This window comes from Xanthomonas sp. NCPPB 2933 (assembly GCF_056725225.1).
The window spans coordinates 802,996-860,666 of record NZ_CM161518.1; the positions used below are offsets into that span (position 1 = coordinate 802,996).

The following is a 57,671-nucleotide window of genomic DNA, read 5'->3' on the forward strand; positions in this document are numbered from 1 at the left end:
TGCCTGGGTCCTCGTGTGGTGCGTGCAACAGCAGGTACTCGCCCCAGTGCGCATCGATCAGGTGCCGCGTGCGCTGTGCTGCCGACAACGCCTGCAGCGATGCGCCGTCCACCAAGGGGGTGTTGTCGCGCCGCGAAAAGACATGGCCGATCAGTGCGCTGCCACCGGGCACGTCGAGTACAGGCGTGTCGTCTGATGCATACAGATCGATGCATTCAGCGCGTAGCCGTGGAAGTAACCCGATCTGTCGCAGCGCCTCATCGACACCGGCGCGGTCGCCATCGCGGTGTGTCTGCGGATGGTTGAGCAAGGCGATGTAGCGGTACATCACACCACCCGGATGGGCGTATGCGCGTGGACGTTTCCAACCGTGTCGTTCAAGACCAGATCGCCCGTCTGCACCCAGCAATGCGCCGAAAACGGATCGAGTGCGACGCCGAAGACAATCCGGGCATCGAGCTGGCGCCTACGCAGGAATCTGGCCAACGCGACCGAATCGAGCAGACAGCGCATTTCGACCGGCACCCACACGCGTGCGTGCCGGAAAACCGATGCCGCATCGGTGAGCCGTTGCTCGAGTCCGGCGACCGAGCTTTGCTGCGCCCGCTGGCGCTGTGCTCCAGCGGAGAGGCTGCCGAGTATCTTGCTGAGCGTAGTGCGCTTCAACGCCAGCCGCGTGGACAGCACGAGCGCCAGCACTTCAAACAGTTCAAACAGCTGTGGTCGTCGCGCTGGTATGGGCGTCTCCATCGCGCTACGCGCAACAGGCATGACGGAAGGCTGCGGGCCGGCGCTGGCTTGCGACCGCTGCACAATCAGGCCGCGTTCGACAAGGCCGTCGATCTCCGGCTCCGATACCGGCTCTTGCGCCAGGTAGGCGAGCAGGGAGTGTTCTTGTGCACTGGGCAGACGGAAGTAGCGGTCGTTGCCGACATCCAGGAACACCAGGCGCTCGCCAATGCGGCAGAACGATAGGTCGTCGCGCAATGTGTAGCGGTGCATGGCATTGTCCTGGAGAGAGAAGGGGCGCACCGTTCGAGTGCGCCCCGTGGCCTGTGAAGTTGCCTATCGGCATCTGCAGCCGAGTGGCGCCTGCCGCGCGTTGGCAGTGCCTAGTCCTGACTGATGCCCAGGGTGGTGATGCCACCCATTTCTTCGCCTGCCAATGGCCCGCCCTGTGTGTCCAGGCTTGCGACCCCGAGTACGATGAGATCCTGATCCAACGCCGTGGCGCGAGCGTCGTTGTTGCTGGTATCCATGGTCTCTACTCCTGGTGGGAGAGGCGTGCGCATAGGCACGCCTCGGGTTCACTCTTCGGAAATGCCGGGCACATTGAAGCCGCCGATCTCTTCGCCAGCGAGCGGGCCGCCTTTGGTGTCGGTGCTGGCAACGCCAAGCACCGTGATTTCGCTGGATGCATCGCTGTGGGTGGTGTCGTTGCTGTTCATCGCTGTCTCCTAGTTATGTCATGGGGCTCCATGACATGCACAAGGTAAGAAGCGAGGAATCTGATTTTCAAATGATTACTGCGTTGCACGCCGGTAATTAAATCCGGTCTGTGATCGATGCCCGGATTGACGGCACTTTTCTAGCGCTGCTACAGGCAGCCAATGCACTATCGCGTGTCGCGGCTACGCTCGTTCAACGCAGCGACGATGCGTGGCACAGCCTGTTTGCGTCGTGCGTGATAAGCCTGCAAGGCCGACTGCAACGCCACGAAGTCGCGTTGTTGCCAGTGATGCTCTAGCGCCACGAGCTCGTCGTCGACCGCGTCGAGCATGCCCTGTTTGGCACGGCGTATTGGCGCCAGCCGGTCGTTGGCCTGTTTGACAGCACGGTGTAGCGACCAGTGGGAGGTGCCGCGCGCGATCGCGTCGAACAGTTTCCAGGTCTGCTTCACCACATCGTCCTGCGTGGTGGTCGATTCCGGCGCTACGATGATGCGCGGCGCAGGTTCCATGCCGATATCGCAGGCCATCGACAACAGGCGCTCCATCCAGTCGTAGAGATCGCGCAACGCTACTTCGGTAAGCAACGGCACCTGCAGGCCATAGCGTGCGTGATCGGCAACCAGCCCTTCGCCGACCAGGCGATACAAGGCAAAACGCACTGGGGTAGCGCTGGTGTTGAATTCGCCAGCAAGCTTGCCTGGATCGATCCGTTGACCGGGCAGGTAGCGCCCGGATTGCAGCGCACGTCTGACCTGCTCATAGACGAACGCACTCTTGGAATGAATCGCACTCATCGCCGAACTCCTTGTCTGCGTACGATGGCTGGATCGTACATGGAATGCAGAGGTGCACGAGGACGGCCGTGTGCGTTTTTTCAATCCATCGCAGATATAGCATTACAGGCATGGTGCAATATCACTGCACCATGCCATGCAAACGCGCCTGCCCCATTGTTCAAATCTAGCTGCGATTAAATTGCGGCTTGTTCACCAATCCGTCGGCGCATAGTCCTTCAAAAACTGCCCCCACACATGCTCGCCGGTGTTGGCGCCGTGGATGATCGGGTCGACGATGCGCGCGGCGCCGTCGACGATGTCCAGTGGCGGGTGGAAGCGTTCCTGCTGCACCTTGAGCGCGGCGATGTCGGCCGGATCTTCATCGGTGACCCAACCGGTGTCGACGCTGTTCATGTGGATGCCGTCGTTTTGATAATCGGCCGCCGAGGTGCGCGTCATCATGTTCAACGCGGCCTTGGCCATGTTGGTATGCGGGTGACGGGTGGTCTTGAAGTTGCGGTAGAACTGGCCTTCCATCGCCGAGACATTGACGATGTGTTTGTCGCGCTCGGGTGTGCGCAGCATCAGCGGCTTCAGGCGCGCGTTGATGATGAAGGGCGCGATGGCGTTGACCAGTTGCGTTTCCAGCAGCTCGACCGACGGCACTTCGGCCATCAGCAGGCGCCAGGAATTGCGGCCGCGCAGATCGACCTGCTGCAGATCCTGATCGAGACGGCCTTCGGGAAACAGATGTTCCTGGCCCACCAGCTCGTCGTCCAGCAGCGCGACCTGCGACAGCTCGGCGGCGCGGGTGAGGCCATCGGCATCGGCGAGGCCCCTCCCGTGCACGGCCGGCAGCGCGGTGGCCGAGGCTTCGCGCAATAGCTCGGGCGTGCGCAGGCCTTCGTAATGGCCAACGAGCTTTTGTACGGTGTCGGGCAGCGCATCCAGCGCGGCGGTTTCGCCGGCCATCATGTGCGCGTAGAACTGCGGCGGCCGGCGCACGGTCTGGCAGGCGTTGTTGATGATGAAATCCAGGCGGTCGCGGGTGGCCAGCAGCTGGCTGCAGAACGCTTCCACGCTGGGCGTGTGGCGCAGATCCAGGCCGAAGATCTGCACACGATGGCCCCACTCTGCGAAGTCCGGTTCCTGCGCATACCGCGCAGCCGAATCGCGCGGGAAACGCGTGGTGACGATCAGCTCGGCACCGGCGCGCAACAACTTCAAACCGGCCTGATAGCCGATCTTGACCCGGCCGCCGGTCAGCAGCGCCACGCGCCCGCGCAGATCGGCGGTTTCGGTGCGCTTGAAGAAATTCAGCTCGGCGCAGGCCGGGCACATCTGGTCGTAGAAATGATGCAGCTGGGTGAACTTCTGCTTGCACACGTAGCAGTGCCGCAGCTCCGGCGAATGCGTGGGCTCCGGCGCGGCAGCGGCGTTCTCGCCGTTGTGCGCGTCGTGCAGGCCGGCGGCATGTGGCGGGAAGACGTTCGGTGTGCTGAACACCGGTTTGCGCCGCAGTGCGCGGATGCCACGCTGTTCGAGTAGCGCCTCGGCCTTGCGCACCTTCTCCTGATGCCGCTCGCGCTCGCGCTGCTTGAGCAGCTGCCGCCGCGCCTTCGGCTCGGGGTGATAGACCTTGGCCACCACCTGGTGCAGCCGCACGCGGTCGGCCTCGGGCAGCGCGTCGAGCACGCTGCGGTCGGCCTCGATGGCCTCCAGCAGGTCCAGCGCCACGCGCAGGCGGTCGGTGAGGGGCAGGTCGTCGGCGGGCAGGGGCGGGGCGTTGGTGTTCAAGATGGATCCGAAAAGAGCGGCAGAAAGCAAAGCGAACGCAGCGGGCAGCTGATGGCGGACCGCGATGGACAGCTGGACCAGCGACCGCGACGGCCCGGGACCCTGCTGCAGCAGGCCGGAACAGCCGGCTGGCGGCTATTTTCGCCGATCCTGGGGTGTCGACGCCAATGGGGTGGCAGGCCAGACTGCAGTTGTCGACGCAACCGGTGCTGTTGGTGCATCTGGCCGGGTTGGGGCAGCTCGCCACGCTGCTTGCGGGCGCCCTGGCGAGCATTGCATTCGTCCGCCAGGGCCGCCTTCGGCAGCGCGTGGGGATTGAGTGCAGCCTGGATGCGGTCGCGTCGAAGAATGGATAATCTTTCGTAACACACCGGAAGGGCATTGACGCCCGACCGTTCAAGGGGACATCGATGAAAAATGTTGTGCTGGCCGCTGCGCTAGCTGGCTTGTTGTGCGCCTGTACCGTCGTCTCGCCCGATCCGGGGCAGCAGGCTGTATTGGTGGACAAACCCATGTTCTTCGGCAAGGGCGGCATCCGCCTGGACGACGTGCGTGATCCTGGCCGGACCTATACCTGGTTGACCACCTCTGCTTCGTATATCGATGTGACGCCGCAAACTGTGCAGGTGGCATTCGATGATTTTTCTTCAAGCGACAACATCTTGTTGGACTTCTCTACCCAGATCCAGTATCGAATCACGGCACCAGCATTGCTGCTGTCCGGTTTCGGGCAGGATTGGTTCAAGAACAATGTCGCCAGCCAGTACGCCTCCATCGTGCGCGATCAGGTCAAGCGCTACGACATGACCAAGATGATGAGCGATCCGGACACCGCCAAAAAGATAGACGACGCGGTCACACAGAACGTGAGTGCGTTGGTCAAGCAACAAGGCCTGCCGATCCAGATCCAGAACATCACGCTTGGCCGTGCGCGTCCCAATCCGGATGTGTTGCAGCAGATGAATCTCACCGCTGCGCAGCAGCAGCGAGTCAAAACCTTGGTCGAGGCGACGACTGCAGAACGGCAGCGCGAGCAGGAACAGGTCGCCAAGGCGGATGCCGACAACGCCTACCGCAATCGCATGGGGCTGACGCCTGAGCAGTACCTCGCCAGCCAGATCGCCGAGCTCAATGCAGAGGCCTGCAAAAAGGCGCAGGCGTGTTACATGGTGCCGTCCGGCACATCTGTGATTGCTAAATAGCGTGCGGTACTGATAGACGGCAATCCAACGCGCTTGTTGCCTTGCTGTGTGTCTTCGATATTCAACAGCGCATGGCTTGGTGCGCTTGCCCAAGCCACCAAGGCTGCTCACGCACTCTCCAAATCGGGTGAGCTAGGGTTGCTTCTTACTGTTGTTGTGGGAGAAGACACCATGGGCCTGTTGGTCGACGGCAAGTGGCAAGACGGTTGGTATGAAACCGACAAGAGCGAGGGGCGTTTCGAACGCTCGCATTCGCGATTTCGTAACTGGGTGACACGCGATGGCAGTGCGGGCCCGCACGGCGAGGGCGGCTTTCAGGCCGCTCCTGGGCGTTATCACCTGTATGTGTCGCTGGCCTGCCCTTGGGCGCACCGCACGTTGATCTTTCGTCGCCTGAAAGGTCTGGAGGCGATGATCGACGTCTCCGTGGTGCATTGGCTGATGGGCAAGCACGGCTGGACCTTCGCGCAGGGCCCGGGTGTGGTGGGCGATGCGGTTCATCATGCGCAGCATCTGTACGAGGTCTATCTCAGCGCCGATCCTCACTACTCAGGGCGCGTGACCGTGCCGGTGTTGTGGGACCGCGAGCGCAATACGGTGGTCAGTAACGAGTCGGCCGACATCATCCGCATGTTCAACAGCGCGTTCGACGAGATTGGCGCTGCAGACGGCGACTTCTACCCAGAGCCGTTGCGTGAGCAAATCGATGCGGTCAATGCGCGCGTGTACGACACCGTCAACAATGGCGTGTACAAGGCGGGCTTTGCGACCACGCAAGCTGCGTACGAAGAGGCAGTGGTGCCGTTGTTCGAGACATTGGATTGGCTTGAAACGCGTTTGAGCCAGCAACGCTATCTGTGCGGCGAGCAACTTACCGAAGCAGACTGGCGCCTGTTCACCACGCTGGTGCGCTTCGATGCGGTGTATGTGGGGCATTTCAAATGCAATCTGCGGCGCATTGCCGACTATCCGCAGTTGTCCGGCTTTCTGCGCGAGCTCTATCAGATGCCGGGAATCGCCGGGACGGTCGACTTCCAGCACATCAAGAATCACTACTATCAGAGCCACGACATGATCAATCCCACCGGCATCGTTCCGATGGGGCCGGTGCTGGATCTGGATGCGCCGCATGGGCGCGGTAGCTGATGTATCTCCCGGCCGCGCGCCGCCGCACTCAGGCACGCTGCCGCGTTGACCGAAGCGCGATTGCGGCAACCGTATGTACTGCCAAATGCTCAGCGTTTGGCAGCGCTACGCATGATCAGCGTTGCCGCACCCACCGAGATGGCGTCTTCCACCACGCCGGTGCTGGTTTGGCCATAGCGTTCGATTGCGCGCATGCGTGCGTTGAAGGTGAGATAGGCCGCAGCGACGGCAGTGGTGGCACCGAGCAGTGCAGCGATGCCGCGTTGCTCGCGTGGCGCCAGTGCCGTGCCGACGATCACGCCGGTGGCGATGCGGGCAATCATGCCGGGGAGCACGATGCGGTCGGGTGCGGTCTTCATCTTGTCGCCGGCCAGCTCACCACCGGCGAGCGCGAGCATGCCGGCCGATGCGAGCGGATTGGCAAGCAGCTTCGGTGCGCCGTTGTTGGCGGGGAGGTTGCCGGTGCGGGCCGCATTAGCGACCGCCGCCAGCGGGGTCATCGAGCGCATGCCTGCAACTGCGGCCATCAGGATCGAATGAATCAGGGACATGTGGACCTCTGCAGTGATGCGCTTCAGTCGGTGCAGGTTGGGATCCTGCAGCCAGCGCTGACGTGAGTGGGAGCGCAAAGCCTAGGACGTCACATGTGTGCGAGATGGCAAGGTGGTGCGTGCAATGTGCAGGCACCTGGGCAGAGCATGCAGTAGTGACCATGGCGTCACGCGATGCGTGGGGGGGATCGCGGACGCTCAGACTGCGTGATGAGACCGATAGGGACACGCCCGGGTCTTGAGCCTGTTGGCGGTGACCGGAACTGACGGCGGCCGCACCGTCAGTCGGTGAGCAAGGCGGCGTGGTGGGTGCGTTCGATGCGCTTACGGTTGCTTTGCAAGCTTGCCCGCACGCCACGCCATCCACAGGACCGTGACGCCTACGGCCAGGCACACCAGCACGCCCGGCAGCGATGCCTCCGGGCCGAAGGGGCCGCCGGTGAGCCATTCAGCGATGCCAGGGCGAGCGGTGCTACGGGCAATCGCCGGACCCATGTCGGTCCCTGACACGGCTGCACCGAAGACATAGCCCTGGGTGAAATTCCAGGCGATATGCACGCCGATCGACATCCAGACCCGGCCGGTCAAGGCATAGAACGCGCCCAGCAGGATGCCGGCTTCCAGCGCGATGCAGATCGCAGCAAAGACCGTGGCGTGCGGATTGGCGATATGGCCGAAGCCGAACAGCGCGGCAGACGCGGCGAAGGCGATCCAGGGACCGAACGCGCGCCAGATCAGGCGCAGGAAAATCGCGCGGAACAGCAACTCTTCGATCACGCCCGCCTGCAAGGCCTTGCGGACTGCCGTCCATGCCGGCGCCATGCCCAGTGCCTGGATGTCGTACAGCCCGAACACCGCCATGATGCCCATGACCGTGGCGAACATGGCCGCACCGATCAGCAGGCCGACGATCACCTGGGGCAGCATCGGTCGCACGGCGAGCTCGCTGGCGCGCCGCCCTTCGGCCAGGCGCACTGCAAGCACATAGACACCCAGCCCGACCGCGATACCGACAAGGCTGGCGAGCAGTTGCAGGGGGCCGGAGTCCTTGGGGAACAGACCGCCGACAAACCTGCCGGCCATGGGCGCCAATGTGGCAACCACGACAAGCAATACCACTGCCCAGCCGATCGCCCGGAGCCAACGTAGGCGCCCGGGGTGCAGAAACTTGCGATCACCCAGTTCGATCTGGTGCGTCGTGGGTCCGTTCCCGATGAAGGAACGTCCGGCAACCGGTTGCAGTGGTGCGTGCATGTACGACTCCATGTGGTGTGGTTGCTAGAGAGTGGGTGGGTGAGGCAGGGCGGCGGCTGCCGCGGCGCCCGGTTTCAGGTGGGTGAGACGCTGTCACGCAACAGATGCTTCAGCCCATGCGTGATGCCGCGCGGCGCAACGCTCAGGTGATCTTCGTCATTGAGCACCTCCAGTTCGATCTGCAAGGATGCATAGCCGCGTGCGCGCAAGCGCCGCACCATGGCCTGGGCATCGGTGACCATGTCGTAGTTCTGGTGGTAACGCCGTTGTTCGTACTCGCCCACATACAGGTAGACCTGCGCGGGGAGATCCTTGCGCTTGGCTGCGGATGCGGCTTCCAGCGCCGTCATCGCATGCTTGCCGTACCAATAGGACGGGCTGCCGAGGAGGTAGCCGGAAAACATCTCGGGCGATTGGAGCAGGATCTGCGTGCCCAGCAAGCCGCCGTAGGAGTGGCCGTAATACAGGCGCTTGTGCTCGTCGGTGCGATAGCGTTTGGCAACGAACGGCAGTACGTGATCACGCAGGTAAGCGATGTATGCGGTGCTTTTGCCGTGTGTCGCAGCGGGTGGAGCGCCTTCACCATCCTCAGGTGTGGGCGTGTAATCGCGCCGGCGGCTGGGCATCGGCTCATCGCCTACCGCGTACGACAGCCCGACCAGAATGAAATCTTCGATCGCCGGGCCTTCGCCATTCAAGCGGCGTGCGATCTGTCGCACCACCGGAAACGCGTAGTCGCCGTCGGTCGCGTAAAGCACTGGATAGCGACGGCCCGGGTTGTCCGCGTAGCCGCGTGGCAGCGCCACGAACACTTGGTAATTGCGTCCGGAGGCCGGATCCGGGACATCCCAGACCTGACTGTCGACCATTTCATATGGCTTGCCTTCACCACGTTGCCCGCCTGGAATCGTGGCTGTTGCAGCTGCTGCGGGAGCTACTTTTGGTCGCTGCTCCACAACCTTGGCCGGCGGCGTCTGCGGTGCATCGGTGCAGCCAATGAGCAATAAGGCCAACAGTCCGGTCAGCAGTAACTTACTCAACGTGGTCTCCTGGCCGCACGTGGCCGTTTCATAGGCGGCCAACATAAGTCAGCGCGGACGCGCTTGCCATGTCGTTGGGATTGGTGCCGGGCAAGCCCTGCGGAACCGCCATGCCTTTGCTGCGATAGAAATCCGTCCAATACGGTGAAATCTTGCCGGTTTGCAGGTTCTTGAAGTTCATCGGCTGCAGTGCAAAGACGTGATGTGCGCGGAACGCGCGTTCGATGAAGTCCGAGCAGTAGTAGCTGTTGTCGTCCTGCACGTAGGTTTCGTTGTACGGCTTGCCGAGCATGCGCCGTGCCTGGGCGATGGCCTCGGGGATCGCAGCGCGATAGGGCTCGGTGAGCCGATACACGCTGATCTGCCGATGCTTGGCATTGGCTTCGTCGACGAAGTCGCTCAGTGCTTGCTGCCGCGAGCCTTTGTCGTCGGCATGCAGCACCACTTGTGTGTCGCCTTGATGGGCGACCAGCGCCACATGGTCGAAGCTGGGTGCGTCCTGCTTGGCGGTGGCATCGTCGATGGCGCCGCTCAGGCCGGTGCGGGCTGCGGTGACGAACAACAGATCGCCGTCCTGTAGCTGCACTGCGATGGAGGTTGCGGGCAGCAGTGCCAGTGCAAGCACGGCAAGCAGGAGGAAGGTGCGCATGGGAGGCCGGCAGGTGGTGCAAGGGGCGACCATTATCGCCAAGAACGGCGACGCGCTGCCGATGCGGTAAGCGCTCTGTAGAATGCAACTGCCAGCGAGCGTCGCCGCCGCCATCGCGTCGCGGCAATCCTTGTCCGTCTGGAGTCTTGCATGCGTGTTTCCTCTGCGTTGTCGCCGATGGGTCGGCTGTTTGCCGTGGCTGCGTTTTTCGAGGGGCTGACCTGGGCCGGGCTGCTGCTCGGCATGTTGCTCAAGTACGGCACCCACACCACCGAGGTTGTGGTGTGGCTGTTCGGGCGCCTGCATGGCGCCGCGTTCCTGTTCTATGTGGCGGTCAGCGTACTTGCCGCGTTGCGTTTGCGCTGGCCTTGGTGGGCCTGGGCGCTGAGCTTGCTGGCCGCGTTGCCGCCGTTGGTGACGGTGCCGTTGGAGATGTGGTTCCGGCGTATCGGCTTGTTGGGTCAACGCACACGCCGCGGTGTCTGAGCGTATCAAGGCAAGCTAGGCACTGCGGAGAATGCCGTGTGTGGCACTCGGCATGTCGCTGCGCAACGCACCCGATATCACGCCAGACCATGGACTCCGCAAACTGCCTTTGCCACCATAGGCATACCAAGGAAGAAGCGGAGTGCAGCAATGCGTTATTGGACGATGGTGGCGACTGCCGTGCTGGCAGGCCTGATGGCGGTGCCGGTGCATGCGCAAACTCCGCAGGACGTGCTGGATCTGACGCCGTATCTCAGGAACGACCAATTCGAGCGCATCAAGATTTCGCCCTCGGGCGCGTATTACGCCATCACCATGCCGTTGGAAGATCGCACCGTGTTGGGTGTGGTGCGGCGCGAAGACAAAGTGGCCACGGCCAAGGTGACCGGCGGCGCCAATAGCGTGGTGGACGATTTCTGGTGGGCCAACGACGACCGCATTGTGGTGTCGATGGCGCAGCGGCTGGGCTCGCGCGATGAGCCGATGGCCATCGGCCAATTGCATGCGATCGATGCCGATGGCAAGAACGGGCGGCTATTGGCCAGCCCCTACGGCACCAACGATGAGATCAACGGTGCGCAGTTGAAGATGGAGTTGGATCCGGGCACCTTCATGCTGGATACCTTGCCAGGCGATCCACGCAATATCCTGGTGTCGTCGATTCCGTTCGTCGGCGACCCGAACATCCGCATCGACAAGCTGGACATCTATACGCGCCGACGCAGCACGGTAGCCACTTCACCGGTGCGCCGCGCCAGCTTTGTCACCGACCGGCAGGGGCGTATCCGGTTTGCGCACGGGGCGGATGTGGAAAATGCCAGCAAGCTGTATTACCGCGACAACGACCAAGCGCCGTGGAAGTTGATCAACGACTCGGCCACCAGCCACCATCGCGAATTTCCGCTTGGCTTTTCTGCCGATGGCACGCAGGCCTATCTGGAAGTGGAGCAGGCCACCGGCACCGACGTGGTGGTGGCGTGGGACCCGGCCACCGGCAAGTCGACGCCGCTGTTGCACGACGACACCGTCGACCCCTACCGGATCCTGCAGGATCTGGACGGCACCACGCCGATCGGTGTGAGCTACATGAGCGATCGGGTACGCAACCGCTTCTTCGATGAGAAAGCACCGACTGCGCGGTTGTACCGCAGTCTGGAAAAAGCCTTCGGCGACAACGCGGTGTACATCACCTCGGCCACCAGCGATGGCCGCTTCGTGCTCGCCTATGTGTGGAGCGATCGCAATAACGGCGATTACTATCTGTTCGATACGGTGAGCAAGCGTGCGGACCGTGTGTTCAGCCGCCGCGAATGGTTTCCGCCCGATGGCGTGCCGGCCAGCAAACAGGTGAGTTTCAAGGCGCGCGATGGTCTGCAGCTGCATGGCTATCTGACCCAGCCGTTGAACGCCGAGCCCGGCAAGCCGTTGCCGCTGATCGTGATGCCGCACGGTGGGCCGTTCGGTATCTTCGACAAATGGGCGTTCGATGACGAGACCCAGCTGCTGGCTGCGGCCGGCTATGCGGTGCTGCGCGTCAACTATCGCGGTTCGGCCAATTACGGGCGTGCGTTCACGCAGGCCGGCGCCAAGGAATGGGGCGGGCGCATGCAGGACGACCTCACCGACGCCACGCATTGGGCGATCACGCAGGGCGTGGCCGATGCATCGCGCATCTGCATGTACGGCGCCAGCTATGGCGGCTATGCGGCGTTGATGGGCGTGGCCAGGGAGCCAGGCTTGTACCGCTGCGCTGCCGGCTATGTCGGCGTCTACGACCTGGACATCCTGGCACGCGACAACTCTAGTCGCGCGCGCTGGGCCAAGAACTGGACTGGCGATTGGCTGGGCGCACGCGAGACCTTGGCGGCACGCTCGCCGGTGACCTTGGCGCGCCAGATCAAGGTGCCGGTGTTTCTGGCTGCAGGCGGCAAGGACGAGCGCGCGCCGGCGGCGCATACCGAACGCATGGAGCGCGCATTGAAAGTGGCCGGTGTGCCGGTGGAGTCCCTGTATTTTCCCAACGAAGGCCATGGCTTCTATACCGAAGCGCATCGGCGTGAGTACTACACGCGCTTGCTGGCGTTCTTGAACAAGCAATTGGGCGGCCGCACGGCGAAGTAAGGGCTTGGTGGCTGCATCCGGTTTTGTCCGGATGCAACGTGTGGCCGAGCAGCGTAGTGGTGGTGTGGTGGTGGTGCGGGATGTTCAGGCGCCGGACAACGCTGTGCCTGGTTGGCAATGTCGCCTGATATGTCTTGCGTATTTATCGGTAAGGCATCGCGGCCAGGGCCGCTCCTACACGACAGGGTGCCTGCGTCACCGTGCTGCCTGTGCGCCTGTCAGTTCTTGGGCATCGGCTTCATCTGATACTCCGCCGGCGGCGTGGCGCCGAGCAGGTACTGCACGAAATAATCCCAGCGGCGGCGTGTGACATACGGTGTGAGATCGCCATAGCCATGTTTGGCGTTGGGCAGCATCAGCATGTCGAAGTTCTTGTTGGCCTTGATCAGCGCATCGGCCACCAGCAGGGTGAGATACGGCGGCACGTTGTCGTCCAGGGTGCCGTGCACCAGCATCAGCCGGCCCTTGAGGTTGCCGGCGCGGCCGGCGTTGGCCTGGTCGTCGTAGTTGGACGTGCCATCCTTGTTGACGATGTGTTCGCCGTGGTACTTCTCGGCCCAGTCGTCTTCGTAGCCGCGGTTGTCGTGGTTGCCGCTTTCCGACCAGGCCACCTTGAACAGGTCCGGGTAGCGCAGCATCGCGGCGGTGGAGGCGTTGCCGCCGCCGGAGTGGCCCCAGATGCCGATGCGGCTGGTATCGAACCAGGTATAGCGCTGGCCGAGTTCTTTGATCGCGGCGACTTGGTCGGGCAGCGTGTTGTCGCCCATGTTGGCGTACCAGGTGTCGTGGAAGGTCTTGCTACGCCACGGCGTGCCCATGCCGTCGATGGCGATCACGATGAAGCCCAGCTCCGCCAACGATTGATTGTCGCCGTGGCCGGCAAGGAAAATGCGGCCACGTACCGATCCGGTCTGCGGGCCGGGATAGATGTAATCGATCACCGGGTATTTGCGCGCCGGGTCGAAGTTGCTGGGCTTGAACATCAGCCCGTACAACGTGGTCTTGCCGTCGCGCGCCTTGACCGTGATTGGCTCCGGCGGCACCCAGCCGGCGGCCTTGAGGCGGCTGATGTCGGCAGTGGCGATCGTGCTGACGCTGCGTCCGTCGCCGGCATCGCGCAACAGCGTGACCGGCGGGGTGACTGAGGTGGAATAGGTATCGACAAAGCGTGCGCCATCGGGCGAGAGCGCAATGTGGTGATCGGCCACTTCGGGTGTGAGCAGCACCGGCTCACCACCGTCCAGGCTCACCTTCCACAGCTGCTGGTAGTACGGGTCCACGCCCGGCGTGCGGCCCACACCGACGAACCACGCGGTGCGTGTCACCGGGTCCACGCGCAACAACTCGGTGACGTTGCCTTCGCCGGTGGTGATCGCGCGCTTGGGTTTACCGGTGCCCAGATCGTAGAGATACAGCTGGCCCCAATCGCTGCGTTCGGAGAACCACACCGCCTCGTTGCTGCCGGGCAGGTACGCCCAATTGGCGGCGACCTGGCCGCTTTCGTAATAGGTCTTGGCGGTTTCGTCGAAGGCGGTACGCACCTCGCCAGTGGCGACATCGGCGATGCGCAACCAGGTCTGCTTGTGGAAGCGCGAGGTGGAGGCGAAGGCCAGCGTCTTGCCGTCCGGCGCCCACTTCACATCGTCCCACAGGCCAGGCGAGCAGCTCACGTCGTCGCACAGGGTGGAGCGGTGCTGATCCGGCGGCAGTTTCAGCCGCAGCACGCTGCGCGTGGGCACGTCGATGACCACGCGCTCGATCATGGTCACGTCCTTGTCGCCGGCCAGCGGGTATTTCCACGACTGCAGTTCCGGATGCCCTAGCTTGGTGCTGACCAGATACATGTCGCCGGTCTTGCGCTGGTCCTGCTGGAAGGTGGCGATCTTGCGCGAGTCCGGCGACCAGGCAACGATGGCGTTGTCGCTGTGCTGCCAGCCGGCGTTGTCGGTGGCGTAGCCGAAGTTTTCCACGCCGTCGCGGGTGAGCTGGGTTTCCTGGCCGCTGGCCAGATCGCGTACCCACAGGTTCCAGTTGCGGATGAAGGCTTCGCTGCGCTTGTCCGGCGACGGCACGCCCGGCTCGGCCTTGTCCTTCGCATAGAGCTTGCTGCAGCGCGCACGCGTGTCGCAGACCACGGCGGTATCGCGGACGTTGAGGCGGTAGCGGCCATCGGCGGTGCGCTTGACCACCGGTGCGAACGTGTCGGCCTTGAGCGGTTTGTCGCCGGTCTTCAGCAGCGTATTGAGCGAGCCGACCAGCGCGGACTGCTTGAACAGCGGCGCGGTCTTGCCGGTGGCGGTGTCCAGCTGCAGCAGCCGGTTGCCGGTGGCATCGTGATCGACATAGACCACATGGGTGGCGTCCAGCCAGTCGATGCGCGTGGCTTGGTGATCGACCAGCGGTTGCGCCAGATAGCTGGTGAGGCGCTCGGCGCGGGCGTAGTCGGCCTCGGTCACGCTGGGGACCTGCGCGCTGGCCAGCGCGGGCAGCGCGGCGATCGCCAGGGCGGTGAGCAGGTGGCGCATCGGCAACGGTGTGAGCATGTGGACCTCGTCGGAAGGGGCGCGCGTCGATGCGGTCGACGCAGCCCCCTGATGCTACCTGGCCCGGCGGTGCGTGTGCCTCTGCCATAGGTCGTGCCATGGCCGTAGACCAAGCCGTTGCGACAGGCGCAACGTGCGCCGACATCCGGGGTGTGCCGCGCGCGCGGGCGTGTGGCTACTTGCCCATGCAGCGTTTCCAACGCTCGTTCACCCGCTGCGCGAACCAGGCGGTGGTGAGCGTGCGGGTGATCTTCGGGCTTTCCAGGGTGATACCCGGCAATACGGCGCGCGGCAACGGTTTGCCGGTGCTGCGCTCGGCCAGCGCGAACACCTGGCGATACAGATCGGTGTCCTCGAAATCGGCCGTATCGCCGGCTTCCAGCGCACGGCGCAGTTGCCGGTCGCTCATCGCCAGCTGGCTGCCCAGGGCGCGTGCGGCACGTTCGGTGCCGCCCGGTGCCTCCAGGCTGGCGCCGGGTGTGAGCAGGTCGCCGTCCAGTGCGAGCGCGATGCCGCTGGCCTTGCTCAGCGCGGCCTGGAAGGCGGCATTGCGGCTGGCGTACCAACCGGCGTTGAAGTCGGCGAAGCGATACAGCAGTGCGTCGTAACTGGCCGGATACCCGAGCAGATGTCTGGTGCCGAACCAGAGCCCGCCGCGACGGCTGAAGACTTCATGGCGCATCGAGTCGCCCGGTGGATACGGATAGCGCTCGGCATGCTGCTCGGCAAACGCGATGCTCACCTGCATCGGCCCGGCGGTGTGCACCGGATTGAGCCCGTCGAACAGGCGCGCGCCCAACGGCACGCTGCCGGTGAAATCCTCGAAGATCTTGCTCAACTCCTGCTCGGTGCGCGCGCTCGCAATGCGCGTGGCATAGCTGCGGCCATCGGGGGAGTCGATGCGCACGGCGGCGTCGACCATGAAGCTGGGAATGTGGTGCGCACTGGCGCGGCGGTCGATCTCCGCGCGTGAAATCTTGCCCAGGTTGGGAACGACGGGATTGGCCTGATAGGTCGACTCCTGCTCGGTCACCGCCAGCACCGCGCAGATGTGCTCGGGGCTGGTGTCCAGCGCCTGCGAGGACAGCGCCACGTACACATCGTTGGCCCAGCCGGCGCGATCGGTGAGGGTGGCCGGCAGGCGCCGGGCGATATCGGCCTTGACCGCATCCGGAGAGTGTTGCGGCGCACGCGGGGCCTGGGTGGCGCAGGCCGACAGCAAGGCGACGGCAAGCAACGTGAGCAGGCGGGGCAAGCAGGATGTCACGGCGTCTCCAGATATCGGGCGGCAACTGCCGTGCGGCAGTTTACGTCGCTGCCGGACAGGTGCCAGCACACACCGGCACACACCGGCACACACGGGATGCCGGCAGCTCGCTGCGTCGGTCGCTCCGATTCAAGCCAGGTGCGATCAGGCCGATAACGAGCTCGATCAGGAACGTCGCGATCACGGTGCCTGGCATGCCTGCCGGTCATCATTGCAGAGGTTGCTGCATCGATGTCGCGTTCAAGCAGACGCCGACCTCGCCCAATTCCACCGCTGTCCACCCATGGGAGTGCCTGAAATGCCGCAGCAACCAGCAAGCCCGGTTCGGGTCGGAGGTGATGCCGTGGTCACGGTCCCGGCGCGTTGTGCCTTGTCGCCGTCATGAGTCGCCGATGAGCCTTCTTGCGGCACGCTGGCAACGGGTCTTGGCGGGGATCGCATTACTGCTGAGCAGCGCGGTGGTGTGGGCGCAGCCGCAGCCATGGAAGGCGATCGAATCGGCCGCAATCGACGACCCCAAGGCCGCGTTGCAGACCGCACAGACCTTTTTGCAGCAGGCGCGCAGCAATGGCGATGCCGACGCGCAATTCTGGGCCTTGCTGGCCCAGGCGCGCATCCTGATCTCGCTGGAAGACAACGATCATCGCCAGCTGGTGCTCAGCCAGGCGCGTACCGTGTTGGAGCAATTGCATGGCAACGCCGCGCAGGCGCAGCTGTGGCTGGATACCGTGCAGGCACTCAGCGATGTGCGCGAAAACCCCAACCGCGGCATGGTGACGCGATTGGAAGATCTGCGTCAGCGGGCGCGGGCACTGGGTCGCAACGATCTGCTGTGCGAAGTGGAAGCGGTCGACATGTGGAGCATGCTGGCCTCCAGCAGCAGCGATGAGGCATGGAAGGCGGCGCAGGCCAGCTACCAGTGTGCGGTGCGCGAGCACACCTTGAGCCTGGAGCTGGACGCGTTGACCCAGCTGGGGTCGCTGGCCAGCCGTGTCGGTGGGCGCATGGCAGAAGACAGCGAAGCCGAAGATTATCTGCAGCATGCCTTGACGCGCCTGCACGGCCAGCCGGCACGCTTCCAGCGCAGCCTGATCGAATACGAGTACGGCACGTCGCTGGCCGCGCAGCAACCCGAGGCCGCCTTGCTGCATTTCAAGCGCGCGCTGGCGCTCAGCCGCGAGCTCGGCGATCAGGCCGGCGTGGCGGCGGCACTGACCAGCGCCAGCGAAGCCCTGAGCGAAACCGGCGATGCGAATGCGGCACTGGCAATGGCGCGCGAGGCACTGCCACTGATGCAGAAACAAGGCAATGTTGGTCGTATCGCCGCGTGTCATGCAGTGTTGCTGCAGGCATTGACGGTGTTGAAAGCAGACAGCCTGGGGGCCGAGATCGTCGCGGCCAGGGCGGCGGACGACCCGAACCTGACCTTGAGCCGGCGTGCGCAACTGCTCGATGCCATTGCCCAGGCGCTGGCAGCGCAAGGCCGCCATGCCGAGGCGTATCAGGAACTGCAACGCGCCAACACGCTGCGCGCGCAAAGCCTGGACCGCCAACGCGACACCGTGATGCTGCGCTTGCAGGCGCGCTACGAAGATGCCCGCCGTGGCGCCGAAACCGCCGAGCTGCGCCGCCGTAGCGAGACTGCGCAACTGGCCTTGCAGGCGCGCGAAGCGGGCCAACGCACGCTATGGATCGCGCTATGTGCGGCCTGCCTGCTGTTGCTGGGCGCCTTGGTGGTGCTGGCCTTCGGTGCGCGCCATCGCCGTCAGCTGTCGCGGCTGGCGATGCGCGACGAACTCACCGGCCTGCCCAATCGCCGCGCCATTCGCTCTGAAGCGCAACAGCAGATCGAGCAAGCGTTGCGCTCGCAGATCCCATGCATGCTGGCGTTGATCGATCTGGATCACTTCAAGTTGATCAACGATGTACACGGCCACGCCACCGGCGATGCGGTGCTCAAGGCGCTCGCCAGCGCCTCGAAGCTGGCCTTGCGCACGCAGGATCGCCTGGGCCGCCTGGGCGGCGAAGAATTCCTGCTGGTATTGCCGGGCTGCAACGCGGAAGAAATTCCTGCGGTGTTTGCGCGCCTGCGCAGCGCCGTGGCCGCGATCCAGATTCCCGGCCTGCCGGCAGACCAGCCGGTGCGGTTCTGCATGGGAGCGGTCAGCGTCACCGCCGCCACCGGCCTGGACGTGCTGCTGAGCCAGGCCGATCTTGCGTTGTATGCAGCCAAGACTGCCGGGCGCGATCAATGGGCGGTGTGTTGAGCGTGCGTGCGTCGATCGCGTATTTGCGGATCGCGCTTTTTAAATCGCTGGGGTCTGCAGTCGCGCTGCAGCATCGAGCAACGATGCCGCTCTAAACCGCATGACGTTTTTCATCGCAGTGCGTTGTGCACCTGCGTGTGAGGTGACCAGTGGAGTCAAACGAAGCGAGAAGGCTCGATCGCGCCTTGCGGACCACGTGCCGCGGTCCGCAAGGCGCCACCGACGATACCGTCGTGCTTACTGGCTGACTTCCTGCATCGGCACCTTGTGCTCCTTGGAATATGCGCGCTGCGCGGTATTCAGGGCTTCGATATCGACATTGAGCTGGGCCGACACGGTTTCCAGGTCCTTGGCCAGCGGTGCCAGCTCGGTATTGGTGTAGCCGTTGGGCAGTGCGGCAAAGCGCTCCAGCGCGGCCATCATCGCGTCGGCGCTCTTGAGGTAGGCCGACAACTTGCCGTCCAGATCCTTGGCGTTATCCGGCACGCCCGAGGCCACGGCGGCATTGGCCTGCGCATTGGCGGCAAGCGCCTTGCGTTGGCTGCCCAGCGCGGTCTTGTAGCTGTCCAGCGGCTTGTGCGCGATGGCATCGTTCACCAGGCTCTGCCCGCGATCGCCGGACACCCACGGATCGATGATGGTCACCGCGCCATTCCAGACCGAGATGTTGTGCAACAGATAGTCGCTGGAGGAGAGCTTGGAGGCGCCGGTGGTGGTGCCGCCGCCGCAGGCAGCAAGCAGCAGACTGAGAGAGACAAGCAGGAGTGTGGTGAACGTCTTCAAAGCGAAAGATCCTTGAGGGAAGACTGTTGTCGCCGTTGCATGGCGTCACAGCAAAAAAATCCAAGGAAGCGTCCAGACAATCCGCGTGGCAGTGCTGCCGGCTATCTTCCTTGAGACGAATGCAGCGTGGAGCGTTCCATGTCACTCGATCGAGTGCGCTGCGCGGCGATTATAGCGGCTGCGACCAGGCTGCACGTGCATAGCGTCGTGTTGCAGTTGAAGGCCGCGTCCTGTCTGCGCGCGATCACGCCGACAGGCGCCGATGCAAAGTGCCAGCGGTAAACTGCGTCGCACGATTGCAGAGAGGCCTGCTTGAAAAAACGTCCCAAATCACCACCACCACCGACGCCGGCGCCTGCCAATTCCCGCATCGTCGACTGGCTTGTCCGCGGGGTGGTCCTCGTGATCGCGGTGGCCTGTTGCGGGCGGCTATGGTTGTTGCTGCAGGCGGTGATCAGCGGGCGCTATGTCAGCGTCGTTCGTGGTCGGCCGGCCAGGACGTTCTATGCCGACACCGACCCGCAGCGCTACTGGATCTCGATCGGCTGGGATGGCCTGTTGACCACTGCCCTGTTGGCGATGGTGGGTGTGTTTGCGTATCTCGCATGGAAGGATTACCGGCGCGATCGTGCCGAGGCCATGCGGCGCGGCAGACGCTGATGGCAGGTCACGCACACCGACCATCTCCACTGGCCCTTGCCCGCCTACCGTCGCGGGACCTTACGCGGCATGGATGCCGCGTAAGCGCCTACACGGACGTACTTGCGGCGTGTCCCGCGATGGTAGGCGGGCAAGGGCCTTGCAGCAAAGCCGCAGATCATTGGCTACGCACACCTGGCAGTTTTGTTCGCGACTCTTGAACAGACTTCATGGTGTCCCACGCTTGCGCGAAGGTTTGGCTGCGTTGCGCTTCGGCCAGGTGTCGTAGCTGTAGACGAACTCTTTCTGGTCGGCACCGCTTGTCGGGTCACAATGCCAGGAGCTGGCGACGATGCCGGCTTCCAGCACATCGTCGACCTCGCGCACGGACTGCGATTCGAAGGCGCAGATCGCCCCGTAGAGTTTGACGTCCCAGTCCGGGCTTGCCGTTTGATGGGCATGCTGCACCAGCACAATGTCGCTGCCTTGGAAGTGGTGCACCTGTGCGCTGCGGTCGCGCGCAATGCTGAAATAGCACGGCGCACCGATGCCCAGCGGAAACACTTCATCGTCGCGCAGCACTGCGCATTTTCCAGCGTGCTCGCCCAAGCGAATCGTGCGCCCGGCCAGTGTGGCGGTGGTGACAGGGTTGGAGAGTGTGACTTCAGACATGGGCTGCGCGGGCGGTGTCTGTGCCTGCGATTGCGTCTGTGCGCCTGCTGGCGCGCACAGCATCAGCACGAGTGGGGCCAACCATAAAGCAGTGAGATGGAGGCGCATGCAACATCCTTGTCGAGGGCGGTGCAGTATCGCAGATTCATCCGCTATCGCTGTCTGCATGGCCCACGTGTTGAGGCTTCTCAATGATGGCGGGGGCGGTTGTACCTGATCGCGCAGACGATACTCAGCGCCGCGCAGGCAACGTCGCCAGCACACCATCCAAGGCGAGTTGCGTGCTGAAACCAGCCTTGCTCAGGCGCTTGCTCACTTCGTTGGGAACATCGCGCCCGCTGGTGAATTTGTTGGGCGCGCCGGTGTAATGGAACATGCGCCCGCCGCGGCGCAGCACGCGCGCCAGCTGGTCGTAGAACACCTGCGAATACAGCTCGCCGGCAATGCCGAAGCGCGGCGGGTCGTGCAGGATGGCGTCGACCGAACCGTCTGCGAGCGTGGTGACGTGCTGCGAGATATCGGCGTGTGTCAGCTGCAGACGCCCACCGCTGGCGTCGTCGTCCGGATCCGGCGACCACGGATTGAGGGTGCGCAGCCACAGCACGTCGGCGTTCTTTTCGAACGAGTGCAGTTGCGCCACGTTGGCCTCCAGGCAGCAGGCGGCGAAATAGCCCAGGCCACCACAGGTATCCAGCACGACCTTGCCGCGCGGATCCACCAGTGCCACCTTGCGGCGCGCATCGTCGAACGGCGACAACTGCGCCGACGGCAGCATCTTGATGCCGTCGATCTCAAAGGTGGGCGCGCCCCATTCGGTCGGCACCAGCTTGATCAACGCACCGTTGAAACGCGAGATCGGCGCAAAGTCGTCGCCGTCCCAGAAATACAGCGTGCGCTCCTTGAGCTTGCCCGGATACGGGTAGCCCCTGCCGCGCCACTGCCAGGTCTGCGCATCCAGCTGCGCAGTGCCGGTACTGCGGCCCAGGTCCAGCGACCCGGTCCATTGAGTCAGACCATTTCCGCGCGCGGCAAGCAGGGCTTGGGCGTCAGAGAGAATGAGTAGTGGGCCGGAGTAATGGGGCACGGGTGACAGGTCTGGATTCGGACGCGTAGCGCGCGCGCCGGTGTCAAGGAAGGAATCGGCATCGTAACCGACCCATAGCGTGCCGGCATCCTGTTGCCTGCAAGTAACCCGGGAGTGCGCAAACAGCGGCTGCGCGCAACGATTCCTCCAACGCATGGCGCACCGCATACTGTGTACTGCCCGCACCGACACCGCGTCGGATCGGCGCCAACCGTGGAGTGTCGGCAATGCTGAAGGGTGTGTTGTTGGGGTTCGCCTGCTATGCGGCCTATTCGATCAGCGATGCGTTCGTGAAGCTGCTCGAAGGCACGTTGCCGGTCTACGAAGTGCTGTTTCTCGGCGCGTTGCTGATGCTGGTGGCGGTGCCGTTCCTGAAGAAGCCCGACGACCGCCTGCGCGAGCTGGTGATGGCCAAGCAGCCCAGTCTGTGGCTGCTGCGCGCGCTTACCGGCGCGATCGGCAATCTGACCTCGGTGATCGCCTTTACCACCTTGCCGATGGCCGAGGCCTTTGCGCTGATCTTCTTGATGCCGATTTTCGTGACCGTGCTGTCGGTGGTGTTCCTCAAGGAAGAAGTGCATTGGCGGCGTTGGTCGGCGGTGATCGTGGGCTTCATCGGCGTGTTGATCGTGTTGCGTCCCGGCTTTCGGCATCTCACCCACGGGCATGTGGCGGCGATCGTCTGTGGCCTGGTGGGTGCGATCTCGGTGATCACCTTGCGCATGGCCGGCCATAGCGAGAAGCGTTTGACGCTCTATGGCGCCGGCGTGATCGGCCCGTTGGTGATGGGCGGGATCATGATGTTGCCGAGCTTCGTCTGGCCCACGCTGTACCAGTGGTACTTGCTGGCAGGCTACGGCTTGCTCGCGGGTCTGGCGGCGATTTGCCTGATGTACGCCACGCGCATGGCGCCGGTGAGCGTGGTGGCGCCCACGCAATACAGCCAGATGTTGTGGGCGATCGCGTTCGGCTATCTGCTGTTTCACGACCATCTGGATTGGCCGATGGCGGTGGGCATCGCGTTGATTCTGGGCGCCGGTTTGTTCACGCTGGTACGCGAAGAACAGGTGTCGCGTTGGTGGCGACGGACCAAGATTGTTTGAGGTCGGCGCGGTGCGCCGCGGGAATGGGGAGTCGGGAAATGGGGAATCGGAAGGGCGCTGTTTCGACATGTCGCGATGCGCGTGATGCTGTTGCGATTCCCTATTCCCTATTCCCTATTCCCTATTACCTATTCCCTATTCCCAGCTGAGCGTTACGGTGACGTAGTGGATTCCGGGCGCGGTGCGCGCCAGGTTTCGACGATGCGCGCGTACTCGCCGCTGGCCTTGCTCAGGTGCAGCCATTGGTCGACATAGGCCTTCCATGCGGGGTCGTCGCGCGGCAGCAGAAAGGCTTTTTCGCCGTATTGCAGCGGTTGCTCCGGCGCGATGGCGCATAGCGCGGGCAGGCGTGCCTGCTGGTATAGCGCCTCGGAGGCATCGGTGATCATCACGTCGGCACGCTGGTCCACCAGCTCCTGAAAGATGGTGGTGTTGTCGGCGAACAGGCGCAGGTTCGCGCGCGGCAATTCGCGCCGCGCGAAGGCTTCGTTGGTGCCGCCGGGCGGCTCGATCACGCGCACGTCGGGTCGATTGAGTTGCGCGATGTTGCGGTAACGCGTCTGGTCGGCGCAGCGCACCAGCGGGATCTTGCCGTCCACGTCCAGCACCGTGCTGAAGCTGGCCTGGCGTTGCCGCTGCAAGGTCACCGAGATGCCGCCGACTGCAATGTCGCAACGATCGGCGAGTAGATCGGGCATCAATTGCGGCCAGCTGGTGCGTACGAATTGCACGCGTGCACCCAGGCTGGCGCCAAGCGACTGTGCCAGCGCGATGTCGCTGCCTTCGAAGTGCCCATCTGCGCGCAGCAACGAATAAGGACGATAGTCGCCGGTGGTGCACACGCGCAGCACGCCGGATTGCAGCACTGCATCCAGACGTGAGGCAGGCTCGGCAGCCTGCGCACTGCCGCAGGTCAGCAGGAATGCGAGCAGAGCGCGATAACGCATGGTTTTGCCTCGAAGATAAGTCGTCATGATAACCATGGGCTGCACGGCTGGTTTCGGCGCGTTTTCAGCGAACGCACGTCAACAGCGTGTCAGCGCGGCGATGCTCAGGCTCACGGTGCACTAGCGTTGCGCGGCCTAGCGTTGACGCACCACTGAACGCAACGGAGTCGTCCATGCATCTCAATCCACGTACTGCTCGCCCGATGACCACGTTCACCACAGGCGTGGCCGCGCACGGCACGCCCGATCCGGATACCAACGAGGAAGAAATTCCGTTGGAAGAGCAGGCGCCGCAGCAAGGCGGTTTGCGCGAGGAGGTGGGCGATCTGGAAGAGGATGACGATCAGGCACTGCCGGGCCGTGTAGGCGGTGGGCTTGCTGGGGGCTAATAAGTGTTGGTTGCTGGGCAGCGTTTTGCGAGTTGATTAACACGTCAGGGGAACTGCACGTTGCCCGGTTCGAAATACACCGGCTTGTTGCCGTCTTCGGGCAGCGCGGGAATGGTATCGAGGATGGCCTTGCCGCGGATGTCGGTGATGCGGATGGACAGCGGTTGGTTGCCCAGTTGCTCACCGAGGAAGTGGTTGTAGTCCATCTTCTGCAAGCTTTTCCAGGTGCTGCCTTGCTTCACTTCGAACTTCACGACCGGGTAGGCGTGGTTACGCACCTGGATCGCGGCCCACCAGCGCGAACTGCCTTCCTTGATGCGGTATTGCACGTTGCCGGTGATGGGTGCGCGCACGATCTTCCAACTGATCGGGATGCGCCCTTGCACCATGTCGCCGATTGCAGCAAAGGCATTCGGCGATAAGTCCAGGCCGCCGGATGCGCCGTCCGGATACAGGTCGGTGACATAGACGTCGGTCTTGCCCTTGGGGCCGGTCACTTCCAGATAGGCGCCGGCAAGTGCGGCTTTGACCCCACCGAAGTTCATCTGGGTCGGGTTGAGTGCGGTGATGAAGGCGTTGCTGGGAATCGGATCCAGCAGGACCGCACCGCCGGAATAGCCGGAGCTGGTATAGGTCGCTGTGCCGCTGAAGGTGCTGTTCCAGGTGGTCGCCTTGCTCGCGTCGGCTTTACTCGCGCTTTTTGCAGATGCGCTGGCAGATGTAGCTGTCGCCAATCCCCATGCTTGATGCAGGATCTGTAGCTTGTCGCTGCGCGGGCTGCCATCGCTGGCGAGCAGGCCGCCATTGTTGGCATTGCCTATTTCCCAGCTGCCCAGAAAGGCACTGCGCATGCCGGTGCTTGCCAGATAGCCGCTCAATGCCTGTTGCCATGCGGGATCGCGCGGGTCGCCATCGCCCAGGCCGCCACCAATGCTCACCGGCAGCACCGCATAGTCTGCGGTAAACGTGCCGAAGTCGCGTTGCCAGCTCGCTGGCAGACCGCGTGGAAAGTCGGCCGCTGCGAAGGCATCTGCCGCATCGCGATCCGGCCCCGCCAGTTTGGGCATCAACACCAGTTGCTTGGCTGGGATGCGCAATGGCACGCAGGCAAGCGGCTGCAGATTGCTGCCGGGCGCCTTGCGCGCGGAGTCGCTGCAGAGCGCGTTGCTGCCCACGCCTTCCACGCCCACCACCCAGCGTGGTGCCTGTTTGAGGACAGTGGCCGCCGCGCGTGAGGCAATGCGATTCCAGTCGGCGTCTACGCTGTTTCCGGCCCAGGTGGCATTGCGGTAACCGCTGCTGCCCAGATCAATGCCGATCACACCGGTGGTGGTGCCGTAGCGGGCGGCGAGCGTGGTCAAGCCGTTCGTCCAGGCTTGCTGCTGCGCACCCAGCTGCGGTGCGGAGTCATCGCATCCGCCATCGGCAAATGCCAGCAGGACCTGCATGCCGCGTTGGGTGCTGGCGCGCACGACCGCATCGAGCAGCTGCAACGAAGTCAGGCCGCGCAGTGCGGGGTCGCCTGCGACATCGGCCGCAGCGACGGGCCTGGCTTGCAGCGTCGCCGTGCAGATCGGCACACGCAGCGCATTGATATCGGCTGCCTGCATCTGATCCAGCGTCTGTTGCAGCGTGCCGTTGCGCAGACCCGCCGCAACCAGCGCAGCGCGATCGAAGCCCGGCCAGGTCACGCCGCGCAGTTGCAGCGCCTGACCGCGCGCGTCGATCAGTTGCCCGTGCGCATCGACCTGCACGGCCAATGCAGAGACCGGGGCCAGCAACGTCATGGCCAGCAATAGATGGGAACGTGAGTACATGGGAGTGTCCTGAGGGTTGGGCCCGCGCAGGAGACCAGCAATCGCCACGTGCGGTCCGTGCGCGCAGTCAAGGAAGCGGGCAGGAGCGCGTGCTGCAGCCAGTGCAACGAGCGCGCTGGGACGCGGATCGCTGTTTGTGCGAGATGCCGCACGATTGTCATCTTGGTCGCGGCAGTGAATGCCCTGCCAACGCGCAGCCCAAGCTGCATGGCGCAACACGCGGCGTGCAACCCGCACTGTGCGCACCGCAGCATGGCGCTGTCCGCTCGGCATGCGCCGGCGTATTTGCCGGCCTACCCGGCGTTGCTGTTCAAACCGCTGGTGCGCGCTGCCGCGATCTCGTATTTTTGACGGCTTGTTCACTTGCCGGTGCCGTGCCCATGTCTGACCCGTCCGCGCCCGATCATCTGCAACGCAGCCTGTCCAATCGCCACCTGCAGCTGATCGCCATCGGTGGCGCGATCGGCACCGGGCTGTTCATGGGCTCGGGCAAGACCATCAGTCTGGCTGGCCCGTCGATCCTGTTCGTCTATCTCATCATCGGCGCGATGCTGTTCTTCGTGATGCGCGCGATGGGCGAGCTGCTGCTGTCCAACCTGGAGTACAAGTCGTTCATCGACTTTTCCACCGACCTGCTCGGGCCGTGGGCCGGGTTCTTCTGCGGCTGGACGTACTGGTTCTGCTGGATCATTACCGCCATCGCCGATGTCATCGCGATTGCGGCGTATGCGCAGTTCTGGTTTCCGGGATTGGCGCCGTGGATTCCAGCCATTCTCTGCGTGCTGTTGCTGCTGAGCCTGAATCTGGTGACGGTCAAGTTGTTCGGCGAGATGGAATTCTGGTTCGCGTTGATCAAGATCGTCGCCATCGCCGCGTTGATCATCACCGGCGCCGGGCTGGTGGCGTGGGGCTTCCGCTCGCCGTCTGGCAATGTGGCCTCGCTGTCGAACTTGTGGAACGACGGCGGCATGTTCCCGATGGGCATCGGCGGGTTCTTCGCCGGTTTTCAGATCGCGGTGTTCGCCTTCGTCGGCATCGAGCTGGTCGGCACCACCGCTGCGGAAACCGCAGACCCGCGCCGCAATCTGCCCAAGGCGATCAACTCGATCCCGGTACGTATCCTGATTTTCTACGTTCTGGCGCTGATCGCGATCATGGCGGTGACGCCGTGGCGGCAGGTGGTGGCCGACAAGAGCCCGTTCGTGGAGTTGTTCGTGCTGGCTGGCGTGCCTGCTGCGGCCAGCCTGATCAACTTCGTGGTGCTGACCTCGGCCACCTCCTCGGCCAATAGCGGCATCTTCTCCACCAGCCGCATGCTCTACGGCCTGGCCGAGGAGCAGCATGCGCCGAAGGGCTTCGCCAAGCTGTCGCGTGCAGCAGTGCCGGCGCGCGGGCTGTTGTTCTCCTGCGTGTGTCTGTTGCTGGGCGCGATGCTGGTGTATCTGATTCCCAACCTGGTCACTGCGTTCACGCTGGTCACCACGTTGTCGGCGGTGCTCTTCATGTTCGTGTGGTCGCTGATCTTGTGCGCCTATATCGCGTATCGGCGCAAGCGCCCGGAGCAGCACGCGGCCTCGGCGTTCAAGATGCCCGGTGGCGTGTTGATGTGCTACGTGTGCCTGGCGTTTTTCGCCTTCGTCATCGTGCTGCTGACCTTGCAGGCCGACACGCGCCAGGCTTTGCTGGCCAGCCCGGTGTGGTTCCTGCTGCTGGCGATCGGCTATGCGGTGAAGCGGAAGCAGACACGCACAGGCTGAGCGCACGCAAGACCGACCGAAGACATCACCAAGGCCCCGCACTGCGGGGCTTTGGCGTCTGTGGCTGCACGGCGCCGCGATAAAGGCCACTGGCAGCTAAGCGCGTTTTGCGCGCGACGTTGACGCCGATCGGATGGAACGGGATGCTCGCCGCCATCCATCGCCACGGCCTGCCGCATGATCATGACACACCCGATTGCCGGAACGCAGCACACGCAAGGTTCCTGGGTCGACCTGTGCCAACCCACTGCACAGGAGCTGGCGCAGGCCGCAGAAAAGGTGGGGTTCGCGCTGCCGGATCGCGCGGCGATCGGCGAGATCGAATTCAGCAGCCGGGTGCGGCGCCAGGGCGAGGTGCTGTTTCTCAATGTGCCTCGCTTTCAGGACGACGATGGCCCGACCGCGCCGCTGGGCTTTGCGGTGTCGCCGACCATGTTGGTCACCTTGCGCGAGCAGCGCTTGGGCTCGCTGGAGGCGGTGGCTGCGCGGCTTGAACACGAGCCCTGCCACAGCGCCGACGATTTGTTGCTGCGCATGTTCGACCAGCTGGTGGGCCGCCTGGCAGACCGGCTGGAATCGCTGGAAGCCGAGGTCACCGACACCACCCGGCAGGTGTTCGACGAGCCGCACAAGACCAAGGATCTGGAGCGCATGCTGCATCAGGTGGGCGGCATGGGCCGGCGCCTGGGCGGGCTGCACAATGCCGGGCAGGGACTGCTGCGCCTGGTCACCTATCTGGACGGCACCGCGCCGGACTGGTTCGGCGACGACGCGGCTAAACGCATCGGATTGCTGCACAAGGACCTGACCACCTTGAGCGAATTTCAGCAGCACATGGACGACCGCATCGAGTTCCTGCTCGACAGCGTGCTGGGCATGATCAACATGGACCAGAACAACGTGATGAAGGTGATGGCAGTGGCGTCGGTGGTCGGCATCCCGCCCACGGTGCTGGTCGGCATCTGGGGCATGAATTTCGCCTACATGCCCGAGCTCAAATGGCACGACGCCTATTTCTGGGCGCTGGGCGTGATCGTGCTGAGCATGGTGGTGCCGCTGGTGTGGTTCCGCAAACGCGGATGGGTGTAATGCATCAGAGCCGGAAACTAGTAGGAGCGCACCTGGGCGCGATATGGCATTACCGGGAAGGCCATATCGCGCCCAGGGGCGCTCCTACGAGGTGCCGTCAGGGCAATCATCTGTTGCCTACAGTTGCGTGACTACGCAATGCCAAGCTAGGGCAGCTCGGTAGCTGTGCAGCTCGCGACAGAATGCAGGAAAACCGTAGGAGCGCACCAGGGCGCGATGCGGGGTTACCGGTAAGGCCCTCGCGCCCAGGGGCGCTCCTACAGGGTGGGCTGGGATGCGCAGCTTTCACTGCGCATCGCGTCGTACTGGAAAACTGCCCAGCTGCGTAGCGTGCCACCAGGCGATGCGCATTGTTTATTGCTGCCGGGCGGCCTGGATCAGCCCTTGGCCTGGAAGCTGGCCTCCTCGTAAGGCTGCACCACCACCCAGCCTTCGCCGGCAAAACGCATCTGCAGGCTTTCGCCCGAGCCGCGGCCGAATAGGGTGCCGATCGACACGTCGGTGACCAGCTCCGGGGTCAGCGTGCCCGACCAGGCCACGGTGGCATTCGGGTCGGTGAACACCGGGCCGCTGGCAGCGGTGACCGGCAGGGTCAGAGGCTCGTAGTGCGAGGTGATCGCCACGATGCCGTGGCCGCTCAGGCGCACGTTGAACAGGCCGCCGGACAGCATGCCGGCCACTTTGCGCATCATGGTGATCTTGTGCTCGACACCGGATTCGAACGCCAGCACGTCGTTGCCGTTGACGAAGATCGCCTCGCCATTCAAACGCAGCAGCGTCACCAGCTTGCCGAGGTCGGCCAGATACACCCGGCCCTGGCCTTCGGCCTTCATCAGCTGCATGCCTTCGCCGCTGACCGCCTTTTTCAGCAGGTTGCCCAGACCCTGTTCCAGCAGACCCTCGCGGGTGAACTTGACGTTGCCGGTGCGCGCGACCATGGCGCCGGCCTTGGACCACACCATGCCGTTGAGGCGCACTTCCAGCAGGTGCGGGTTTTCCAGTTCGAACGGATCGGGGCTGACGTCCTTTTCCTTGGAATGGGCGAGAAATTCGTTGAGCGTGCGTACGGCCATGGGTCCATCCCGGAGCGTGAAAGAGTGCGCATGATACGCGGCATGCCGGTGTCTTCGAAGCGTGCTGATGTGCGAGCCGCCTTTCGTCTGCGGGCATGGCGCGCCGATCGGTACGAAGGCGCGTCGCAAATAAAACAACCGCTCGGCCTGCGCCGTGCTTCTGAGATCAGCGTCGGATTCACGACACTGCTGCCGGGCTAGATTGCTCCTACAGATAACGTCTTTACGTTGTTCAAGGAGTTAGCCGATGCGCGTTGTTCGTGGCAATCGAGTGGAAGGGGGCTGGTCTGGAATGTCGGTGCGCCATCGCACGATCGTATCGCTGCTTGCCATCGTCGCCAGTGTGATTGGCTTGCATGGCGCACCCGCGCAAGCGGCAGTGGGGCCGGGCGTGGTGACCGGCGACACCATCGTGCACGATCCTTCAATGCTCAAGCTCGGCGATGGGCGTTACTACATCTATGCCACCACGGGCGTGGTCACCAGTACCGACCGGACGAAATTCAGCAATGCAGGCGCGATCTTCAGCACCACGCCGAGTTGGGTGCGCAACTACAACGCAGACAATCAGGTGTGGGCGCCGGATGTGTCCTTCCACGGCGGCAAGTACCTGATGTATTACACCGCGTCCAAATTCGCCACCAACGCCTCGGCGATTGGCTTTGCCAGCAGCAGCACCGGCAAGCCTGGATCATGGAAGGATCAAGGAATTGTCTACACGTCAAAGAGCAGCGACGACTACAACGCCATCGACGGCAATCTGGTGGTGGATGGCGGCGGCAAATGGTGGTTGGCGTTCGGTTCGTTCTGGTCGGGGATCAAGCTGATCCAGCTCGATCCCGGCACCGGCAAGCAACTGTCCAGCAACACGGCACGCTACAGCCTGGCGAGCCGGCCGTATCCGGGTGCGGTGGAGGCGCCTTTCATCCAGCAGGCCAATGGCTGGTACTACCTGTTCGTGTCGTTCGATGCGTGCTGCAAGGGCGCCAGCAGCACCTACAAGATTGCAGTGGGGCGTGCGCGCTCGGTGACCGGGCCATATCTGGATCGCGCCGGTGTGGACATGCGCAACGGTGGCGGCACGGTGATCCAGTCCGGGTTGGGCAGCATGCATGGGCCGGGCGGGCAATCGGTGTTTCGCGATGGCGATGGCGACATTCTGGTCTACCACTACTACGACGATCGCGGCGATGCGCGCCTGGGCATCAATCGGCTGAGTTACGACGGCAGTGCGTGGCCAGTTGTGCAGTAGCAGCGATCACTGCAGCGCGCGGGTGGGCTCTGCAATGACGCAACGATCAGGCGATGCCTGTTGCAGTGATCTGCCAGCGCTGCCGACTACCGGAAATGCGATGCCGCCAGCGAGGCCGAGCAATGCCCGGCATCAACGATTGCACACTCAGCGTGTCGCCGCTTCGGGCTTGCGCGCGCGTTTGGCCGGCGCCACCTTGGTCGCTGTGTCCGGGTATAGATTCAACAGCATCAAGGTGACGCCGTTGGTCCAGCCGAAGCCGTCCTGCAGCGCGTATTCGCCACCGCCGCCGCCGGCTGCATCGGCTTCCAGACCGTATTTTTCGACCAGCTTGTGCTCGCGCGCGAACAGCGCCTGGACCTGGGTGAGAAAGCGCTCGCCGATGGTGCGTGCCAGCGCGTCTTCGCCGTAACGGCGCAGGCCGTCCACCGCCACCCATTGCAGCGGCGCCCAGCCATTGGGCTCGTCCCATTGCTGGCCGGTCTTCACTGCGGTGGTGGCCAGGCCGCCGGGACGCAGCAGACGCGCACGCACGCTGCTGGCGGTGCGCTTGGCGTGGTCGTCCGACGACAGACCGGCAAACAGCGGATACAGCGCCGCCGCAGTGACCTGGTCGCTCAACTTGCGCGTCTGCCAATCGTAGTCGGCGTAATAGCCGGCCTTGTTCCACAGATGCGCATCGATGGCCTGCTTGCGCTGCAGTGCCAGCGCGGCGTAGTCCTGCGTGCACTCGGCACCCGGCTGCGCGCAGGCCTGGGCCAGGGTGCGCTCCAGGTGATACAGCAGGCTGTTCAGATCGATCGGGATGATGGCGGTGGTGCGGATGGTGCGCAGGTTCTGGCCATCGGCCAGCCAGCGGCTGGTGTAGTCCCAGCCGCTTTCGGCACCGGCGCGCAGGTCGCGGTAGACCTCGGCGGCCGGGCGGTCGCTCGCTTCGGCGGCGGTGCGGGTGTCGTGCAGCCAGGCTTCCGGGCGCGGGGTATCGCGCTCGTCCCAATAGCGGTTGAGCAGGCTGCCGTCGGCCAGGCGCACCACGTGGCGGGCGGCCTGGCCGGGCTGCAGGTCATCGCTACCCTGCATCCAGTAGGCGTATTCCTTCTGCAGCTGCGGCAGGTAGCGCTGATACACCGCCTCGCCTTCCACGCCGGCCTGCAGTTCCACCATGTAGGAGAAGAACGGCGGCTGCGAGCGGCTCAGGTAGTAGCTGCGATTGCCGTTGGGGATGTGCCCGTAGGTGTCGATCAGGTAGGCGAAGTTGTCCAGCATCTGGCGGCTGAGCGTGGTCTCGCCGCTCTTCACCAGGCCGAGCATGGTGAAGTAGGAATCCCAGTAATACACCTCGCGGAAGCGCCCGCCCGGCACCACGTACGGATGCGGCAGCGCCAGCAGGCTGCTGTACGGCGGCACGTGGGTCTGGCTGCGCACCAGCTTGGGCCACAGGTCGTCGATGTGTTCGCGCAGCGCGGTGTCCTGGCGGATCGCGTCGGTTTGCACCGGCGGCGACTCTTCGAAATTGGCGTCCACGAACTTGCGCAGGTCGAAACCGGGGTGATCGTGCTGCGCCAGATAGTCGGCATTGATCAGTGCCGGGTCGCGCAGCGGCAGAAAGTCGACGAAATGCTTCTGGTCGTCGAACAGCTCGCCGCGCTGCACTGCCTGGAACAGTTCCGGGTAGGCCAGGTCGGGCGTGGGCGGTGTGGCCGCCGGCGCATTGACGACCGGAGTGTCCATCGGCGCGGCGGTCAGCGTGCACGGCGCAACGAACATGCTCAGCGATAGGCCAAGCAGCGACGTGCAGCACGGGGGCGCGGCAGAACTCATGGCATCTCCAGAACGGGCAGTGGCGTAAGGCATGGTAAACGACCGAAGTGGCGGGCGGGACCGGACGATGGTGTCGGCAGGCCGACAGGCTTCGCACGGAGACGACAAGATTCAGCAAGGTGATCCGGCGCGGTGTCGCAGGTTATTGCGCCAATTCAGGCCTATCGGCGCGGATTGAGGCAGCTTGAGCAGGTGCGGTTCGGCGTAGTCGGCCTGTTCACTGCAAGATGCGCACCAGCCGTCGCGGGCTGAGCTGCGATTGCGAGCGGTGGCCGGGTTGCGCGGCGGGCGATTGAGAGTGGCTGACAAAACGTACGCAGTCGCCAGGTAGGTGCGGGCGGCGCGGGGGAAATGGAGTGTACAAGTGGTACATGCCGATTCCGGGCACCGGCCGCGCCCGCCTGGCGGCTGCGTATTGGTTTTGATAGCCGCTCTAAACCGCTGCATGCGCGGGTGGATGGCGATCCTGGGCGACCGATCTCGCTCATCCAGCTGATGAGACGTGTTGTTGGACGCGCCGCCGCCTGCAGATGGGACGTGGTCTTACACGCTGCATCAACAGGCACTAGCGCTTGCGTTCGGTTCCAAGCAAGCGTTGCAGCCGCAATGCGTTGGGCACCGCCAGCCCGGCGGCAGTGTTGTCGAAGATCACCCAGCGTTCGGCCTGCGGATGCGTGCCGTCGTGCGGGGTATGACGCACCGCGTCGGCCAATGCCTGCAGCGCGCTGTCGTCGTAACTGCTGTAGTAGATGCGCGGTGCGCCATGCCAGCGCCAGTAGTACGGCCCGGCGGTGGGGCTTGGTGCGGCGGCTTCGGGAACCGGCGCCGGGTCGGCGGCGCAGCGTGCGATGTGGTGGCGTGTCAGCAGCGCCTGTGCCTGCGGCAAAAACCAGCTGGCGTGGCGCGGCTCGCACACCACGCCGCCGTCCCAGCGCCGCCGCAGCATCGCGAAAAAGCTGGCTGCCACGCGCGCATCGAAGGCGGCGCTGGGCGGCAACTGCAGCAGCAGGCAGCCCAGTCGCGTGCCCAGCGCGCCGGCCTGGGCCAGAAACGCATCCAGCAACGGACCGGCCGCATGCAGGCGCGCGTCGTGGCTGATGCTGCGCGGCAGCTTGACCGAAAAACGGAAATCCTCCGGCACGCTGTCGGCCCAGCGCGCATAAGTGCCGGCACGGTGCGGGCGATAGAACGAGGAGTTGATTTCCACCGCATCAAAACGCGTGGCGTAACGCTGCAACACGCTGGCGCCGTCGCCAAACGCCGCGCGGTCGGCGGCCGGAATCGACCAGCCTGCACAGCCACAGCGCACACGGGGCACGGCGATGGACGAACGAGACGACATGACGGGGAGCGATGCGATCGGGCAGCACTCTATGCATGCGCGCGCGTCAGCATTGCGTGTGCAGTGCGATCACGGCCGACTCACCCGCGACTTCGATACTGGGCGCATGCCAGAAGGTCCCTCCCTTGTCATCCTGCGCGAACAAACCGAGGCCTTTGTCGGTCGCAAGATCCTGCGTGTCTCCGGCAACAGCAAGCAGGACATCGCGCGCCTGGATCAACAGAAAGTGCTGGCACTACGCAGCTGGGGCAAGCACTTTTTGATCGAGTGCGCGCAGTTCAGCGTGCGCATCCATTTTCTGTTGTTCGGCAGTTATCGCATCGACGAAGACAAGCCCAATGCGGTGCCGCGTTTACGTCTGGAATTTTCCAAGGGCCAGCGGCTGAACTTCTACGCCTGCTCGGTGCAGTTTATCGATCGCCCCTTGGACGAGGTGTACGACTGGACGGCGGATGTCATGCATCCGCTGTGGGATGGCGCACAGGCGCGGCGCAAGTTGCGTGCCGCGCCATCCATGCTTGCCGCCGATGCATTGCTGGATCAGAGCATCTTTGCCGGCGTCGGCAACATCATCAAGAACGAGGTGCTGCACCGCATCCGGGTGCATCCGGAGAGCGCAGTGGGCGCGTTGCCGGCGCGCAAGCTTGGCGAACTGGTCACCCAGGCGCGCGAGTACAGCTTCGATTTCTACACCTGGAAAAAGGCCTTCGTGCTGAAGAAGCATTATCAGGTGCACACCAAAACCAGCTGCCCGCGCGATGGCGCGCCGCTGCAGTATCGAAAGCACCTGGGCAAGGCCGGGCGGCGTGCCTTTTTCTGCGAAGTCTGCCAACGGCTTTACCCAGGCGAGGATGTGTGACGATGCGCTCAACGTGAATGGCGGCTGGCTCTTTCTGCCCAGACAACGAATTTCAAACGCGCGCAGGCGCAGCGCCCGCTAGATTTGCGCGTCCTGCACCGGGTTCACGGTGTGGCGTGCGCATCTCTCATCTCATCGGTCTCCCGCATTGTGACTACCCGCAGGAAGGAAACGCTTGTCCCGCATGTCGCTGCAGCTGCATGCACGGGCGCCATGCTGTTCTTTCTTGCCTGTCTGTTGCTGTATATGCCGCCGCCGCGCGAAACCCTGCGACACGACGACAGTTTGCAGGTGTACTTCGTGCCGCGCCCGCAATTGACGCTGCCGGCACCGGTGGAGCCGCCGCAACCACGCGAGCGCACACCGCGCGCTGCGCCTGCCGCCGCATCGGCATCGGCCGCCCGCAGTGCGCCGCCACCCACACGGACCCCACCGCCGCAGCGCCAGGTAGCCGCCGCCAACGCGCCTGCCAACGAATCGATGGCGGCCCAGCTCTACACCCGCGAAGGCCGTTTGCGCATGCCACAAACGGCGGAAATAGATCCGATGGCGCAAAACGGTGCCGCCGTGCCGCCGGGCATGAGCGATGAGCGCGCGCAGGCCAAGGCGCGCAATGTGATGGAACGGGTCAACCCGGTGCAATACCAGGACACCCGCTTTGCCAAGGACTGGAAGAGCGATGGCACGCTGGGCGATGTGGCGATGCAGGAAATGAATCGCGGCATGAAGAAGTTCAACGACATGCTCAACGGGCCGCAGACGCAGGTGGCCAAGGCGCGACCGCCGCCGGATGTGCGCTTCAATCCCGCGTTGGCCGGCAATCAGGCCGAGATGGGCAGCGAAGCGACCGGCGATGCCTACAAGGCCGCGCCGATCGCGCACGAGACACCGCCCGATCTCAAGGGCGAAGCCAGCCGCCGCATCCGCGAGGCGCTGGCGGCTCTGGAGCAACGCAGTGCGCGTTGCGACGCGTCAAAACGCAAAACACTGTTGTCGCCGGTGCGCACGCATCTGGGCGATCTTGAGCGCGCCGAGCACGCCTTGAACAACGGTGCCGACCCGGTAATGTCCGCGCAAATGCTGCCGCGCCAGGCCGACAGCGCCTATGATCTAGCCCGCCGCGCGCTGTGGTATGCCGATCGCCAGTTGAAGCAGTGTGCGACTGGGTGAGTGGGTTGGTTAGTGTGCAGCTGACCAAGAGCGTCTAACAGAACCTCTCTGATGCTGTATCAGTAGCGGCAGCGTGTCGGCCACACGCGCACCGTTGATGCGTGAGGACGAGCAGGTCGAGTGCGCAGTGCCCGCACCGCTTGCGGGACACGCAGTGTCGGTGGCGGCATCCATGCCGCCACACGGTCCCGCAATCGGTGAGGACACCGCACCAGGAAGTTGGTCGGTTGCCCGATATAAACCTGCCTGTTGCTCGGCTTGCGATGAGAAGATTTTCGGACGCAACGTTATCCGAACAACGCACTGATGCACTGCTCGCAATCATGCATACCGACATTCTTGACTGGTCCTTGCCCGCCCACCGTCGCGGGACCTTACGCGGCATGGATGCCGCGTAAGAGCCTACACGGACGTACTTGCGGCGTGTCCCGCGAGGGTGGGCGGGCAAGGGCCCTGCAGCCAAGTCGCAGATCAGCCGCTCTAGAAACCGACGCATCCACACCGTTCAATCACCTTCCAGCCGCTCTGAACCGACGAGTGAGGGATGTGTTTTGGTTGGAGCCAGCCAGGGTTTTGTAGAAGCTTGCACACCAAGCGCCGCACGATCGCTTGGCAACCGCACCCTCATCCGGCGCTGCGCGCCACCTTCTCCCGGTGGGAGAAGCGGACCAGCCGCTCTTGCCCTTATGCCTGCATGCGCCCAACTGCCCAGCCCAGCCGCCCAGCCGCGTATGGCCGTCAGGAGTCGAATCACGGCGACGCCCGCCTCACAACAGCCCAATCCGAGCTCTACATAGCGCCAATCCCAGCGCTACATAAGGCCGATCCGAGCACTATCCCTACACACGGCCAACCCGAGCGCTACAGCAGGCTATGAGTCTGTCTACGCCATACTCTTACTGAGCAATACTCTTATCTGAGTTAGCCCTACGCCAGACTCTGCCGATAGCGGTCTTTTTCGATACTCAGCGCCACTTCCGCACGCAGGAATACCTGGCCGATCGGTTCATCGCCACGGGTTGCCTGCACCTCGCCGATCAGCACGGTGAGCCCGAGCGCATGTTGTTGCTGGGCGATGTCACGCAGGCCCTGCAGCTTCTGTTCGGCATCGGGGCCGCGCAGCACGGCGATGAACTCTGCGCTTTCGGTGACCCGGTCTACGCTGTCCCCGCTGGCTTGTACATGCGCGGCCAGGGTCTGATCGAGTTGTTGCAAGGCGCGGCCCAGTAACCGCTCGCTTTGTTTTTCGGCCAGCGCGGCCAGTTCCTGCACTTCCAGGATGACCAGGTAATAACCAGTGTCGGCGCTGGTCCTGGTGGCAACCGGCGCCACCGGCTGCAAAATCGCCTCGCGCTCGAGCTGCAATTCGCGCTTGCGCTCGTCCAGCAGGCGCATGGTGACGCGCGCCAAGGCCTGCAGGCCGGTGCGTTGAATCTCGGTGAGCGTGCGCGGCTCGGTGTCGAGCACGCAGACGGTGCCCAATGCCACGCCGTCGGAGGTCACCAGCGGCATGCCGGCGTAGAACCGCGCACCGGTTTCGCCGGTGACCACCGACACATCGGCAAAACGCGTGTCCTTGGTCAGGTCGTGCACTTCCATCAGGTGCTCGGGGCTACGGATGGCGTGGTCGCACACTGCCTGGCTGCGATCGGTCTGCTGCATACCCAGACCCAGTTGGGCCTTGAACCACTGGCGGTCGCGGTCGACCAGCGACATCAGTGCGATCGGCGTGCCGCACAACGAAGCCGCCACCTGCACGACGTCTTGATAGGTGTCCTCGGGCAGGCTGTCTACGATGCGGTAGCCATCCAGAACCTGTTGGCGAGAGGCTTCGTCAGCCATGGGCATTTCTTTCATTGAATAAGCCAGACAAGCGCGAGCGAGAAGGTGCCACGATACCGGCGTTGCCGATAACGCGGCGTGGATATTGGCCAGGTGCGTCGGCGTGACCTGACACCTAGCATGGGAAGACGCAGCAACGCGGTTGCTGCGCGCGGCCCGCGGCTGCGCGATGGGCTGGTGCATCTGTTCAACAATCTGCACCTGGGCGACCGCTCCGATGTGGATGATCGGCGCAACCACTACGCGCATGACGAGCCACCAGCGGGCATGGATGCGGCAAGTTTGCCTGTCGCCGCCGAACGCCAACGCTTGCATGGCGGCGCGGATGTCACCTGAAGCTGCGGGCTGCGTCCTTGCAGTTCCTGATCGGCCTGCACGCAGTCACGTGCAGGCGTCCTGTCCGTGCGTCTGGAGACATCCCACCGCCATACAACCCGCCAACGCCGCACAACCCGACCGCGCCGCTTGGCAGCAGCGCAGCCGGTGGGTCAATCGCCCTCAGCGCTTGACCGGCTTGCCGTCCACGTCGAGCACCTGCACCTCGCCCAGCTTGAGCGCACGCACCGGAGCTTCGATCTTCTTCAGATCGCCCACGATCACCCAGGTCATCGCCTTGGGCGCGATGATTTCCTTGATGGCTTTCTGCGCGGCCGGCTGGTCGATCGCTTCCAGGCGCGGCTTGAGCGTCTGCACGTAATCATCCGGACGGTCGAACTGCACGATGCCTTCGATCGCACCCAGTACCGCGCCGGTGGTTTCGAAGCTGCCGGGCAGGGCGCGGATGCGCTGGTTCTTGATCTTCTCGATCTCCTCGGTGGTCAGCGGCTTGTCGCCGATGATCGCGGTGGCTTCCTTGAGAATCTCGTTGGCCGATTCGGCGGTCTTGTCGGTCTGCACCGGCGCGGAGAACAGGTACGGCCGCTGGCCCTGCGCATCCAGCATGCGGGTGCCGGCGCCGTAGGCCCAGCGCTTGTTCTCGCGCAGGTTCATGTTCAAGCGCGAGGTGAAGGTGCCGCCGAAGGCGCCATTGGCCACGCCGATGGCCAGGTTGTCCGGCGCCTTGGTGGACGGTGCAAGCAGGCCGGCCAGGATCACCGACTGCGGCGCATCCGGGCGATTGATCAGATACACGCGCGGCTTGGGCTGCGCAGCGACGTTGGCCAGGTTCTTCTTCGGCAACGGCGTGGCAGGGGCCTTCCAGTCGCCGAAGGCGGCATCGAGCTGCGGAATGATCTGCGCCAGCGTGGTATCGCCGGCCACCAGGATGCGCAGGTTGTCCGGGCGCAGCCACTGGCTGTGGAAGGCCTGCAGGTCCTGGGCGTTGAGGCTCTTGATCGCCGCCTCGGTGCCGCTGCCGGTGAGCGGGATGCCGTAGGGGTGATTCTGGCCGAACAACAACGGCGGCAGTGCCCGCAGCGCCAGGCTGTTGGGCTGGGTCTTTTCCTGTGCGATGCCGGCCAGCCACTGGCTGCGGATGCGCTCGATGTCGGCGGGCTTAAAGGCCGGGTTGCGCACGATGTCGGAGAACAATTGCAGCGAGGGCTGCAATTGATCATTGAGCGCATCCAGCGAGGCGCTGCAGCTGTCCAGGTCGCAGCCGACCGCGGTGATCGCGCCCAGGCGCTGGCGGCGTTGGGCCACTTCCACCGAATCCAGCGCGGCGGTGCTCTCGTTCATCAGCGCGGCGCTGAAGCTGGCGGTGCCGAGCTTCTTGCCCTGGTCGGCCGCATAACCGGCATCGAACAGCAGCTCGACCTGGGTCACCGGGATGGTGTGGCGCTCGGCCAGGATCACCTCGATGCCGTTCTTCAACTTGCCGCGCTGCAACTGCGGGAAGCTCAGATCGGGGAACTGGCTGGTCTCCGGCACGCCCTTGCTGCGGTCCAGCGTGGAGGCGGTGATCTTGTACTTGCCGGCGGCCGGCAGCTTGGGTGCCGGTTTGCCGGGTTCGTTGCCACGTGCGACCACCGCCTTGTCTTCGGCGGCGGGGTCGAAGTCCTTGCCGGCCGGCAACACGGTGAGCAGATAGTCGCCCTTGCCGAACCAGCTGGCAGCGGCCTGCTTGACGCTGTCCACGCTGGCGGCCTGGCCGCGCTGCAGATCCTGCTTGTAGGCGCCCGGGTCGCCGCGATAGACCTGGCCCTCGGCCAGGATCACCGCCTTGCCGGTGAACCCGCCGACCTTTTCCAGCCCGCGCACGAAGCCGGCGCGGTAGGCCACCTGTGCGCGCTGCAGTTCGTCGGCGGTGGGGCCCTGGGCGATGAATTTCTTGAGTTCCTCGTCGATGATCGCCTCGACCTTGGCCGGATCCACACCGTCCTTCACATCGGCCTGGATCTGTACCTGGCTGGACAAGGCGAAGGCCTGGATCGACGCCGACACGTCGTCGACCAGGTTGTCCTGATAGACCAGACGCTGATACAGCCGCGAGGTCTTGCCACCGCCGAGCACGGTGGTGGCCAGGTCCAGCTGGATCGCCGCATCGCTGCCCAGTTGCGGCGCGACCCAGGTGCGATAGATGCGCGGTTGCGAGACATGGTCATGCTGCACACCACGCTTCTGCGCGGCCAGCGGGGTCACCCACGGTTGCTGGCGCGCCACCGGCTTGCCGGACGGGATATCGCCGAAATACTGCAGCGCCTTGGCGCGCGCCTGCGCCACGGTGATGTCGCCGGCCAGCACCAGGGTGGTGTTGGCGGCGCCGTAGTTGTCGTTGAACCACTGTTTGACGTCGGCCAGCGAGGCTGCGTCCAGGTCTTCCATCGAGCCGATGGCGTCGTGCTGATACGGATGGTTGGCCGGGAACAGGTTGGACAGGATGTTCTGGTCCACGCGGCCGTATGGGCGGTTCTCGCCCTGGCGTTTTTCGTTCTGCACCACGCCACGCTGGGTATCGAGTTCTTCCTGGCCGATCGCCCCGAGCAGGTGACCCATGCGGTCCGATTCCATCCACAGCGCGGTATCCAGCGCGGTGGTCGGCACGGTTTCAAAATAGTTGGTGCGGTCGAACCAGGTGGTGCCGTTCATGTCGGTGGCGCCGACCTTCTCGAACGGGGCGAAATAGCTGCCCTTGTTGTTCTCCGAGCCGGAGAACATCAGATGCTCGAACAAGTGCGCAAAGCCGGTCTTGCCGGCCGGCTCGTCGCCGGAACCGATGTGGTACCAGATGCTCACCGCCACCACCGGCGCCTTGTGGTCTTCGTGTACCACCACGGTCAGGCCGTTGGGCAGGGTGAAGCGGGTGTAGCCGATCTCGGGAATGGCGCTGCTGGCCGCGGGCTTGGACAGGCTGGCCGGGGCAGCTTCGACGACGGGAGCAACGGTACCGGCGGCGGCGCCGAGCACACCGGCGATCAACAGGGACAGCGGACGCAGCATGTGACACTCCAGAACAGGACAATCGGCCGAGGGTAGTGGCTGGTTGGCGGCGCCGCAAATGCTGTTTGGCAGTGTCGCCGCGGCTGCCGTGCCCGTTGCGGTGCAAGACAGGCGGCAGATCTGAAATGCGGTGTAAGCGGACCCGGCCGCGCTTGACTCAAGTTGATCCTCGCCTCGCCGTTACTTGGGGCGACCTACCTTGACCAGACGCTACCCGCCGATCACGCCATGACCGTCCTGTTGCCGCCCGTGCCGATGCCCGCCAACGACGCCTTGCGCGTGGAGGCCGTGCGTCGGTTGGGGGTGCTGGACACCGAGCCCGAGGCCGAATTCGACGACATCGCCTGGTTGGCCGCGCACGTCAGCGGCGCGCCGATGGCGCTGGTGTCGCTGCTGGATGCCGACCGTCAGTGGTTCAAGGCGCGCTGCGGCACCGATCTGGAAGGCACCCCGCGCAGTGTGTCGTTCTGTTCTTACGCGGTGATGGGTACCGAGCTGCTGGAGGTGCCCGATGCCGAGGCCGATCCACGCTTCGCACTGAATCCGCTGGTCACCGCCGCGCCAGGCATTCGCTCCTATGTGGGCGTGCCGCTGATCGGCCGCGAGGGCTATGCGTACGGCACCTTGTGCACGCTCAGCACCAAATCGCGGGTTCTCGACGAAAACCAGAAACAGGCGCTGATCCGGCTGGCACGCCAGGCCGCCAATCAACTCGAGGCGCGCCGCGACCGTCTGGCCGCGCAGGCGCAGCGGCAGACCCTGAGCCGCTTGCTGGAAGCCATGCCTGACGGCGTGGTTTCCTGCGATAGCGAGGGGCTGTTGCGTGAGTTCAATCATGCCGCGCGGCAATGGCATGGCACCGATCCGCGCCTGTTGCCGCCGGTGCAATGGGCGCAGCATTTCGATCTCTACGCTGCCGACGGCAGTACCTTGCTGCCTACCGAAGCCATCCCCCTGGTGCGTGCCTGGCGCGGCGAGCACGTGCGCAATGCCGAGATGGTGATCCGTGCCACCGGCCAGAGCGCGCGCAGCGTGTTGTGCAATGCCGACCCGGTAGTCAGCGATCAGGGCGCCGCGTTGGGTGCGGTGTGCGTGATGCACGACATCACCCAGTTGCGCGATGCCTCGGCTGCACTGGCGGGCGAGCGTGCACGCTTGCAGTCGCTGGTGGACGCTTCGCAGGACGTAGCGATCATCGCCTTCGACCCGAACGGGCGCATCGAATTGTTCAATCCCGGCGCCGAGCGCCTGCTGGGTTACGCAGCCGACGAGGTACTGGGCCGCTGCCCTGCGCAGTTCCATCTGCCGGCCGAGCTCGAACGGCACATGGCCACGCTTGCGTTGTCGCCGCCGTCGTATATCAAGCTGGCCGCCGCTGCCGCAGGCGATGTACTCGAAGAAGAAATCTGGACCCTGGTACGCAAGGACGGCGGGCTGCGGCGGGTGCGTCTGTGCTTCAACGTCATCCACGACGCCCAGCAAGGGCTGGCCGGCTACCTGGCGATGGCCATCGACGTCACCGCCGAGCTGCAGGCGCAGGCGGCCGCGCAGCTGGCGGCCGAGCACTTCAGGGGCGCGTTCGAAACCGCCCCGCAGGGCATGGCGATCGTCTCGCTGGACGGCGCCTGGCGCGACGTCAATCCGTCGCTGTGCAGCATCCTGGGGTATCCGCGCGAGCAGTTGCTGCGCACCACCTTCCAGACCATCACCCATCCCGACGACCTGGAGATGGATCTGTGCTTTGTGCAGGAATTGATCGACGGCAAACGCGACAGTTACAGCATGGCCAAGCGCTATATCAGCCAGCAGGGCGCGGTGATCTGGGCGCAGTTGTCGGTGTCGTTGGTGCGCGACAGCAGCGGTGCACCGGTGCATTTCGTCTCGCAGATCCAGGACGTCACAGAACGCCATGTCGCCGCCGAACGCCTGGCCGAAAGCGAGGCGCGTCTGCGCGCGATCAGCGATGCCACACCGACGCTGGTGAGCCAGTTCGATGCCGAGCAGCGTTGCCTGTTCGCCAATGAAGCGCATCGCCATTGGCTCGGCGTGGAGCCGTCCAGCCTGGTCGGCCGCCATCTCACCCAGGTGCTGGGCGATGACCTCAGCACCCCGGCGTGCGCTGCGCTGGCGCAGGTAATCGGCGGGCAACGCGCCAGCTTCGAACACGTGTTACGTGGCGGCGCGACACCGCGCGATGTGGAAATCACCTTGGTGCCCGCGACGCAGAGCGCATCGACGCAGGCGCAAGGGTTCTTCCTGATGGCGCACGACGTCACCGCGCACAAGTCATTGCATCGGCTGATGCACGAACGCGCCACCCGCGATGCCTTGACCGGCCTGCCGAATCGCCACGCCTGGTCCGAAGCGCTGCAGATCGCGGTGACCCAGGCGCAGCAACAACAGCGCGCGGTCGCCGTGATGTTCCTGGACCTGGACGGCTTCAAACGCATCAACGACGTGCACGGTCACCGCGCCGGCGACGCGGTACTGGTGGCCTTCGGCCGCTGCCTGCAGCAAGCGGCCGGCAGCCGCTATCTGGTAGCACGCCTGGCCGGCGACGAATTCGTGGTGTTGCTGGACGACCTGCAAGATCCGCAGACCGAATGCGCGGCAGTGGCAGAACGGATTCGCGCCGCTGCCGCAGCGGGCGCCGTGTTCGGCGAACAACACCTGCCGATCCACTCCAGCATCGGCGTCGCCTGGCAACACGGCCAAAACGCCGACGCGGCCAGCCTGATGCACGCGGCTGACGAAGCGATGTACGCCGCAAAACGCGCCCGCTGCGGCAACGACACACCTACTGCCGGGCGCGATGCCGCGCGGTAGTCAAGCGCGCGCCGCGCCCTTCTCCCACCGGAGAAGGTGCCCAAAGGGCGGCTGAGGGTACGGTTTACCCATAAAACCGCGTCAATCAGGAGCACTCCCTTCTCCCACCGGGAGAAGGTGCCCGAAGGGCGGATGAGGGTACGGTTTACCCATAAAACCGCGTCAATCAGAAGCGCGCATTGCACTTATTGATTTTGTCAGTGGCGATGCAACGGTATCGATAAGTGTTCACTACCTGCGATGTTGAGGCCCACTATCTCTGTCGCCTGGAGAGGTGACGAAAGGGTATGGATGCGTTGATTGCAGGGCGGACGATCTGTGGCCTGGCTGCAGGGCCCTTGCCCGCCCACCATCGCGGGACACGCCGCAAGTACGTCCATGTAGGCTCTTACGCGGCATCCATGCCGCGTAAGGTCCCGCGATGGTGGGCGGGCAAGGACCAGTCGCGATGGTCGGTGCGCATGGCTTTCAACAAAGCAACCAAGTAACTCTCTGGTGCGGTGTCCTCACCGCTTGCGGGACCGTGTGGCGGCATGGATGCCGCCACCGAGCCCCCAGGGATGGGTTCACGGCGTGTCCCGCGAGCGGTGAGGGCACCGCGCCCTCGACTCACCTAGCTTTGATTGTTGATCCGTCGCTTGGCTGCAAGGACCAGTCGATTTGGTCGGTGCGCATGGCTTTCAACAAAGCAACCAAGTAACTCTCTGGTGCGGTGTCCTCACCGACCCAGGCATGCGCATTAGTGGCGCGCATGCCGTGCCTTCTCGCCCCGCAGGGCGAGGGGCTCTGCATCCATCCATCAAGCCGCCTGCACGACCGAACGTCGTTGCATTGCAGCTTGCTCCGGCACCAACCGGAACACCGCCACCGCGCGTGTCAGATCCGCGGCCTGATCTTCCATGCTGCGTGCGGCCGCCGTGGCTTCTTCCACCAGCGCGGCGTTTTGCTGGGTCATCTCGTCCAACTGCATCACCGTGGTGCTGACCTGCTCGATGCCCGCACTTTGCTCGGTGCTGGCGGCGGTGATCTCGGCCATGATGTCGGTCACGCGCTTCACCGAGCTGACCACCTCGGTCATGGTGCTGCCGGCTTGTTGCACCAGGTTCGAGCCTTGCGCGACTTTTTCCACCGAGTCGGAAATCAGCTGTTTGATCTCCTTGGCGGCACCGGCCGAGCGCTGGGCCAGGGCGCGCACTTCGGTGGCCACCACTGCAAAGCCGCGGCCTTGTTCGCCGGCGCGTGCGGCTTCCACCGCCGCGTTCAAGGCCAGGATATTGGTCTGGAACGCGATGCCGTCGATGACGCCGATGATGTCGGAAATACGCGCCGACGATTGCGTGATTGCCTGCATGGTGCTCACCACTTCCTGCACCACCCGGCCGCCACTTTCGGCGACATCGCCGGTGCCCTTGACCAACTGGTTGGCCTGACGCGCGTTGTCGGCATTCTGGCGCACGGTGGAGGTCAGTTCTTCCATCGATGCAGCGGTTTCTTCCAGATTCGCAGCCTGATGTTCGGTGCGCGTAGACAGGTCGGCATTGCCGCTGGCGATTTCGCCGGCCGCCGTGTTGATCATCTCGGCCGAGTGCTGGATGCCCTGCACGATGCTGGTCAGCTGGATCGCGGTGCGGTTGGCGGCATCGGCCAGGCGCCCGAACGCGCCTTCATAATGCGATTCCACCCGCTGCGACAGATCGCCATCGGCAATGGCGGCCATGATGCGGCCCACATCGTCCAGACCTGCATCGGCCTGCTGCATCAGGCGGTTCAATGCCTGCACCATTTCCGCAAACGCGAACTGGTAGCGCGATTGCTCGCCACGTGCAGAGAAATCGCCGCGCGCAGCGGCATCGGCCAGGCGCGCGATGTCGCTGTTGATCGCCGACAGATTGCCCTTCACCGTGTCCAGGGCTTCGTGCAATGCCGCGCGCTGGCCGGGCAGGCGGCGCATGTCGCGGCGCAGATCGCCACGGCCGTAGTCGCTCATCACATCCATCGCTTCGTTGATGGCATCCAGATGCTCGAACACCACCGTGTTCACGCCATGCGCCAGCGTGCCGTAATCGCCGGGGAAGTCTTCCGGAATGCGGTGCGCGATGTTCTCGCCCTGCTGCAGACGGATCATGGTCTGCATCTCGCCGTTGAAGCGCTGCAGCTGATTCTGCATCTGCTGCATGCTGTGCATCAGCTGGCCGGTTTCATCGCGCGATTCAACCCGGATGTCGTTATCGAAGCGGCCGGAGGCGATCGCCTCTGCGGTGCGCGATGCGGCACGCAGCGGCGCAGCCATGGCCGAGGCGATCAACCAGCACAGGCCGATCACCATCGCCACCAACGCGCCGCCGATCAACGTCAAGGTGCGCGTGAAGCCCCAGGCCTGCACCTGGATGTCTTCGGCGTACACACCCATCACCAAGACCCAGTTCCAGGCCGGAAAGGTCTTGGCATAGCTGATCTTGGGCAGCTGTTCTTTTTTGCCCGGCTTGGGTGCGTTGTAATAGCTGAAACCGTCGCCACGCTCGATCGCGGTCTTGATGTCGCGATACACGTACTGCCCGGCATCGCTCTTGTAATCGCTCATGTCGGTGCCGACGGCGCGCTTGGGATGCATCAGGATGCGCATCTGCGGATCGACGATGAAGAAATAATCCACGCCATCGTTGGTGCGCATGTCGGCAAGCGTTGTACTTGCCGCTGCCTTGGCCTGTTCGACCGTCAACTCGCCAGCTTTGACCTTGTCGGCATAGTGCTGCATCACGGTGAGACCCATCTCGACCTCGGTCTTGACGCTGAGCTTGCGCGCCTCCACCAGATCCAGATATTGCAGGCGCGCCGCAGCCACCGCGAGCAGGATCACACCCACGGTCAGTAGCGCGCAGAGCAGGATGAACTTGCGGGTGAGTGGGAGATTGGCAACGTGACGACGCAATAGCGACACAACAGGCATGGCAACGACATCCAAAACGCGCGCAGGGCGCTCTGGCATGGATATCGGCTGATTCACATCCGGGTTGAATGCTGATTGCGGCAGCGTCTGCTTGGGCGGGGCAGGTCATGCACCAAGGCGATAGCTGCCGATACAACGTAGGAGCGCCCTCGGGCGCGATGAAGCGTTATCGATAACGCCTCATCGCGCCCGAGGGCGCTCCTACAAGGTCATGCAGGTGGCGGGCATCGATCCATCGATCGATGCATGACGCCGCATGCTTACATTGCAAACTGCCCGCAGCACGTAGCGCAACGGCGGACACGCGCGGCGTGCCCGCCTCACCGCACTCAGCTGGCCGCGCAGAAACCGAATTCAGCGGTTGCACCGGCTGCCAGGGTGCGATTGAAGTCCACGCCGCTGGCCCTGAGCGTGCTGCCGCTCTGCGACCAGGTGACATTCCAGGCATTGTTGACGGTGCCGCTGACCGGCAGCGAGATCGCCCAGGTGCCGCTACCGGTGCCGGTGTTGGTGACCTGCACGCGATTGCAGGAGCCGCCGCTCCAGCTGCTGTCCACGATCACCTTGGTGCTGAAGCTGCCAGTGGGTGTCGGTGTCGGAGTGGGCGTCGGGGTTGGCGTGGGAGTCGGTGTGGGGGTAGGCGTCGGCGTCGGCGTGGTGCTGCTGACCGTGCCCCACAGCGTGCGCAACAAGGTCATCTTGTCTTCGCGCACGCTGGTCCAGTCGTCGCGCAGGATGCCGCCGGTGTCGCCGCTGTTGGGATTCCACGACCAGTAGAAACCTTCGTTGATGCCCTTGCTGCGCAGGTACTTCACCAGTGCGTCCTGCCACACCTTGTCGCGCGCATCGCCTTCGCCGTACTTGCCGCCGAATTCGCCCAGCAGCAGCGCATGGGTGCCGGCGAACTGGCCGAAGTGACGCTCCCAGATCGCCGGCATGTTGTTGGGGAAGTTGCTGTCGTTGAAGTACGACTGCACGAACACGTCCGGCCCGTACACATGCGGTGCCAGCAGCAGGCGGTTGGCCGGAATGTTCAACGGCGTGCAGGCCAGCGGCTGCAGATTGCCGCCCCAGAAGATGCCGCCATTGGTCGAGCACACCGGATTGTCGGTGATGCCTTCCACCGCAATGATCCACTTGGGCGCCACGGCCAGCACTGCGGCCGACCCGCGCTCGGCGGCCTTGTTCCAGTCGGTGGCCGCGTTGCCGGTGCCCCAGGTGGCGGCGCCGTGCGGTTCGTTCTTCAGATCCACACCGATCACGCTGGGCACGTTCTTGTAGCGGTTGGCCACAAAGCGCAGGTCGTCCAGCCACTGCGCTTCGGAATAGGAACTGGTGTACCAGAGCTCGGAAATGGCGCCGCAATCGGGCGTGTGATGATCCAGCAGCACGTAGATGCCGCGGGCGTTGAATTCGTTGATCACCTTGTCGAGGATCTGCAGCGAGGTCAGGCCCTGCAGATCGGGATTACGGCCATAGTCGATGCTGCTGGGCATGGTGGTGGCACGCAGCGTGGCCGGGCAGAACGGCAGGCGCACGGCGTTGAAGCCCAGGCCCTGTATCTGGATGATCATGTCCTTCCAGTTGCGCGCCCACAGACCATGGATGACATGGTTGCCGGTCTCGAAACCGAACACGTTGACGCCCTTGAGCTGGACCACCTTGCCGTTGTCGTCGACAACCTTGTTGTTGCTGATGGAATAGCTGAAGGCCGGTGCGGCGGCCAGCGCCAACGCCGTAGCCAGTGCGAGCGTGCTTGCAGCCCTGAAAATGGACATGGTGATCTCCCTGGGAAACCGACCCGACACCCGGGTGCGGTGAGGGGGGCATCTTGGTCCGCGGCCGTTTTATGTGGCGTGACCCCAGCCACAGAAAAGCGCATTGCCGCACCGATCACGCGCAGGCTGCGGGCGGGGTCGCTTTCCCGCACACTATTGCCGCTGCGCAGTGTCCGCAGGCTGTCCTTTCTGTCCCCGGAGTGTCTTCCAATGTCCTTCTTGCGTGCCGAACTGGCGCAATGGCGCGTCTCACCCGCGCGCGAACTCATGGCCGGTGCGGTCGCAACATTTGCCCTGATTCCCGAAGTGATCGCGTTCGCGTTCGTGGCCGGCGTGGATCCGCAGGTCGGGCTGTTCGCATCCTTCGTGATTGGCATCGTGATTGCGTTTTGCGGTGGACGCCCGGCGATGATTTCTGCTGCGGCCGGCTCGGTGGCGCTGGTGGCCGCACCGCTGGTGGCCACGCACGGGTTGCCGTATCTGCTGGCGGCCGGGCTGCTCGCCGGTGCGGTGCAGATCCTGTTCGGCTTGCTGCGGCTGGGCGTGCTGATGCGCTTTGTCAGCAGCTCGGTGCGCACCGGTTTCGTCAATGCGTTGGCGGTGCTGATCTTCGCCGCGCAGCTGCCGCATCTGCATGGCGCCAACCCGACTACCTGGGTGATGTTGGGCGTGGGCCTGGCGATCATCTACGGCCTGCCGCGGCTGCGCCTACCGGGTGTCTCGGCGATTCCCTCGCCGTTGCTGTGCATCCTGCTGCTGACCGTTGCAAGCACGGCCTTGCATCTGCCGCTGAAGACCGTGGCCGATCTGGGCAAGCTGCCGAACGCGCTGCCGTTCCTGCAATGGCCGTCGGTGCCGTTGACGCTGGAAACCTTGCGCATCATCGCCTTGCCGGCGTTGGCCATCGCCATGGTGGGCCTGCTCGAATCGCTAATGACCGCGCGCGTAGTCGACGAACTCACCGACACACCCAGCGACAAGAACCGCGAATGCACCGGGCTGGGCATCGCCAATGCGGCCGCCAGCCTGTTCGGCGGCATTGCCGGCTGCGGCATGATCGGGCAGACCGTGGGCAATGTGAAATACGGCGGGCGTGGGCGCTTGTCGACGTTGTTTGCCGGCGTGTTTCTGCTGATCCTGATGGTGGCGCTCAAGCCGTGGGTCTCGCAGGTGCCGGTAGTGGCGTTGGTGGCGATCATGGTGATGGTCTCGGCGGAGACCTTCGATTGGCGCTCGTTGCGCACCGTGGTGACCCATCCGCGCACCTCCAGCGTGGTGATGCTGGCCACCGTGGCGGTGACCTTGCTCACCCATAACCTCGCTGCGGGTGTAGCCGTGGGCGTGGTGTTGAGCGGGGTGTTCTTCACCTTCAAGGTGGCCGGGCTGCTGCAGATCGCCCATAGCGACGCCGATGGCGTGCGCACCTACAGCGTGCGCGGGCAGGTGTTCTTCGCCTCGGCCGACGTGTTTATCGATGCCTTCGACGCACGCCAGGTCCCCGGCCGCACGGTGCTGATCGATGTGAGCCGCGCGCATTTCTGGGATATCACCGCAGTGGCGGCGCTGGACAAGGTGGTGCAGCGGCTGCGTCACCATGGCCTGGAGGTGCAGGTCACAGGCTTGAACGCCAGCAGCCGGCGGCTGATGCAGGCGCACGCGCTGGGCGAAGACGCGCTGGAATCTTCGCTGCCCTGAGCACGGCAGGGCGGGTGGGCGCATTCGGCCTGGCTGCACATGGCCGACACGCAGGCGGCCGACATGCACCCGGCTCCCGGGCTGGCTGGCCGCAGGCTGAGCGTGGCCGGGCAGCGACCTCAAGTTCGCCTGAATAGCGCCGATGAACCGACATCAAAGATTGCCGGTGATCGTCGTGATGCCAGTGCGTTCCAGCCCGAGATGTCTGCCTGCGTGCCGCCAGCGGTGCTGCGGGCGGGCGTCCGTGCACGGGATGGCGCGGCGATGACCAACGAACCGTTGCTGGAACGGATGGTGGACCTGACCGCCATTCGCGACGCCGATCCGCTCGATCTGAGCCTGCTGCGCACCGTGCGCGAGGTCTGTGCAGCTGAAGAACTCTCGCTGCTGCGCATCGCGCCGGATGGCCGCACCATGGCCGAAACCCGGCTGCGCGAGGACGGCCGGCTGTCGTTGACGGTGGCCGAGATCCGCGACGCGCAACTGCGTGCGCAGCTCGCCGACGCACGCGGGGCGGGCGATGTGGTGCAGCTGGAGGAAGACGGCCGTGCACTGCTGGTCTACCCGATGATGGAAGCGCGCGGCATCCGCACGTGCCTGCGCGTGGGTGGTTCGCGCGTTCCCGGCACCGCCGAGCAGGCGATGCTGCAGGGCTTTGCGCGTTTTTTCCAGAATTACCGCAGCCTGCTCGACGATGCCCAGCGCGACGCGCTGACCGGGCTGCGTAACCGCAAGACCTTCGACGATGTGATCCTGCGCTTGTTCGCAGGCGCTGCGGCGGATGCGTCGGCAGGCGAAAGCGTGTGGCTGGGGATCGTGGACATTGATCACTTCAAGCGCGTCAACGACAGCTTCGGCCATCTGTACGGTGACGAGGTGTTGCTGCTGGTTGCCCAGCTGATGCAGCGCGCGTTCCGTCAGGACGACCTGCTGTTCCGCTTTGGCGGCGAGGAGTTCGTGATCGTGCTGCGCGGGGTGGATCGCGATACGGCGGTGAGCCTGTTCGAGCGCTTCCGGCTGGCAGTGGCCGAGTACGCCTTCCCGCAAGTGGGCAAGGTCACGCTCAGCACCGGCATCGTCGAATTGACCCATGGCCGCTTGATCAGCCAGATGATGGACGAGGCCGACAAGGCGCTGTACTGGGCCAAGCAGCACGGCCGCAACCGTGCCGAGGTCTACGCAGAGTTGGTCGCCAGCGGGCAGATGCAGCATCTCACCCAGCAGGTGGGCAGCGTCGATCTGTTCTGAGTTGCGTCGTCCATGGGCGGCAACCCAGTAAATACCGCGCGGCGTGATGCAGCCGCACTGCCGATGCACACACCCGGTCAAACGCCGCAGTGGCTACACTCCAGGGCTGTCTGGACAACACCTGGGTGCTGCAGTGAAGCGAGCTGTGATGAAGCAAGTTGTGACGAAGCGAGCCGTGATCGAGCGACTTGCGATGGGAATGCTGGCCATGGCGGTCTCGACTGCAGTCATGGCGGCCACGCCCACCTTTGATGGCGCGCGCATCTCGCGCGACGTCAAGGAACTGGCCTCCGATGCCTACGAAGGCCGCGGCCCGGCTACCGCCGGCGAAGAAAAGACCATCGCCTACCTGAGCAAGCAGTTTGCTGCCGCCGGCCTGCAGCCGGGCGGTGATCTCGCCAACGGCAAGCGCGCGTGGACCCAGGCGGTGCCGCTGCGGCGCGCCGATATCGTTGGCGCACCGACTATTGCTTTGCAGAATGCCGGCAAGCCGCAAACCCTGACCCAGGGCAAGCAGATCGCCATCCGCGCTGCGCTGGATGGTTCGTCCACCGTCGACATCGCCAACGCACCGCTGGTGTTCGTCGGCTACGGGGTCAAGGCGCCGGAGCGCGACTGGGACGACTTCAAGGGCGTGGATCTGAAGGGCAAGATCGCGGTGGTGCTGATCAACGACCCGGATTTCGAAACCGGCAAGGGCGCCTTCGACGGTGCCGGCATGACCTACTACGGCCGCTGGACCTACAAGTACGAAGAAGGCGCGCGCCAGGGCGCACTCGGCGTGCTGGTGGTGCACGAAACCGCGCCGGCCTCTTACGGCTGGGACACGGTGGCCAGCTCCAACACCAACACCATGTTCGATGTAGTGCGCGACAACCCGCGCAGCGCCCATCCCACCCTGGAAGGCTGGATCCAGCGCGATCTGGCCAGCGAGTTGTTCAAGCATGCCGGGCTGGATTTCGACGCCTTGAAGAAGCAGGCGCAGACGCGCGGCTTCAAGCCGGTCGAGCTCAAGGGCCAGAGCCTGAGCGCCAGCTACCAGGTCAAGTCCGACGTGATCACCTCGCACAACGTGGTCGCGCGCCTGGAAGGCAGCAAACGCCCCGACGAGACGCTGATCTACAGCGCGCATTGGGACCACATCGGCGTGGGCAAGCCGGACGCACGCGGCGACACCATCTTCAACGGTGCGCTGGATAACGCCAGCGGCACTGCGGCGTTGCTGGAACTGGCACGCGGTTTTGCCGCGGGGCCCAAGCCGGAGCGCTCGGTGGTATTTCTGGCGGTGACCGCCGAAGAAAAGGGCTTGCTGGGCTCGGAGTTCTACGCATCCAAGCCGTTGTACCCGCTGGACACCACGGTGGCGGTGATCAACATGGACGGCATGAACCCGTTCGTGCCCGCGCGCGATTTCGGCATCTACGGCACCGCCAAGCTGGAATTGCTCGACCAGCTCAAGAGCGTCGCCGGCCAGTGGAAGCTGCGCTACACGCCCGATCCCAAGCCGCAGGCGGGGTATTTCTTCCGCTCGGATCATTTCTCCTTCGCCAAGCGCGGCGTGCCGGCGCTGTCGTACGCCTCCGGGCAGGATTGGGAAGTGGGCGGCGTGGCCGCAGGCAAGGCCGCCTCCGACGACTACACCGCCAAGCGCTATCACCAGCAGGGCGACGAGTGGAAGCCGGACTGGACCTTCGCCGGTGCGGCGCGCGATCTGGGCGTGCTGTACGCGCTGGGCCAGCAGCTGGCCGATTCGCGCCAGTGGCCAAACTGGAGCAACGACTCGGAGTTCCGCGCCACCCGTGATGCCAGCGAGCCCGCACGCAAGTAAGAGGGGGTGCGACGGACAGCTTTCATCCCGTTACCGACCAATCTAGAGCGATAGGGCTGCGGCTTGGCTGCAGGGCCCTTGTCCGCCCACCATCGCGGGACACGCCGCAAGTACGTCCATGTAGGCTCTTATGCGGCATCCATGCCGCGTAAGGTCCCGCGCCGGTGGGCGGGCAAGGACCAGTCGAGATGGTCGGTGCGCGTAGCTCTTTTCCAAGCAACCAGCAAACTCTCTGGTGCGGTGTCCTCGCCGCTTGCGGGACCGTGTGGCGGCATGGATGCCGCCACCGAGCCTTATCTGTTCGGATTCTGCCAGTCTGGGTGTCGAGAGCCGACGTGGGCCACCGTTAGAGCCTAGATCATTGCCGATCGTCGTGGAGACAGGTGCCCACGTCGGTTTCTCCCCCGTATCGCCCGAACAGTTGCCAGTGTTGCCACGCGTAGACGTAAGGCTGGGCAGGCGGGGGAGCTCTCGACCCTTTAAGCCTAACGGAGTTCACCCATGAACGGCATCGGGATTGATGTGTGCAAGGCCATGTTGGATGTGGCCGTCCATCGCGGCCCTTTCGAGCGGTTTCACAACACACCCTCGGGCCATCGCAAGCTTCTGTCCTGGCTGGCGACGCAGCAGGCTGGCCAGGTTGTCCTGGAGGCGTCTGGCGGTTACGAACAGCAGATACTGGATGCCCTGTTCGACGCCGGTCACCAAGTCGTGCGGGCCGATGCGTACCGCTGCCAGGCCTTCGCTGCTGCCACCGGTTTGCCGGCAAAAACAGATCGCCTGGATGCGACCAATCTGGCCTGCATGGCGGCCACCCTTGAGCTGCGTGCCTATCCGCCGATGGAGCCTTGGCGGCGAAAGCTGCGCGAGTTCGTGCGTGCGCGACAGCAGCTTGTGGATCTGGCAACAAGCGCGCAAAACCAGTTGGAACAGGGGACGGACACCAGCTTACGCCGCCTGCTGCAGGCCAATATCACGCAGATGAAAAAGCACTGCGTGCGACTGGAAAAACACATCGCCGAACAGGTCCGCCAGCAACCGCAGTTGGAAGCGATGCGTTCGTTTAAAGGCGTCGGAGCGATCCTGCAAGCGGTGATCGCCAGTTATCTGCCGGAGCTGGGCACCCTCGATGGCAAGGCCATTGCCAAGCTGGTCGGCCTCGCTCCCATCGCCCACGATAGCGGCACCACGCGCGGCATCCGCAGGATCGGCGGCGGGCGGATCGAGGTGCGCAACGTGCTGTACATGGCCTGCCTGTCGGCCATCCAGCAGGAGCCCCGGATCCGGGAGTTTTATCGGTCGCTGCGGGCACGCGGAAAGCCCGGCAAGGTCGCCGTCGTGGCGGCGATGCGCAAGATGCTGGTCATCCTCAACGCCCGCGCCAGAGATGCGCTAGCCGGAGAGGCCCAAGCCATCCCGACCTGAGTGTCAATGCGCTCGATGGGGCCATGGCTGCCGACAGGCGGCCAGCACCACCGTGCCCGGCTTGCGGAGCGGCAGAGCCACTCCAACAACACAGTTGCTCCACGGACGGATTCACGGCGTGTCCCGCGAGCGGCGAGGGCACCGCGCCCTCGACTAACCAAGCTTTTGATCGCACCTAAACGATGCAACGACTCGAAATCCTGGTTGTCTTGAAGTGATGAGCTTGCGCGGAACGCACCGTTTGTGGCCTGCATTGAAGTTGGTGCAGGACCCACATCGCTGATTCCGATACACCATGACGCGCACGCTGCCTTCAGTTCCGGTCACCGTCATCGACGCGATCGCCAGCGTCAGCACGCCGGCGATGCAACCGATTGCACTTCCTGGCACATCACTTGCAGTTGTCTTACATGACAGCGTGGTTCGCCGCCCGTGACAGCGCGCGCGTCAGGCTGCAATCTGTTGGGGTTGTGTTCGGTCGCTGCGGCGTAGTCTGCCGCGCTGTCCTCGTCGGGTGGGGCGAAGACGACAGAAAGCGGCCTTCGCTTCCTTAACGATCGATTCTTTAGGATAAGCCGCGACGTGAAGTTGCAGCCAGGAGAGCTTGTGCATCGGAGTGGTCTTAGAGCTGCCAAACCTGCGACGTGGTCGCACACCGTCGGGCTCGCCCACGACACGGTGCGTGTGGCAACGGCATTTTACATAGCGGGGATGGATCTCCCGTTTCAGCTCGCGCTGTCGCCTTCGCGCGACGGGCAGCCTTGATGGACGGCATTGTGACTTCTTCTCCCGCACCTACCGAATTTCCCTCCATCTCCGTCCTCGACGCCGGCCAGCCCACGCTGCCGCCCGAAGCGCCGCTGGCGATGCCCGAACAAGACCTGCGCAAAGGCAGCCTGCAGGTGCCGCATCAGCGTACTGCGCCGGTCGGTATCGGCGTGCGGCGTTTCTATCTGATCGGCGGCACCTTTGCCACCACTGCCGTGGCGGTGTGGGTGATGCTCAGCGTGCTGTGGCCCGGCGGCATCAGCGTGCTGGAAGGCTGCCTGCTCGGGCTGTTCATACTGTTGTTTGCCTGGATCGCGATGTCCTTCGCCAGCGCGGTGGCCGGCTTTGTCACCGTGGTAGCGCGCGCCGGACGGAAGCTCGGCATCGACCCGGATGCACCGTTGCCGACATTGCACACGCGCACTGCGTTGCTGATGCCCACCTACAACGAAGACCCACGCCGGCTGCTGGCCGGCCTGCAGGCGATTTACGAATCGGTGGCCGAGACCGGCCAGCTGGAACATTTCGACTTCTTCGTGCTCAGCGACACCACCCGCGAACACATCGGCGCTGCCGAAGAACTGGTCTACAACGAGCTGTGCGATCGCGTCGACGGGCATGGGCGCATCTTCTACCGCCGCCGCGCCGACAACGCCGCGCGCAAGGCCGGTAACGTGGCCGACTGGGTGCGTCGTTTCGGCGGCAGCTACCCGCAGATGCTGATCCTGGACGCCGACAGCGTGATGACCGGCGACACCATCGTGCGGCTGGTCGCCGGCATGGAAAACAACCCGGACGTTGGGCTGATCCAGACCCTGCCGGCGGTGGTCAACGGGCAGACCCTGTTTGCCCGCATGCAGCAGTTCGGTGGCCGCGTCTATGGGCCGATCATCGCCTTTGGCGTAGCCTGGTGGCATGGCGCCGAGAGCAATTACTGGGGCCACAACGCCATCATCCGCACCCAGGCCTTTGCCGATCACGCCGGCCTGCCGGCGCTGCGCGGGCGCAAGCCGTTCGGCGGGCATGTGCTCAGCCACGATTTTGTCGAAGCGGCGCTGATGCGGCGCGGCGGCTGGGCCATGCACATGGTGCCGTACCTGCAGGGCAGCTACGAAGAAGGCCCGCCTACGCTGACTGACCTGCTGATCCGCGACCGTCGCTGGTGCCAGGGCAACCTGCAGCATGCCAAGGTCGTCGGCGCCAAGGGTCTGCACTGGATCAGCCGCATGCACATGATGATCGGCATCGGGCATTACTTCACCGCGCCGATGTGGGGCATGTTGATGCTGATCGGCATCGGTATTCCGCTGGCCGGGGCCGGCATCGACCTGGCCCAGGGCCTGCCGTTCTCGCCGGCGCGCTATTGGCACGGCAGCAGCGAAGGCAACGCGATCTGGATCTTCGCCTGCACCATGTTCGTGCTGCTCGCACCCAAGCTGCTGGGCTATATCGCACTGCTGCTCAACCCGCGCGAACTGCGTGCCTGTGGCGGTGCGTTTCGCGCCATGCTGAGCATCCTGCTGGAAACCGTGTTGGCGGCCCTGATGGCGCCGGTGGTGATGTATCTGCAGTCGCGCGGCGTGTTCGAA

The 57,671-nt window shown here is 64.3% G+C and carries 44 protein-coding genes, 1 other RNA gene and 2 pseudogenes (2 of these 47 only partly in view); 22 read left to right on the forward strand and 25 right to left on the reverse strand.

Features of this window, described 5'->3' with window-relative positions:
- The 6 genes from AC1PLU_RS03455 to AC1PLU_RS03480 form a co-directional block, all read right to left on the reverse strand.
- A protein-coding gene (locus AC1PLU_RS03455) for a lasso peptide isopeptide bond-forming cyclase (RefSeq protein WP_481107716.1) crosses the window boundary here: on the reverse strand, window positions 1-328 show its start. The gene continues 1,406 nt to the left of window position 1, outside the view; 328 of the gene's 1,734 nt are visible here — the first part of the coding sequence; its start codon is at window positions 326-328; its stop codon lies beyond the left edge, outside the window.
- Window positions 328-1,002, reverse strand: coding sequence for a lasso peptide biosynthesis B2 protein (locus AC1PLU_RS03460; RefSeq protein WP_481107717.1), 675 nt, complete (start codon window positions 1,000-1,002; stop codon window positions 328-330). The genes AC1PLU_RS03455 and AC1PLU_RS03460 overlap by 1 nt, the downstream gene beginning before the upstream one ends.
- Before the next feature lie 110 nt (window positions 1,003-1,112).
- Window positions 1,113-1,259 (reverse strand): benenodin family lasso peptide, encoded by a 147-nt coding sequence (locus tag AC1PLU_RS03465; protein WP_023905250.1) that lies wholly within the window; start codon window positions 1,257-1,259, stop codon window positions 1,113-1,115.
- Between the two features lie 48 nt (window positions 1,260-1,307).
- The gene (locus AC1PLU_RS03470; protein WP_023905249.1) at window positions 1,308-1,448 is read right to left on the reverse strand and encodes a lasso peptide xanthomonin 1; all 141 of its coding nucleotides are present in this window, start codon (window positions 1,446-1,448) and stop codon (window positions 1,308-1,310) included.
- Between the two features lie 167 nt (window positions 1,449-1,615).
- On the reverse strand, window positions 1,616-2,245 hold the full coding sequence (locus AC1PLU_RS03475) for a GntR family transcriptional regulator (protein WP_193726334.1): 630 nt from the start codon (window positions 2,243-2,245) through the stop codon (window positions 1,616-1,618).
- Window positions 2,246-2,437: 192 nt separating this feature from the next.
- A complete protein-coding gene (locus tag AC1PLU_RS03480) occupies window positions 2,438-4,024 on the reverse strand; it encodes an SDR family NAD(P)-dependent oxidoreductase (RefSeq protein ID WP_481107718.1) in 1,587 nt (528 codons plus the stop codon).
- Between the two features lie 422 nt (window positions 4,025-4,446).
- Here AC1PLU_RS03480 and AC1PLU_RS03485 point away from each other — a divergent pair, with 422 nt between their 5' ends.
- Window positions 4,447-5,226 (forward strand): SPFH domain-containing protein, encoded by a 780-nt coding sequence (locus AC1PLU_RS03485; RefSeq protein ID WP_316698025.1) that lies wholly within the window; start codon window positions 4,447-4,449, stop codon window positions 5,224-5,226.
- Between the two features lie 171 nt (window positions 5,227-5,397).
- Window positions 5,398-6,372, forward strand: a complete 975-nt coding sequence (locus AC1PLU_RS03490) for a glutathione S-transferase family protein (protein WP_481107719.1) — start codon at window positions 5,398-5,400, stop codon at window positions 6,370-6,372.
- Window positions 6,373-6,461: 89 nt separating this feature from the next.
- Here AC1PLU_RS03490 and AC1PLU_RS03495 read toward each other — a convergent pair whose 3' ends face one another.
- The 4 genes from AC1PLU_RS03495 to AC1PLU_RS03510 form a co-directional block, all read right to left on the reverse strand.
- Window positions 6,462-6,923 (reverse strand): DUF4126 family protein, encoded by a 462-nt coding sequence (locus AC1PLU_RS03495; RefSeq protein ID WP_043889465.1) that lies wholly within the window; start codon window positions 6,921-6,923, stop codon window positions 6,462-6,464.
- A gap of 324 nt (window positions 6,924-7,247) precedes the next feature.
- The gene (locus AC1PLU_RS03500) at window positions 7,248-8,189 is read right to left on the reverse strand and encodes a CPBP family intramembrane glutamic endopeptidase (RefSeq protein WP_481107720.1); all 942 of its coding nucleotides are present in this window, start codon (window positions 8,187-8,189) and stop codon (window positions 7,248-7,250) included.
- A 62-nt stretch (window positions 8,190-8,251) separates the two neighbouring features.
- Window positions 8,252-9,262, reverse strand: a complete 1,011-nt coding sequence (locus AC1PLU_RS03505; RefSeq protein ID WP_481107721.1) for an alpha/beta hydrolase — start codon at window positions 9,260-9,262, stop codon at window positions 8,252-8,254.
- Entirely contained in the window at window positions 9,246-9,866 is a 621-nt protein-coding gene (locus tag AC1PLU_RS03510) for a YiiX/YebB-like N1pC/P60 family cysteine hydrolase (RefSeq protein ID WP_481107722.1), read from the reverse strand. Before AC1PLU_RS03510 ends, AC1PLU_RS03505 begins: the two co-directional genes overlap by 17 nt.
- 150 nt (window positions 9,867-10,016) lie before the next feature.
- Here AC1PLU_RS03510 and AC1PLU_RS03515 point away from each other — a divergent pair, with 150 nt between their 5' ends.
- Window positions 10,017-10,352, forward strand: coding sequence for a DUF3817 domain-containing protein (locus AC1PLU_RS03515; RefSeq protein WP_481107723.1), 336 nt, complete (start codon window positions 10,017-10,019; stop codon window positions 10,350-10,352).
- 150 nt (window positions 10,353-10,502) lie between these two features.
- Window positions 10,503-12,473 (forward strand): alpha/beta hydrolase family protein, encoded by a 1,971-nt coding sequence (locus AC1PLU_RS03520; RefSeq protein ID WP_481107724.1) that lies wholly within the window; start codon window positions 10,503-10,505, stop codon window positions 12,471-12,473.
- A 218-nt stretch (window positions 12,474-12,691) separates the two neighbouring features.
- Here the strand turns inward: AC1PLU_RS03520 and AC1PLU_RS03525 are convergent, their stop codons facing one another.
- Together AC1PLU_RS03525 and AC1PLU_RS03530 are read right to left on the reverse strand one after the other, a co-directional pair.
- Window positions 12,692-15,016, reverse strand: coding sequence for a S9 family peptidase (locus tag AC1PLU_RS03525; RefSeq protein WP_481107725.1), 2,325 nt, complete (start codon window positions 15,014-15,016; stop codon window positions 12,692-12,694).
- Window positions 15,017-15,191: 175 nt separating this feature from the next.
- The gene (locus AC1PLU_RS03530; protein ID WP_481107726.1) at window positions 15,192-16,283 is read right to left on the reverse strand and encodes a DUF1615 domain-containing protein; all 1,092 of its coding nucleotides are present in this window, start codon (window positions 16,281-16,283) and stop codon (window positions 15,192-15,194) included.
- A gap of 392 nt (window positions 16,284-16,675) precedes the next feature.
- Here AC1PLU_RS03530 and AC1PLU_RS03535 point away from each other — a divergent pair, with 392 nt between their 5' ends.
- A complete protein-coding gene (locus tag AC1PLU_RS03535; RefSeq protein ID WP_481107727.1) occupies window positions 16,676-18,550 on the forward strand; it encodes a GGDEF domain-containing protein in 1,875 nt (624 codons plus the stop codon).
- 237 nt (window positions 18,551-18,787) lie between these two features.
- On the opposite strand, the gene AC1PLU_RS03540 is transcribed toward AC1PLU_RS03535, so the two are convergent.
- Entirely contained in the window at window positions 18,788-19,333 is a 546-nt protein-coding gene (locus tag AC1PLU_RS03540; protein ID WP_268214100.1) for a hypothetical protein, read from the reverse strand.
- Window positions 19,334-19,645: 312 nt separating this feature from the next.
- Here AC1PLU_RS03540 and AC1PLU_RS03545 point away from each other — a divergent pair, with 312 nt between their 5' ends.
- Window positions 19,646-19,993: a hypothetical protein gene (locus AC1PLU_RS03545; protein ID WP_481107728.1), complete on the forward strand. Its 348-nt coding sequence runs from the start codon at window positions 19,646-19,648 to the stop codon at window positions 19,991-19,993.
- Window positions 19,994-20,200: 207 nt separating this feature from the next.
- Here AC1PLU_RS03545 and AC1PLU_RS03550 read toward each other — a convergent pair whose 3' ends face one another.
- Together AC1PLU_RS03550 and AC1PLU_RS03555 are read right to left on the reverse strand one after the other, a co-directional pair.
- Entirely contained in the window at window positions 20,201-20,752 is a 552-nt protein-coding gene (locus tag AC1PLU_RS03550) for a hypothetical protein (RefSeq protein ID WP_481107729.1), read from the reverse strand.
- Window positions 20,753-20,876: 124 nt separating this feature from the next.
- The gene (locus AC1PLU_RS03555; protein ID WP_043889460.1) at window positions 20,877-21,728 is read right to left on the reverse strand and encodes a class I SAM-dependent methyltransferase; all 852 of its coding nucleotides are present in this window, start codon (window positions 21,726-21,728) and stop codon (window positions 20,877-20,879) included.
- A 227-nt stretch (window positions 21,729-21,955) separates the two neighbouring features.
- Between AC1PLU_RS03555 and AC1PLU_RS03560 the strand changes: the two genes are divergently transcribed.
- Window positions 21,956-22,831, forward strand: coding sequence for a DMT family transporter (locus tag AC1PLU_RS03560; RefSeq protein WP_481107730.1), 876 nt, complete (start codon window positions 21,956-21,958; stop codon window positions 22,829-22,831).
- A gap of 152 nt (window positions 22,832-22,983) precedes the next feature.
- On the opposite strand, the gene AC1PLU_RS03565 is transcribed toward AC1PLU_RS03560, so the two are convergent.
- Window positions 22,984-23,778: a transporter substrate-binding domain-containing protein gene (locus tag AC1PLU_RS03565; RefSeq protein ID WP_481107731.1), complete on the reverse strand. Its 795-nt coding sequence runs from the start codon at window positions 23,776-23,778 to the stop codon at window positions 22,984-22,986.
- A 173-nt stretch (window positions 23,779-23,951) separates the two neighbouring features.
- On the opposite strand from AC1PLU_RS03565, the gene AC1PLU_RS03570 reads away from it, so the two are divergent.
- Window positions 23,952-24,167 carry a hypothetical protein gene (locus tag AC1PLU_RS03570; protein ID WP_023905227.1) on the forward strand — a complete coding sequence of 72 codons (216 nt, stop codon included), beginning with the start codon at window positions 23,952-23,954 and terminating at the stop codon, window positions 24,165-24,167.
- Window positions 24,168-24,211: 44 nt separating this feature from the next.
- Here the strand turns inward: AC1PLU_RS03570 and AC1PLU_RS03575 are convergent, their stop codons facing one another.
- Window positions 24,212-25,984, reverse strand: coding sequence for an expansin EXLX1 family cellulose-binding protein (locus AC1PLU_RS03575; RefSeq protein WP_481107732.1), 1,773 nt, complete (start codon window positions 25,982-25,984; stop codon window positions 24,212-24,214).
- A gap of 380 nt (window positions 25,985-26,364) precedes the next feature.
- On the opposite strand from AC1PLU_RS03575, the gene cycA reads away from it, so the two are divergent.
- Together cycA and AC1PLU_RS03585 are read left to right on the forward strand one after the other, a co-directional pair.
- A complete protein-coding gene (gene cycA, locus AC1PLU_RS03580; protein WP_115037636.1) occupies window positions 26,365-27,741 on the forward strand; it encodes a D-serine/D-alanine/glycine transporter in 1,377 nt (458 codons plus the stop codon).
- Window positions 27,742-27,918: 177 nt separating this feature from the next.
- A complete protein-coding gene (locus tag AC1PLU_RS03585) occupies window positions 27,919-28,830 on the forward strand; it encodes a CorA family divalent cation transporter (RefSeq protein ID WP_481107733.1) in 912 nt (303 codons plus the stop codon).
- A gap of 377 nt (window positions 28,831-29,207) precedes the next feature.
- Here AC1PLU_RS03585 and AC1PLU_RS03590 read toward each other — a convergent pair whose 3' ends face one another.
- On the reverse strand, window positions 29,208-29,903 hold the full coding sequence (locus AC1PLU_RS03590; protein ID WP_023905222.1) for an AIM24 family protein: 696 nt from the start codon (window positions 29,901-29,903) through the stop codon (window positions 29,208-29,210).
- A gap of 247 nt (window positions 29,904-30,150) precedes the next feature.
- Here AC1PLU_RS03590 and AC1PLU_RS03595 point away from each other — a divergent pair, with 247 nt between their 5' ends.
- Window positions 30,151-31,155, forward strand: coding sequence for an arabinan endo-1,5-alpha-L-arabinosidase (locus tag AC1PLU_RS03595; protein WP_481095499.1), 1,005 nt, complete (start codon window positions 30,151-30,153; stop codon window positions 31,153-31,155).
- 147 nt (window positions 31,156-31,302) lie between these two features.
- On the opposite strand, the gene treA is transcribed toward AC1PLU_RS03595, so the two are convergent.
- The 3 genes from treA to AC1PLU_RS03610 form a co-directional block, all read right to left on the reverse strand.
- Window positions 31,303-32,976: an alpha,alpha-trehalase TreA gene (gene treA / locus AC1PLU_RS03600; protein WP_481095498.1), complete on the reverse strand. Its 1,674-nt coding sequence runs from the start codon at window positions 32,974-32,976 to the stop codon at window positions 31,303-31,305.
- A gap of 300 nt (window positions 32,977-33,276) precedes the next feature.
- Window positions 33,277-33,349: non-coding RNA, sX9 sRNA (locus AC1PLU_RS03605), on the reverse strand.
- A gap of 192 nt (window positions 33,350-33,541) precedes the next feature.
- The gene (locus tag AC1PLU_RS03610) at window positions 33,542-34,318 is read right to left on the reverse strand and encodes a DUF72 domain-containing protein (protein WP_481107734.1); all 777 of its coding nucleotides are present in this window, start codon (window positions 34,316-34,318) and stop codon (window positions 33,542-33,544) included.
- Between the two features lie 106 nt (window positions 34,319-34,424).
- Here AC1PLU_RS03610 and AC1PLU_RS03615 point away from each other — a divergent pair, with 106 nt between their 5' ends.
- Both AC1PLU_RS03615 and AC1PLU_RS03620 read left to right on the forward strand, forming a co-directional pair.
- The gene (locus AC1PLU_RS03615; protein ID WP_481107735.1) at window positions 34,425-35,177 is read left to right on the forward strand and encodes a DNA-formamidopyrimidine glycosylase family protein; all 753 of its coding nucleotides are present in this window, start codon (window positions 34,425-34,427) and stop codon (window positions 35,175-35,177) included.
- A 150-nt stretch (window positions 35,178-35,327) separates the two neighbouring features.
- Entirely contained in the window at window positions 35,328-36,347 is a 1,020-nt protein-coding gene (locus AC1PLU_RS03620; protein WP_481107736.1) for a hypothetical protein, read from the forward strand.
- Between the two features lie 927 nt (window positions 36,348-37,274).
- Here the strand turns inward: AC1PLU_RS03620 and AC1PLU_RS03625 are convergent.
- Window positions 37,275-38,204 carry a GAF domain-containing protein gene (locus AC1PLU_RS03625; protein WP_481107737.1) on the reverse strand — a complete coding sequence of 310 codons (930 nt, stop codon included), beginning with the start codon at window positions 38,202-38,204 and terminating at the stop codon, window positions 37,275-37,277.
- Window positions 38,205-38,309: 105 nt separating this feature from the next.
- On the opposite strand from AC1PLU_RS03625, the gene AC1PLU_RS03630 reads away from it, so the two are divergent.
- Window positions 38,310-38,525, forward strand: coding sequence for a hypothetical protein (locus AC1PLU_RS03630; protein ID WP_481095493.1), 216 nt, complete (start codon window positions 38,310-38,312; stop codon window positions 38,523-38,525).
- Window positions 38,526-38,687: 162 nt separating this feature from the next.
- On the opposite strand, the gene AC1PLU_RS03635 is transcribed toward AC1PLU_RS03630, so the two are convergent.
- Window positions 38,688-41,567, reverse strand: coding sequence for a M16 family metallopeptidase (locus tag AC1PLU_RS03635; protein WP_481107738.1), 2,880 nt, complete (start codon window positions 41,565-41,567; stop codon window positions 38,688-38,690).
- A gap of 120 nt (window positions 41,568-41,687) precedes the next feature.
- Between AC1PLU_RS03635 and AC1PLU_RS03640 the strand changes: the two are divergent.
- Window positions 41,688-44,393: pseudogene (locus AC1PLU_RS03640) on the forward strand (PAS domain S-box protein).
- Between the two features lie 799 nt (window positions 44,394-45,192).
- Here the strand turns inward: AC1PLU_RS03640 and AC1PLU_RS03645 are convergent.
- Window positions 45,193-47,322 carry a methyl-accepting chemotaxis protein gene (locus AC1PLU_RS03645; protein WP_481108459.1) on the reverse strand — a complete coding sequence of 710 codons (2,130 nt, stop codon included), beginning with the start codon at window positions 47,320-47,322 and terminating at the stop codon, window positions 45,193-45,195.
- Between the two features lie 347 nt (window positions 47,323-47,669).
- Window positions 47,670-49,118, reverse strand: coding sequence for a cellulase family glycosylhydrolase (locus AC1PLU_RS03650; protein WP_481107739.1), 1,449 nt, complete (start codon window positions 49,116-49,118; stop codon window positions 47,670-47,672).
- Between the two features lie 210 nt (window positions 49,119-49,328).
- Here AC1PLU_RS03650 and AC1PLU_RS03655 point away from each other — a divergent pair, with 210 nt between their 5' ends.
- From AC1PLU_RS03655 to mdoH, 7 genes and pseudogenes are all read left to right on the forward strand, one after another.
- A complete protein-coding gene (locus AC1PLU_RS03655; protein WP_481107740.1) occupies window positions 49,329-50,813 on the forward strand; it encodes a SulP family inorganic anion transporter in 1,485 nt (494 codons plus the stop codon).
- Window positions 50,814-51,077: 264 nt separating this feature from the next.
- Window positions 51,078-52,061 carry a GGDEF domain-containing protein gene (locus tag AC1PLU_RS03660; protein WP_481107741.1) on the forward strand — a complete coding sequence of 328 codons (984 nt, stop codon included), beginning with the start codon at window positions 51,078-51,080 and terminating at the stop codon, window positions 52,059-52,061.
- 178 nt (window positions 52,062-52,239) lie between these two features.
- A complete protein-coding gene (locus tag AC1PLU_RS03665) occupies window positions 52,240-53,889 on the forward strand; it encodes a M28 family metallopeptidase (RefSeq protein WP_481108460.1) in 1,650 nt (549 codons plus the stop codon).
- A gap of 152 nt (window positions 53,890-54,041) precedes the next feature.
- Window positions 54,042-54,246: pseudogene (locus AC1PLU_RS03670) on the forward strand (hypothetical protein); the annotation flags it as partial.
- A gap of 144 nt (window positions 54,247-54,390) precedes the next feature.
- Window positions 54,391-55,314: an IS110 family RNA-guided transposase gene (locus tag AC1PLU_RS03675; RefSeq protein WP_481107742.1), complete on the forward strand. Its 924-nt coding sequence runs from the start codon at window positions 54,391-54,393 to the stop codon at window positions 55,312-55,314.
- 295 nt (window positions 55,315-55,609) lie between these two features.
- On the forward strand, window positions 55,610-55,750 hold the full coding sequence (locus tag AC1PLU_RS03680) for a hypothetical protein (protein ID WP_183086641.1): 141 nt from the start codon (window positions 55,610-55,612) through the stop codon (window positions 55,748-55,750).
- A gap of 328 nt (window positions 55,751-56,078) precedes the next feature.
- Window positions 56,079-57,671: the 5' portion of a glucans biosynthesis glucosyltransferase MdoH gene (gene mdoH / locus AC1PLU_RS03685; protein WP_168958682.1), read on the forward strand. Its footprint extends 345 nt past the window's final position; 1,593 of the gene's 1,938 nt are visible here — the first part of the coding sequence; it begins with the start codon at window positions 56,079-56,081; its stop codon lies off the right edge, out of view.

Bases quoted from the DNA above. Each gene is read 5' to 3' on its own strand.
- AC1PLU_RS03460 (WP_481107717.1), bottom strand. From the start codon at position 1,002: ATGCACCGCTACACATTGCGCGACGACCTATCGTTCTGCCGCATTGGC.
- AC1PLU_RS03550 (WP_481107729.1), bottom strand. From the start codon at position 20,752: ATGCGCCTCCATCTCACTGCTTTATGGTTGGCCCCACTCGTGCTGATG.
- AC1PLU_RS03575 (WP_481107732.1), bottom strand. From the start codon at position 25,984: ATGTACTCACGTTCCCATCTATTGCTGGCCATGACGTTGCTGGCCCCG.
- AC1PLU_RS03490 (WP_481107719.1), top strand. From the start codon at position 5,398: ATGGGCCTGTTGGTCGACGGCAAGTGGCAAGACGGTTGGTATGAAACC.
- AC1PLU_RS03515 (WP_481107723.1), top strand. From the start codon at position 10,017: ATGCGTGTTTCCTCTGCGTTGTCGCCGATGGGTCGGCTGTTTGCCGTG.
- AC1PLU_RS03595 (WP_481095499.1), top strand. From the start codon at position 30,151: ATGCGCGTTGTTCGTGGCAATCGAGTGGAAGGGGGCTGGTCTGGAATG.
- AC1PLU_RS03625 (WP_481107737.1), bottom strand. From the start codon at position 38,204: ATGAAAGAAATGCCCATGGCTGACGAAGCCTCTCGCCAACAGGTTCTG.
- AC1PLU_RS03675 (WP_481107742.1), top strand. From the start codon at position 54,391: ATGAACGGCATCGGGATTGATGTGTGCAAGGCCATGTTGGATGTGGCC.
- AC1PLU_RS03470 (WP_023905249.1), bottom strand. From the start codon at position 1,448: ATGAACAGCAACGACACCACCCACAGCGATGCATCCAGCGAAATCACG.
- AC1PLU_RS03590 (WP_023905222.1), bottom strand. From the start codon at position 29,903: ATGGCCGTACGCACGCTCAACGAATTTCTCGCCCATTCCAAGGAAAAG.
- AC1PLU_RS03655 (WP_481107740.1), top strand. From the start codon at position 49,329: ATGTCCTTCTTGCGTGCCGAACTGGCGCAATGGCGCGTCTCACCCGCG.
- AC1PLU_RS03465 (WP_023905250.1), bottom strand. From the start codon at position 1,259: ATGGATACCAGCAACAACGACGCTCGCGCCACGGCGTTGGATCAGGAT.
- AC1PLU_RS03505 (WP_481107721.1), bottom strand. From the start codon at position 9,262: ATGTTGGCCGCCTATGAAACGGCCACGTGCGGCCAGGAGACCACGTTG.
- AC1PLU_RS03615 (WP_481107735.1), top strand. From the start codon at position 34,425: ATGCCAGAAGGTCCCTCCCTTGTCATCCTGCGCGAACAAACCGAGGCC.
- AC1PLU_RS03510 (WP_481107722.1), bottom strand. From the start codon at position 9,866: ATGCGCACCTTCCTCCTGCTTGCCGTGCTTGCACTGGCACTGCTGCCC.
- AC1PLU_RS03610 (WP_481107734.1), bottom strand. From the start codon at position 34,318: ATGTCGTCTCGTTCGTCCATCGCCGTGCCCCGTGTGCGCTGTGGCTGT.
- AC1PLU_RS03635 (WP_481107738.1), bottom strand. From the start codon at position 41,567: ATGCTGCGTCCGCTGTCCCTGTTGATCGCCGGTGTGCTCGGCGCCGCC.
- AC1PLU_RS03565 (WP_481107731.1), bottom strand. From the start codon at position 23,778: ATGCGTTATCGCGCTCTGCTCGCATTCCTGCTGACCTGCGGCAGTGCG.
- AC1PLU_RS03630 (WP_481095493.1), top strand. From the start codon at position 38,310: ATGGGAAGACGCAGCAACGCGGTTGCTGCGCGCGGCCCGCGGCTGCGC.
- cycA (WP_115037636.1), top strand. From the start codon at position 26,365: ATGTCTGACCCGTCCGCGCCCGATCATCTGCAACGCAGCCTGTCCAAT.
- AC1PLU_RS03570 (WP_023905227.1), top strand. From the start codon at position 23,952: ATGCATCTCAATCCACGTACTGCTCGCCCGATGACCACGTTCACCACA.
- AC1PLU_RS03525 (WP_481107725.1), bottom strand. From the start codon at position 15,016: ATGCTCACACCGTTGCCGATGCGCCACCTGCTCACCGCCCTGGCGATC.
- AC1PLU_RS03585 (WP_481107733.1), top strand. From the start codon at position 27,919: ATGATCATGACACACCCGATTGCCGGAACGCAGCACACGCAAGGTTCC.
- AC1PLU_RS03680 (WP_183086641.1), top strand. From the start codon at position 55,610: ATGACGCGCACGCTGCCTTCAGTTCCGGTCACCGTCATCGACGCGATC.
- treA (WP_481095498.1), bottom strand. From the start codon at position 32,976: ATGAGTTCTGCCGCGCCCCCGTGCTGCACGTCGCTGCTTGGCCTATCG.
- AC1PLU_RS03535 (WP_481107727.1), top strand. From the start codon at position 16,676: ATGAGCCTTCTTGCGGCACGCTGGCAACGGGTCTTGGCGGGGATCGCA.
- AC1PLU_RS03660 (WP_481107741.1), top strand. From the start codon at position 51,078: ATGACCAACGAACCGTTGCTGGAACGGATGGTGGACCTGACCGCCATT.
- AC1PLU_RS03475 (WP_193726334.1), bottom strand. From the start codon at position 2,245: ATGAGTGCGATTCATTCCAAGAGTGCGTTCGTCTATGAGCAGGTCAGA.
- AC1PLU_RS03560 (WP_481107730.1), top strand. From the start codon at position 21,956: ATGCTGAAGGGTGTGTTGTTGGGGTTCGCCTGCTATGCGGCCTATTCG.
- AC1PLU_RS03500 (WP_481107720.1), bottom strand. From the start codon at position 8,189: ATGGAGTCGTACATGCACGCACCACTGCAACCGGTTGCCGGACGTTCC.
- AC1PLU_RS03650 (WP_481107739.1), bottom strand. From the start codon at position 49,118: ATGTCCATTTTCAGGGCTGCAAGCACGCTCGCACTGGCTACGGCGTTG.
- AC1PLU_RS03495 (WP_043889465.1), bottom strand. From the start codon at position 6,923: ATGTCCCTGATTCATTCGATCCTGATGGCCGCAGTTGCAGGCATGCGC.
- AC1PLU_RS03520 (WP_481107724.1), top strand. From the start codon at position 10,503: ATGCGTTATTGGACGATGGTGGCGACTGCCGTGCTGGCAGGCCTGATG.